The organism is Streptomyces sp. bgisy159 (assembly GCF_057707805.1).
Genome location: NZ_JBYIQX010000041.1, coordinates 1 through 57082, shown reverse-complemented (window position 1 = coordinate 57082; position 57082 = coordinate 1). Strand labels below are relative to the sequence as shown.

Annotated in this window: 46 protein-coding genes, 1 tRNA gene and 4 pseudogenes (1 of these 51 cut by a window edge); 20 read left to right on the top strand and 31 right to left on the bottom strand. The window is 72.1% G+C overall.

The annotated features are described in order from the left end of the window. The 5 genes and pseudogenes from AC3ET3_RS29045 to AC3ET3_RS29025 all read right to left on the bottom strand — a co-directional run. Nucleotides 1-29: pseudogene (locus AC3ET3_RS29045) on the bottom strand (lysylphosphatidylglycerol synthase transmembrane domain-containing protein); its annotated part reaches 706 nt to the left of the window's first position; the annotation flags it as partial. Nucleotides 30-532: 503 nt separating this feature from the next. After that, on the bottom strand, nt 533-1528 hold the full coding sequence (locus AC3ET3_RS29040; protein WP_435613161.1) for a class I SAM-dependent methyltransferase: 996 nt from the start codon (nt 1526-1528) through the stop codon (nt 533-535). Continuing rightward, nucleotides 1525-2721, bottom strand: a complete 1197-nt coding sequence (locus AC3ET3_RS29035) for a glycosyltransferase family 4 protein (protein ID WP_435613160.1) — start codon at nt 2719-2721, stop codon at nt 1525-1527. The genes AC3ET3_RS29040 and AC3ET3_RS29035 overlap by 4 nt, the downstream gene beginning before the upstream one ends. After that, nucleotides 2718-3116: a 6-pyruvoyl trahydropterin synthase family protein gene (locus tag AC3ET3_RS29030; protein ID WP_432133936.1), complete on the bottom strand. Its 399-nt coding sequence runs from the start codon at nt 3114-3116 to the stop codon at nt 2718-2720. The genes AC3ET3_RS29035 and AC3ET3_RS29030 overlap by 4 nt, the downstream gene beginning before the upstream one ends. A 116-nt stretch (nt 3117-3232) precedes the next feature. Further along, nucleotides 3233-4213, bottom strand: a complete 981-nt coding sequence (locus AC3ET3_RS29025) for a zinc-dependent alcohol dehydrogenase (RefSeq protein ID WP_435613159.1) — start codon at nt 4211-4213, stop codon at nt 3233-3235. A gap of 106 nt (nt 4214-4319) precedes the next feature. On the opposite strand from AC3ET3_RS29025, the gene AC3ET3_RS29020 reads away from it, so the two are divergent. After that, nucleotides 4320-5111 carry a CDP-alcohol phosphatidyltransferase family protein gene (locus AC3ET3_RS29020; RefSeq protein ID WP_432133934.1) on the top strand — a complete coding sequence of 264 codons (792 nt, stop codon included), beginning with the start codon at nt 4320-4322 and terminating at the stop codon, nt 5109-5111. 314 nt (nt 5112-5425) lie between these two features. Here the strand turns inward: AC3ET3_RS29020 and AC3ET3_RS29015 are convergent, their stop codons facing one another. Further along, nucleotides 5426-6844, bottom strand: a complete 1419-nt coding sequence (locus AC3ET3_RS29015) for a NarK family nitrate/nitrite MFS transporter (RefSeq protein ID WP_432133933.1) — start codon at nt 6842-6844, stop codon at nt 5426-5428. A gap of 203 nt (nt 6845-7047) precedes the next feature. On the opposite strand from AC3ET3_RS29015, the gene AC3ET3_RS29010 reads away from it, so the two are divergent. Continuing rightward, entirely contained in the window at nt 7048-7791 is a 744-nt protein-coding gene (locus AC3ET3_RS29010) for a YwiC-like family protein (RefSeq protein ID WP_432133932.1), read from the top strand. A 412-nt stretch (nt 7792-8203) separates the two neighbouring features. Further along, nucleotides 8204-10114 carry a coagulation factor 5/8 type domain-containing protein gene (locus AC3ET3_RS29005; RefSeq protein WP_435613164.1) on the top strand — a complete coding sequence of 637 codons (1911 nt, stop codon included), beginning with the start codon at nt 8204-8206 and terminating at the stop codon, nt 10112-10114. A 171-nt stretch (nt 10115-10285) separates the two neighbouring features. On the opposite strand, the pseudogene AC3ET3_RS29000 reads toward AC3ET3_RS29005, so the two are convergent. Next, nucleotides 10286-10465, bottom strand: a pseudogene (locus AC3ET3_RS29000) (hypothetical protein); the annotation flags it as partial. A gap of 51 nt (nt 10466-10516) precedes the next feature. Continuing rightward, nucleotides 10517-11212 carry a nucleotidyltransferase domain-containing protein gene (locus tag AC3ET3_RS28995; RefSeq protein ID WP_432158317.1) on the bottom strand — a complete coding sequence of 232 codons (696 nt, stop codon included), beginning with the start codon at nt 11210-11212 and terminating at the stop codon, nt 10517-10519. A 257-nt stretch (nt 11213-11469) separates the two neighbouring features. On the opposite strand from AC3ET3_RS28995, the gene AC3ET3_RS28990 reads away from it, so the two are divergent. The 7 genes from AC3ET3_RS28990 (at nt 11470) to AC3ET3_RS28960 (ending at nt 18977) form a co-directional block, all read left to right on the top strand. Beyond that, a complete protein-coding gene (locus AC3ET3_RS28990) occupies nt 11470-12624 on the top strand; it encodes an NAD(P)/FAD-dependent oxidoreductase (RefSeq protein WP_435613158.1) in 1155 nt (384 codons plus the stop codon). Beyond that, nucleotides 12621-12947, top strand: coding sequence for a (2Fe-2S)-binding protein (locus tag AC3ET3_RS28985; protein ID WP_432133929.1), 327 nt, complete (start codon nt 12621-12623; stop codon nt 12945-12947). The genes AC3ET3_RS28990 and AC3ET3_RS28985 overlap by 4 nt, the downstream gene beginning before the upstream one ends. Beyond that, nucleotides 12940-14379 carry an FAD/NAD(P)-dependent oxidoreductase gene (locus tag AC3ET3_RS28980; protein ID WP_435613157.1) on the top strand — a complete coding sequence of 480 codons (1440 nt, stop codon included), beginning with the start codon at nt 12940-12942 and terminating at the stop codon, nt 14377-14379. The genes AC3ET3_RS28985 and AC3ET3_RS28980 overlap by 8 nt, the downstream gene beginning before the upstream one ends. A gap of 228 nt (nt 14380-14607) precedes the next feature. Then, nucleotides 14608-15504: a dihydrodipicolinate synthase family protein gene (locus AC3ET3_RS28975; RefSeq protein WP_435613156.1), complete on the top strand. Its 897-nt coding sequence runs from the start codon at nt 14608-14610 to the stop codon at nt 15502-15504. A gap of 23 nt (nt 15505-15527) precedes the next feature. Further along, nucleotides 15528-16529 (top strand): proline racemase family protein, encoded by a 1002-nt coding sequence (locus AC3ET3_RS28970; RefSeq protein WP_432158313.1) that lies wholly within the window; start codon nt 15528-15530, stop codon nt 16527-16529. A 114-nt stretch (nt 16530-16643) separates the two neighbouring features. Further along, a complete protein-coding gene (locus AC3ET3_RS28965; RefSeq protein ID WP_432133925.1) occupies nt 16644-17336 on the top strand; it encodes a GntR family transcriptional regulator in 693 nt (230 codons plus the stop codon). Between the two features lie 354 nt (nt 17337-17690). Then, the gene (locus AC3ET3_RS28960) at nt 17691-18977 is read left to right on the top strand and encodes a flavin-containing monooxygenase (protein ID WP_432133958.1); all 1287 of its coding nucleotides are present in this window, start codon (nt 17691-17693) and stop codon (nt 18975-18977) included. 88 nt (nt 18978-19065) lie between these two features. On the opposite strand, the gene AC3ET3_RS28955 is transcribed toward AC3ET3_RS28960, so the two are convergent. The 10 genes from AC3ET3_RS28955 to AC3ET3_RS28910 all read right to left on the bottom strand — a co-directional run bounded on the left by AC3ET3_RS28955 (nt 19066) and on the right by AC3ET3_RS28910 (nt 28549). Continuing rightward, on the bottom strand, nt 19066-20205 hold the full coding sequence (locus AC3ET3_RS28955) for a tryptophan dimethylallyltransferase family protein (protein WP_435613155.1): 1140 nt from the start codon (nt 20203-20205) through the stop codon (nt 19066-19068). A 222-nt stretch (nt 20206-20427) separates the two neighbouring features. Continuing rightward, nucleotides 20428-21771 (bottom strand): cytochrome P450, encoded by a 1344-nt coding sequence (locus AC3ET3_RS28950; protein ID WP_432158311.1) that lies wholly within the window; start codon nt 21769-21771, stop codon nt 20428-20430. 11 nt (nt 21772-21782) lie between these two features. Beyond that, a complete protein-coding gene (locus tag AC3ET3_RS28945) occupies nt 21783-22376 on the bottom strand; it encodes a GTP-binding protein (protein ID WP_432133922.1) in 594 nt (197 codons plus the stop codon). After that, nucleotides 22351-22728, bottom strand: a complete 378-nt coding sequence (locus tag AC3ET3_RS28940; protein WP_432133921.1) for a DUF742 domain-containing protein — start codon at nt 22726-22728, stop codon at nt 22351-22353. The genes AC3ET3_RS28945 and AC3ET3_RS28940 overlap by 26 nt, the downstream gene beginning before the upstream one ends. Beyond that, entirely contained in the window at nt 22725-23126 is a 402-nt protein-coding gene (locus AC3ET3_RS28935; protein WP_432133920.1) for a roadblock/LC7 domain-containing protein, read from the bottom strand. The genes AC3ET3_RS28940 and AC3ET3_RS28935 overlap by 4 nt, the downstream gene beginning before the upstream one ends. Continuing rightward, entirely contained in the window at nt 23123-24319 is a 1197-nt protein-coding gene (locus tag AC3ET3_RS28930; RefSeq protein ID WP_435613154.1) for an ATP-binding protein, read from the bottom strand. The genes AC3ET3_RS28935 and AC3ET3_RS28930 overlap by 4 nt, the downstream gene beginning before the upstream one ends. Before the next feature lie 344 nt (nt 24320-24663). Beyond that, nucleotides 24664-26049 carry an LCP family protein gene (locus AC3ET3_RS28925; protein ID WP_432133918.1) on the bottom strand — a complete coding sequence of 462 codons (1386 nt, stop codon included), beginning with the start codon at nt 26047-26049 and terminating at the stop codon, nt 24664-24666. 391 nt (nt 26050-26440) lie between these two features. Next, nucleotides 26441-26525: transfer RNA gene (locus AC3ET3_RS28920), tRNA-Leu, on the bottom strand. 226 nt (nt 26526-26751) lie between these two features. Next, nucleotides 26752-27426, bottom strand: a complete 675-nt coding sequence (locus AC3ET3_RS28915; protein WP_435613153.1) for a GntR family transcriptional regulator — start codon at nt 27424-27426, stop codon at nt 26752-26754. A gap of 175 nt (nt 27427-27601) precedes the next feature. Then, nucleotides 27602-28549 carry a beta-ketoacyl-ACP synthase III gene (locus tag AC3ET3_RS28910; RefSeq protein WP_432133898.1) on the bottom strand — a complete coding sequence of 316 codons (948 nt, stop codon included), beginning with the start codon at nt 28547-28549 and terminating at the stop codon, nt 27602-27604. Nucleotides 28550-28917: 368 nt separating this feature from the next. Here AC3ET3_RS28910 and fdhD point away from each other — a divergent pair, with 368 nt between their 5' ends. Next, nucleotides 28918-29766, top strand: coding sequence for a formate dehydrogenase accessory sulfurtransferase FdhD (fdhD, locus tag AC3ET3_RS28905; RefSeq protein ID WP_432158307.1), 849 nt, complete (start codon nt 28918-28920; stop codon nt 29764-29766). 99 nt (nt 29767-29865) lie between these two features. Here the strand turns inward: fdhD and AC3ET3_RS28900 are convergent, their stop codons facing one another. Then, nucleotides 29866-30393 carry an isochorismatase family protein gene (locus AC3ET3_RS28900; RefSeq protein WP_435613152.1) on the bottom strand — a complete coding sequence of 176 codons (528 nt, stop codon included), beginning with the start codon at nt 30391-30393 and terminating at the stop codon, nt 29866-29868. A gap of 244 nt (nt 30394-30637) precedes the next feature. After that, nucleotides 30638-31792: a bile acid:sodium symporter family protein gene (locus AC3ET3_RS28895; RefSeq protein ID WP_435613151.1), complete on the bottom strand. Its 1155-nt coding sequence runs from the start codon at nt 31790-31792 to the stop codon at nt 30638-30640. Between the two features lie 141 nt (nt 31793-31933). Between AC3ET3_RS28895 and AC3ET3_RS28890 the strand changes: the two genes are divergently transcribed. The 3 genes from AC3ET3_RS28890 (at nt 31934) to AC3ET3_RS28880 (ending at nt 36014) form a co-directional block, all read left to right on the top strand. Beyond that, entirely contained in the window at nt 31934-32797 is an 864-nt protein-coding gene (locus tag AC3ET3_RS28890; protein WP_432133894.1) for a LysR substrate-binding domain-containing protein, read from the top strand. A gap of 353 nt (nt 32798-33150) precedes the next feature. Continuing rightward, nucleotides 33151-34986 carry an AMP-dependent synthetase/ligase gene (locus tag AC3ET3_RS28885; RefSeq protein ID WP_435613150.1) on the top strand — a complete coding sequence of 612 codons (1836 nt, stop codon included), beginning with the start codon at nt 33151-33153 and terminating at the stop codon, nt 34984-34986. A gap of 191 nt (nt 34987-35177) precedes the next feature. Then, a complete protein-coding gene (locus AC3ET3_RS28880; RefSeq protein ID WP_432133892.1) occupies nt 35178-36014 on the top strand; it encodes an aldo/keto reductase in 837 nt (278 codons plus the stop codon). Between the two features lie 84 nt (nt 36015-36098). On the opposite strand, the gene AC3ET3_RS28875 is transcribed toward AC3ET3_RS28880, so the two are convergent. From AC3ET3_RS28875 to AC3ET3_RS28855, 5 genes and pseudogenes are all read right to left on the bottom strand, one after another. Next, nucleotides 36099-36800: an SDR family oxidoreductase gene (locus tag AC3ET3_RS28875; protein WP_432133891.1), complete on the bottom strand. Its 702-nt coding sequence runs from the start codon at nt 36798-36800 to the stop codon at nt 36099-36101. Nucleotides 36801-36972: 172 nt separating this feature from the next. Beyond that, nucleotides 36973-38001 (bottom strand): class I SAM-dependent methyltransferase, encoded by a 1029-nt coding sequence (locus AC3ET3_RS28870; protein WP_432133890.1) that lies wholly within the window; start codon nt 37999-38001, stop codon nt 36973-36975. A gap of 179 nt (nt 38002-38180) precedes the next feature. After that, the gene (locus AC3ET3_RS28865) at nt 38181-39944 is read right to left on the bottom strand and encodes a glycoside hydrolase family 6 protein (protein WP_432133889.1); all 1764 of its coding nucleotides are present in this window, start codon (nt 39942-39944) and stop codon (nt 38181-38183) included. Then, nucleotides 39941-40302: pseudogene (locus AC3ET3_RS28860) on the bottom strand (cellulose-binding protein); the annotation flags it as partial. The gene AC3ET3_RS28865 and the pseudogene AC3ET3_RS28860, both read right to left, overlap by 4 nt. Nucleotides 40303-40523: 221 nt before the next feature. Next, nucleotides 40524-40799: pseudogene (locus AC3ET3_RS28855) on the bottom strand (cellulose binding domain-containing protein); the annotation flags it as partial. Nucleotides 40800-41076: 277 nt separating this feature from the next. On the opposite strand from AC3ET3_RS28855, the gene AC3ET3_RS28850 reads away from it, so the two are divergent. Further along, the gene (locus AC3ET3_RS28850; protein WP_432133888.1) at nt 41077-43992 is read left to right on the top strand and encodes a glycoside hydrolase family 48 protein; all 2916 of its coding nucleotides are present in this window, start codon (nt 41077-41079) and stop codon (nt 43990-43992) included. Nucleotides 43993-44104: 112 nt separating this feature from the next. Beyond that, nucleotides 44105-46795 carry a cellulose binding domain-containing protein gene (locus AC3ET3_RS28845; RefSeq protein ID WP_432158303.1) on the top strand — a complete coding sequence of 897 codons (2691 nt, stop codon included), beginning with the start codon at nt 44105-44107 and terminating at the stop codon, nt 46793-46795. A 102-nt stretch (nt 46796-46897) separates the two neighbouring features. Here AC3ET3_RS28845 and AC3ET3_RS28840 read toward each other — a convergent pair whose 3' ends face one another. After that, nucleotides 46898-48784: a rhamnogalacturonan lyase gene (locus tag AC3ET3_RS28840; RefSeq protein WP_435613149.1), complete on the bottom strand. Its 1887-nt coding sequence runs from the start codon at nt 48782-48784 to the stop codon at nt 46898-46900. 40 nt (nt 48785-48824) lie between these two features. Next, entirely contained in the window at nt 48825-49793 is a 969-nt protein-coding gene (locus AC3ET3_RS28835; RefSeq protein ID WP_432133885.1) for a helix-turn-helix transcriptional regulator, read from the bottom strand. 40 nt (nt 49794-49833) lie between these two features. Between AC3ET3_RS28835 and AC3ET3_RS28830 the strand changes: the two genes are divergently transcribed. Beyond that, the gene (locus AC3ET3_RS28830) at nt 49834-50313 is read left to right on the top strand and encodes a hypothetical protein (RefSeq protein ID WP_432133884.1); all 480 of its coding nucleotides are present in this window, start codon (nt 49834-49836) and stop codon (nt 50311-50313) included. Nucleotides 50314-50445: 132 nt separating this feature from the next. Here the strand turns inward: AC3ET3_RS28830 and AC3ET3_RS28825 are convergent, their stop codons facing one another. After that, on the bottom strand, nt 50446-51210 hold the full coding sequence (locus AC3ET3_RS28825) for a class I SAM-dependent methyltransferase (protein ID WP_432133883.1): 765 nt from the start codon (nt 51208-51210) through the stop codon (nt 50446-50448). 46 nt (nt 51211-51256) lie between these two features. Beyond that, nucleotides 51257-51562 (bottom strand): 4a-hydroxytetrahydrobiopterin dehydratase, encoded by a 306-nt coding sequence (locus tag AC3ET3_RS28820; protein ID WP_432133882.1) that lies wholly within the window; start codon nt 51560-51562, stop codon nt 51257-51259. Nucleotides 51563-51684: 122 nt separating this feature from the next. Between AC3ET3_RS28820 and AC3ET3_RS28815 the strand changes: the two genes are divergently transcribed. Continuing rightward, nucleotides 51685-52527 carry a helix-turn-helix domain-containing protein gene (locus AC3ET3_RS28815; RefSeq protein ID WP_432159100.1) on the top strand — a complete coding sequence of 281 codons (843 nt, stop codon included), beginning with the start codon at nt 51685-51687 and terminating at the stop codon, nt 52525-52527. Nucleotides 52528-52534: 7 nt separating this feature from the next. Here the strand turns inward: AC3ET3_RS28815 and AC3ET3_RS28810 are convergent, their stop codons facing one another. Beyond that, nucleotides 52535-52966, bottom strand: coding sequence for a hypothetical protein (locus AC3ET3_RS28810; RefSeq protein ID WP_432133880.1), 432 nt, complete (start codon nt 52964-52966; stop codon nt 52535-52537). A 271-nt stretch (nt 52967-53237) separates the two neighbouring features. On the opposite strand from AC3ET3_RS28810, the gene AC3ET3_RS28805 reads away from it, so the two are divergent. Together AC3ET3_RS28805 and narJ are read left to right on the top strand one after the other, a co-directional pair. Then, nucleotides 53238-54101, top strand: a complete 864-nt coding sequence (locus tag AC3ET3_RS28805) for a helix-turn-helix domain-containing protein (RefSeq protein ID WP_432133879.1) — start codon at nt 53238-53240, stop codon at nt 54099-54101. A 247-nt stretch (nt 54102-54348) separates the two neighbouring features. Further along, nucleotides 54349-54843: a nitrate reductase molybdenum cofactor assembly chaperone gene (gene narJ, locus AC3ET3_RS28800; RefSeq protein ID WP_432133877.1), complete on the top strand. Its 495-nt coding sequence runs from the start codon at nt 54349-54351 to the stop codon at nt 54841-54843. Between the two features lie 262 nt (nt 54844-55105). On the opposite strand, the gene dnaK is transcribed toward narJ, so the two are convergent. After that, a complete protein-coding gene (dnaK, locus tag AC3ET3_RS28795; RefSeq protein ID WP_435613148.1) occupies nt 55106-56962 on the bottom strand; it encodes a molecular chaperone DnaK in 1857 nt (618 codons plus the stop codon). Nucleotides 56963-57082 lie beyond the last annotated feature (120 nt).

Sequence of the window (57082 nt, the reverse complement as noted above, 5' to 3'; positions counted from 1 at the left end):
AGCCCGTCCAGCAGGGGGCCGGTGCCCATGCGCCACATGAGCACGCCGAGGATGAGCACTCCGGCGGCGGTGCCCCCGTGAGTGCGCACGGCTCGCGAGGTGAGCGGCGCGAGCATCCGCCGCGCCGGCGACCGGCCCCCCGGCGAGGTCTCGGGGCGGGAGGCGGCGGCCACGGCAGGGGCGGGCGCCGCGGCGGCCGGCACCGCGGCGACGGGCGCCGGGGGGCGGGGACGTCGCGGGGCCGGGTGTGCGGCGCCGGGAGCCGTGGGTACGGCGTCCGGCACGCGCGGGGCCGGGAGCACGACACCGGTCACCGGGGGGACGGGTCCGCCGCCCCGGGGCCCGGACGAGGCCGCGTGGGGCACGCCGGAAGCCGGGGCGGCCGTGGCCTGCGACCGGGCCGGCGGTGGGGCCGGCACGGTGCGCCCCGGACGTCGCACGAGCCTGCGGCGCCGCTCGCCCGACACCGCGACGGGAGCCGCCGCGGGCGCCGGGGCCCCCACCCGGCGGCGCGCTCGGGTCGCCTCCGCGCTCACCGGGGGCCGCCCGTGGGCCGGGCCAGGGCCAGGAGGTCGGTGTGGTGGACGGTGACCCGCAGCGCGCCGGACGCGCAGGCGGCCAGCCGGGCGGCGAGATAGCGCTCGGCGCGGGCGGCCAGCGCGGGGCGCTGCTCGACCGCCGCGCTCACCCACCCGCGCAGCCACTGGGCCGTCAGATCGGACTCGGCGGGGCCCAGCCGCCAGGCGCTCGGCTGCGTGCGCACCGTCGCGCCGTGCCGGGCGAACACCTCGGTGGCGACCGGGACCGCGTCGGGTCCGAGGAGGCCGTCGCGGCGCTGGTGCTCGTTGAAGGCGTCGACGATCTCCGCGTCCAGCGGGTCCTCGGGCGTCAGGTCGACACGGCCCGCGACGGAGAGCGTCAGCAGCGCCGGACAGCCGGCCCCCACGCAGGCCGCGGCCAGGGCCTCGACGTCCTCACGGGTCAGTACGTCGAGCAGCGCCGAGGCGGTGACCAGCGAGGCGCCGGCGAAGGCGTCCGAGGTCAGCCGGGCGACGTCGCCGCGCCGCGTCTCCACGGTGATCGCGCTGCCGTCGGCGGCGGCACGCGGCGAGGCGACGGCGGCGAAGTGCAGGAGATAGGGGTCGCGGTCGTGCAGCACCCAGTGCTGGGCGCCGTCGAGCCGGGGCGCGAGCCAGCGCCCCATCGAGCCGGTGCCGCAGCCCACGTCGTGCACGACGAGACCGCCGGGACGCCGGGGCATGTTGGCGAGCCGGATCCGCAGCGGATCGAGCAGGTCGAGAGCGCGGGCGGCCGCGTCGGGCCCCTCCCGCAACCGCAGCCACTCGGGCGCGTACCGGGCCGGTTCCTCGGGCCCGGACTCGCGCAGCCGGACGGTCTCGCGCTCCCGGCTCCCCCCGGCCGGCCCGGCACCGGGGATCACCCCGTCCGTACCGGGCCCGGCGACTCCCGTGCCCGCTTCGGGACTCGCGGCGAGGTCGTCCGCCGGTACCGCCGTGGTCTTCCTCATGCCGCCCTCCGGGGTTCGCTGGGGAGCCGGAGCAGGACGCCGGCCAGGCTGCGGGCGGTGGTGGCCCAACCGTCCAGGGCGGCGCGGCGGCCGCGCGCGGCGGCCTTGAGCCGGCGCCGCACGTCGGCCTCGCCGAACCAGCCGCGCAGTTCCGCCGCCAGGGCGGCCGGGTCCTCCGGCGGGACGAGGATGCCGGGGACGCCCCCGTCGGGCGCGCGGCCCACCGCCTCCGGCAGCCCGCCGACGTCGGTGGCCAGCACGGGGATGCCGCGTGCCAGCGCCTCGGTGACCGCCATGCCGTACGTCTCCGCGTACGAGGTCAGCACCATCAGGTCGGCGGCCGCGTAGCTCGCGTCGAGTTCGGCCCCGGCCTGCGGGCCCGCCAGGTGCAGCCGGTCCGTCAGACCGTGCTCCGCGATCAGGTCGCGCAACCGGTCGACGTACGCCGGGTCCTGGTCCAGTCCGCCCACGCAGACACAGCTCCACGGCAGGTCGGTCACCGTGGCCAGCGCCTCCACCAGCCGGTGCTGTCCCTTGCGGGGTGTCACGGCGGCCACGCACAGCAGCCGGGACACGCCGTCGGTGCCGGGGGCGAGGGGCGCGATGTCGGCGCCGGGGGCGGCGACATGGACGCGGTCGGGGGCGAGCCCGTGGTGGGCGACCAGCCGGCGGACCGCCCATTCGCTGGTGGCGATCACCGCCGGGACGGCGCGCAGGACCGTCCGCTCCCTGGCGTCGAGTTCGGCGGCCACCTGCGGTGCCAGGCCGGTCTCCTCGGCCAGCGGGAGATGCACCAGGATGGCGAGGCGCAGCCGTTCGGCCTCGGGCAGGACGATCTCCGGGACGCCGCAGGCCACCAGCCCGTCGAGCAGGACGACGGTGTCGTCCGGCAACTCGCTGAGCGTACGCGCGAGTTCGGTGCGGGCGGCCGCCTCGGGCCGGGGCCAGGAACCGGCCACGAGATGCCGACGCACCTGCCAGCCGAAGCCGGGCAGGTCCAGGCAGACCCGCCGGTCGTAGGCGTTGCCGCCGCTCGGCCGGGCGAGGTCGTCGACGCCGCCGGGCATCACGAAGTGCACGGTGTTCAGGGCCATGGGGATCAGGTCGCCGTTCACGGGGGCGGGGGCGGTGCCGGCCTGCTGGGCGGGCACGTAGTCCAGCCGGTGGCGCCGGCCGACGGTCGTCTCGGTCACAGGTCACGCTCGTAGCTCGCCCACGCGACATGCGACTCGTGGAGCGTGACGGAGATGCGGGCGATGCCCCGGGCGCCCTCGCCGAGCGCGCCGCGGTGGACGCGCTCGGCCAGCCGGTCCGCGATGACCTGGGCGAGGAACTCGGTCGAGGTGTTGACCCCGGCGAAGTCGGGCTCGTTGTCGAGGTTGCGGTAGTTCAACTCGCCGACGACCGCGCCGAGCTCCCGGGTAGCCAGTCCGATGTCGACGACGATGTTGTCGTCGTCCAGCTGCTCCCGGCGGAAGGTGGCGTCCACGAGGAACGTCGCTCCGTGCAGGCGCTGCGCGGGGCCGAAGACCTCGCCGCGAAAGCTGTGGGCGATCATGATGTGATCGCGGACGGTGACACTGAACAACGGACGACCCTCCAGGTGCGGTGCGTCGGAACCGCCGGCCCCTTGCTGCCGGCGGCTGCCGACTAGTACGGCTCTTCGGTACCCCGTGTTCAGCCGCCGCCCACTCTTTTCTCAGGTCAGGCGCCGTCGGCGTAGCGCACGCGGTGACAGAGGGCGGGAAGCCGGCCGGAGGCCAGTTCGGGCATCACCTCGGGCAGTTCCCCGAAGGCGCACTCGCCGGTGACGAGCGCGTCCAGGGCGGGGTCGGCGAGCAGGTCCAGTGCCAGGGTCAGCCGGTCGCCGTAGGTACGGCCGGCGCGGCGGGGCGAGACGGTGCCGACCTGGCTGCTGCGCACGGTCAGCCGGCGCGAGTGGAAGGCCTCGCCGAGCGGCAGGCTCACCCGCCGGTCGCCGTACCAGCTCAGCTCGCACACCGTGCCCTCGGGGGCGAGCAGTTCCAGTGAGCGGGCGAGGCCGGCCTCGGTGGCGCTGGCGTGCACGACGAGGTCGCACTCCCCGAGGGCGCTCTGCGGCAGCGCGAAGTCGACGCCGAGCGCCCGGGCTGTCGCGGCGCGCGCCGGGTCGGCGTCGACCAACTGCAGTCGCACGCCGGGGAAGCGGGCCAGCAGTGCGGCCACCGAGCAGCCGACCATGCCGCCGCCGACCACCGCGATCCGGTCGCCGACGAGGGGGGCGGCGTCCCACAGCGCGTTGACGGCGGTCTCGACGGTCCCGGCCAGGACGGCCCGCTCGGCGGGCACGGACTCGGGTACGACGGTGACGGCGGCGGCCGGGACGACGTAGCGCGTCTGGTGCGGGTACAGGCAGAACACCGTACGGCCGACCAGGTCGTCCGGCCCCTCCTCCACCACCCCGACGCTGAGATAGCCGTACTTCACCGGGCCGGGGAAGTCCCCCTCCTGGAAGGGCGCCCGCATGGCGGCGTGCTGGCTCTCGGGCACCCCGCCGGTGAACACGAGGGTCTCGGTGCCCCGGCTGACACCGGAGTACAGGGCGCGCACCAGCACCTCGCCCTCCGCCGGGTCGGTCAGCGGTGTCTCGCGTATCTCACCCGCTCCCGGACGGCCGACCCAGAACGCGCGTGCGGTGCGCTTCATCCGCATCCTCCTGAACGAACGGGAACGTCTTCACGTACCGAGGTGTGCACAGGCCGCGCACCATACGCGGCGTTGATCGACTCTGTCACACGGCCGGAGGGGTGCGGTGGCCCTGAACAACACGTACGACGCGAGGCTGGTCCAGCAGGAGACCGCGGTGGGAGCGGGTGCGCAGATCCTGCTGCTGGCGCTGCTCGGTTCGGCCATCGGCTTGGGTCCGGTGGGCTGGCTGACCGGGCTGGTCTTCGCGGTCGCCAGCTGGGCGGTGCTCTCGCGGGCCCTGCACCGCGCCCGGCCTCGCTCCTTCGGTCCCGCCAACCGGGTCACGCTCGGCCGGGCCACCCTGGTCGGCGGGGTGACGGCACTGGTCGCGGACTCCTTCGCGAGCTCGCCGCCGGTGATGTTGCTGGTGGTGCTCACCGCCGTGGCGCTGATCCTGGACGGCGTGGACGGCAAGGTCGCCCGCCGCACCGGCACGTCCACCCCGCTCGGGGCCCGGTTCGACATGGAGGTCGACGCGTTCCTGATCCTGGTGCTCAGCGTGTACGACGCGACCCTGTTCGGACCGTGGGTGCTGTTGATCGGCGGCATGCGGTACGCCTTCGTCGCCGCCGCGCGCGTGGCGCCCTGGCTCAACGCCCCGCTGCCGCCGTCGATGGCCCGTAAGACGGTCGCCGCGCTGCAGGGCATCTGCCTGCTGCTGGCCGGGGCCGAAGTGCTGCCGTACGCGGTGAACTTCGCGGTCGTGCTGGCCGCGCTGGGCTCGCTGGTGTGGTCGTTCGGCCGGGATGTGCGCTGGCTGTGGCGGACCGCGCGGGTGCCGGCGGACGCCTTGGGCACGGCGGGCCCGGCCGGGGTGGCGGGCTGCCCGGTCGAGCCGGCGCTGGCCGGGCGGTGACGGTGCGGGGCGGGCGGTGACGGCGGGAGCCGAGCAGCGGCTCGAGGGGCGCGGGGGCTCGCGGGCAGGTGCTTCGAGGGGTGGAGGGTTGTGCGGGCCGGGGTTGGTGGGCAGGTGCTTCGAGGGGTGAAGGGTTGTGGGGGCCCGGGGGCTGCTGGGCAGGTGCATCGGTGAGTCAAGGATCGTGCGGGCCGGGGCCGTTCGGCAGGTGCTTCGTGAGGTGAAGGATCGTGCCGGGCCCGCGGCTCACGCACGGACGGGCCGGGCGGTGAAGTCGCCCGGCCCGTCGGTCCGGTCGCCGTCCTCGGGCCCGGTCAGCTCGGCGCCTCCGCGTCCTTGCGGGCGTAGAACCACCAGGTGATGCCGACGCAGGTGGTGTAGAAGGCCACGAAGCCCCACATCGCGCTGGTCACCGCGAAGTTCGCGAAGAGGGCCGGGATGAAGAAGAAGCCGTATGCGGCGATGGCGGCGGTGAAGCCGGTGACCGCGCCGGACTCCATCTCGGTCTGCTTCAGGGCGGCGGCGTAGGGCGGGGTGCCCGGGATCAGCCCCGTCAGGTGCGTGCCGCGGAAGATGACCGGGATCTGGCGGAACGTCGACCCGTTGCCGATGCCGCAGAAGAGGAAGGCGACGAGGAAGCAGGCGAAGAAGCCCGCGAAGTCGCCCGTTCCGCCGTCGGCCGGCAGGAAGTTGATCACGCCGATGATCGAGGCGGCCATGCCGACGAAGGACAGGATGGTGACGCGGGCGCCGCCCAGCCGGTCGGCGATCCAGCCGCCCGCCCAGCGGGACAGGGCGCCCGTGGCCGGGCCCATCCAGGCGTAGGTGGCGACGGAGTAGTCCGGGAAGGTCGTCTTGATCAGCATCGGCAGGGCGGCGGCGAAGCCGATGAAGGATCCGAAGGTGCCGACGTACAGCCAGGTCATCAGCCAGGTGTGCTTCCGGCGGAAGATCACCTTCTGTTGTGCGAACGACGTCGACGCGGTCTTCAGGTCGTTCTGGCCGAACCAGGCCAGCGCCGCCAGGACGATCAGGACCGGCACCCAGACGAACGCCGCGTTCTGCAGGTAGACGGTCTCACCGGTCTTCGAGTTCGCCTGGCCGGAGCCGATCGCGATCACGGAGCTGGTGATCACGATGGGGGTCAGCAGCTGTACCGCCGAGACGCCGAGGTTGCCCAGGCCGCCGTTGATGCCGGTGGCGTTGCCCTTCTCCCGCTTGGGGAAGAAGAAGCCGATGTTGGCGAGGGAGGAGGAGAAGTTGGCGCCGCCGATCCCGCACAGCGCGGCGATCAGCGCCATCTGTGCGAACGACGTCGAGGTGTCCTGGATCGCGCTGCCCAGCCAGATCAGCGGGACGACGAGAATCACGGTGGACAGCGCCGTGAAGGTGCGCTGACCGATTCTGGGGCCGAGGAAGGTGTAGAAGATCCGGGCCGTGCCGCCCGTCAGACCGGGTATCGCGGTCAGCCAGAACAACTGGGAGGTGGAGAAGGGGAAGCCCACGTCCTTCAGGTTGGTCGCCGTGACGCTCCAGACCTGCCAGACGACGAAGGCGACCAGCAGAGCCGGGACGGCGATCCACAGGTTGCGTCGCGCGACGCGCCGGCCGACCGAGTTCCAGAAGAGTTCGTTCTCGGGTTCCCATTCGGTGATGTCCCGTCCGGGCCGGTACTGGTCCGGGGCGTACGCCTGTCTGACGACGTCGCTCGTCGTTTCCTCTGCCGCGGGCATGGGCTGTTCCAGGTGGTGAGAAGGGTTGGCTTGGCCCGACCAGGCTGGCCCGCGGGACGAGGGCGGGGTGAGTGCCGTTGGTCGGCGGTACCCGTCGCCGCAGGTCCCTTCTCCCACGGACCAACGGCCCATGCCTCGCGCCGGCGCGGCCGTGGCACCCTGTGGTCGTCACGCGGGACGGGCGGCGGAAAGGAGTGGGCGGCATGGCGTCACGGGCGGTGCGACGCTGGCTGCCCCAGCAGCACGGGGCGTGGGCGATGCTCGTCGTGCCGTTCCTCGCGGGCACCCTGCTCGGCACGCCGACGCCCTGGCACGCGGTACTGTTCGCGGCCTGGCTGCTCGGCTATCTCGCCACCTACCACCTGCAGCAGTGGTTGCGGCTGCGCCGCGTCTCCCGCAATCCCAAGGCTCCGGCCCGTCACGTGCGGCCACTGGTCGTCTTCGCCGCCGCCCTGGTGCCGCCCGGCCTGGCGCTGGTCGTCCACGCGCCCTGGCTGCTGCTCGCGGGGCTCGCCGCGCTGCCGTTCCTCGCGGTCAACTGCTGGTACGCCGCCCACAACCGCGAGCGCGCCACCCTCAACGGCCTGGCCGCCGTGATCCCGGCCTGCGGCATGCTGCCGGTCGCCCTCCACCTCGGAGGCGGCGGCTACGCCCTGGTGGCCACGCTGACCTGCCTGCTGTACTTCGCGGGCACTGTCCTCTACGTCAAGACCATGATCCGCGAGCGGGGCAGCGCGGGGTACCGGTGGGCGTCGGGCACCTACCATGCCGTGGCGCTGGCCGTCGGGGCGGTGCTGAGCCTGTGGGCCGGCGTGTTCTTCGCCGTCTGCCTCCTGCGCGCGCTGCTCATGCCGGCCCTCGGACGGGTGCGGGTCGCCGTGGTGGGCGCCACGGAAGTCGTCCTGTCGGCGGCACTGCTGACGGTCCTGGTGACGGCGTACGGCTGAGCCCGCCCGACGGGCCTGGCTCGTGGGCGGCGCGGGCGGGACCTGCGCTCGGGGTCGGGGGCGGCTTCGGCGTCGAGCAATCGGGGTCGGGTGCGAGGTCGGGGTCGGCGTCGGCGTCGGCGTCGGCGTCGAGTTTGGAGTCAGCGTCGGGTTCGGCGTCGAGGTCGGGGTCGAGGGGCGAGGTCGGGGGGTTCGGGGGCGGCCGGGAAGGTCAATCTGTACGGATTCGACACGTTCGAGCGGCAGACCTGCGTCAGGGCCGCGCGCGAAGACCGGACGAGGAAGTCCCACCTACCCCTTGACGGCTTTCTTCATGGCGTGAAGTATTCCCCGGCGAGAGAGCGCTCCCATCACGCCCCACGGTTCGGTTCCCGAACTGTCGACCTCTCAGGAGAGCCGCCCCATGCCCTCGATGTCCCCTCAGTCCCCCGGGTCCCCCGAGTCCCCCGACGCCGCCCGTTCCGCGGGTTCCGCGGATTCCCCCGTCGCCCGGCGCTCCCCCGTCGCCCGGCGCTCCCCCGTCGCGCGCAGAACGCTCCTCGGTGCCGCCGCGGCCGTGCCCGCGCTCGGGGCCCTCGCCGCGCCGTCGGCGTACGCCGCACCGGTCACACCGGCAGCGCCGCCCGCGCCGGCGGCCGCCCATCCGCCGGCCGCGGCCACCCGGCGGTGCCGCCCGCTGCACGGCGGAGGTGACCTGGGCCCCAACGTCCTCGTCTTCGACCCTGCCCAGCCGGACATCCAGTCCCGCCTGGACGAGGTGTTCCGGCAGCAGGAGTCGGCTCAGTTCGGCACCGGCCGCTACGCGCTGCTGTTCAAACCCGGCACCTACCACGGGCTCAACGCCCAACTCGGCTTCTACACCTCGATCGCGGGGCTCGGCCTCTCCCCCGACGACACCACGATCCACGGAGATGTCACGGTCGACGCGGGCTGGTTCGGCGGCAACGCCACCCAGAACTTCTGGCGTTCCGCGGAGAACCTCGCCCTCGTCCCGGTGAGCGGCACCAACCGGTGGGCGGTCGCCCAGGCGGCGCCGTTCCGCCGGATGCACGTGCGCGGCGGTCTGGACCTCGCGCCGTCCGGGTACGGCTGGGCCAGCGGCGGCTACATCGCCGACAGCCGCATCGAGGGCCAGGTGGGACCGTACTCCCAGCAGCAGTGGTACACCCGCGACAGCGCGATCGGCAGCTGGCTCAACGGCGTGTGGAACATGGTCTTCTCGGGCGTCGAGGGCGCCCCCGCGCAGGGCTTCCCCAGCCCGCCGTACACCACGCTCGACACCACACCCGTCTCCCGCGAGAAGCCCTTCCTGCACCTCGACGGCGACGAGTACCGCGTCTTCCTGCCGGCCCTGCGCCGGGACGCGCGCGGCGTCACCTGGGGCAACGGAACCCCGCGCGGCACCTCGCTGCCGCTGTCGCGGTTCTACGTCGCGCGACCCGGCGACAGCGCCGCCACGCTCAACCGGGCACTGGCGCAGGGCCTCCATCTGCTGCTGACACCGGGCATCTACCGTCTGGACCGGCCGATCCGGGTGAACCGGCCCAGGACGGTCGTGCTCGGCCTCGGTTACGCGACGCTGATCCCCGAGGGCGGGGTCACCGCGCTCCGGGTGGCCGACGTGAACGGGGTCCGGCTGGCCGGATTCCTGATCGACGCGGGGCCGGTGGAGTCCGCGTCGCTGCTGGAGGTGGGGCCGCCCGGCGCCCGGCGCGACCACCGGGCCGACCCGACCACCGTGCAGGACGTGTTCCTCCGCATCGGCGGCGCGGGCCCCGGTCGCGCCCGCACCAGCATGGTCGTCAACAACCGGCACACCGTGGTCGACCACACCTGGGTCTGGCGCGCCGACCACGGCGAGGGTGTCGGCTGGGAGACCAACCGCGCCGACCACGGCGTCGTCGTCAACGGCGACGACGTGCTGTGCACCGGCCTGTTCGTCGAACACTTCAACAAGTACGACGTGCAGTGGTACGGCGAGCGCGGCCGCACGATCTTCTTCCAGAACGAGAAGGCGTACGACGCCCCGAACCAGGCGGCGATCCAGAACGGTGCCGTCCAGGGCTACGCCGCCTACAAGGTCGGCGACGCCGTCACCACGCACGAGGCCTGGGGCCTGGGCAGCTACTGCTACTACAACGTCGACCCGACGATCGTCCAGCACCACGGCTTCGCCGCCCCTGTGCGGCCAGGCGTGCGGTTCCACGACCTGCTCGTCATCTCCCTCGGCGGCAACGGCCAGTACGAGCACGTCATCAACGACACCGGAGCGCCGACATCGGGCACGTCGACGGTGCCGTCCACGGTCGTGTCCTACCCATGAGGCGGGGACCGCACCGGTGAGGCCCCGCGGCGTGCACGGCGGCGCTGACGCCGTCGTGACGGGCACGGCGGGCGCGGCAAGTACGGCGGGCGCGGCGGGTGCGGCCGTGAGTGGGGCCGGGCCGGAAGAGCCGCGCGGCGGGGTCAGGCCGGAGTAGCCGTGCGGTGGCTCCTACGGTGTCAGCACCGACGCGGGCGCCGGGGCGTACCCGGTGGACGGGGCGGTGAACGTGCCCCGTCCACCGGGTGCGACCACCGCCGAGCCACCGCGCGTCCCCGAGCCGCTGACCCGGCCAGGCCGCGCCGCGGGATCGCCGAGAACGGCCCCGGTGGCGTCCCCGGGCACGGGGACCTGACCTCCCGGCGGAGCCCCAGGGGCACTCGATGCACACGGGCGCGCCCCTCAGTTCGCGGCGGGTCCGTAGAAGTGCCGGCGTACCCGGCGCAGCCAGGCCTCGGCGGACCGTTCGTCCGGGCGTTCCGGCAGAGCGCTGCGCGTCTCGGCGAAGGCCGACTCGTAGTGGCGCAGCAGGGACCGTGCGGATTCGGGGTCGGCGGCCACCTGGTCGCCGAACCGGTGGTAGCTGTCGGGATCGTCGACGCGGATGGTCAACCGGCCGGTCGTGTACAGCTCGTAGCCCTGGTGGCACAGGCGCTTGAGGTGCCGGGCGTGCTTGGCGGTGCGCTTGCGGGTGGCCGCCGAGAAGGTGCCGTCGCCCCGGCTGAGCAGCTTGCGGAACTGTTGTGCGGCATAGCCCAGATAGGCGTCCCGCACCCGGTCGGCGCCGAGCAACGACGAGCGCAGGCCGATGAGTTCCTCGCCGAGCGGGGTGCGCACCTCGTAGAGGTCGGCGGGCAGCCAGACCAGTTCCATCACGGTGGGGTTGCCGCCGAGGGCGAGTCTGCACCACTTGGCGGCCTCGTGCAGGGTGCGGTCGGGGGCCGTGCTGACGTGGGACTCCTTCGGCGCGCGCAGTCCGTGCAGTTCCTCGGTGGGTGCCGCGAACACGCCCAGCCGGTCCACGTCGGATCCCTCGTGCGCCAGCCCGTACGCCGTCGAGCCGACGACGCCGGACAGCAGCACGTTCTCCACGGTCATTCCGCTCCCCTTGCCCCTTACCCCTTGCCCTGTGGCCTGGTTCCTCGGCCGTTGTTTCCTCGGCCCTCGCTCTTCGGCCGACCGGCGGACCGTGGCCCTTGCCTTCTCGACCGTCGCCTTCGGCCTTCGGCCCTGGATGGTGCCCTTCCGCATGGTGCCGTGCCGGCGCCTCGGGCACCTCGCATTTTCCGGGGCGTTCGAGTTCTTCGGGTGTCCGGGTGTTCACGGCCAGCAGGAGCATGTGACATATTACTGCCGTGACGAAGCGATCTGGCTGCGACGTCGTGGTGGTCGGCGCCGGCATGGTCGGTGCCGCGTGCGCGTTCTACGCGGCCCGGGCCGGGCTGGACGTCGTCGTGGTGGACCGGGGCCCGGTGGCCGGCGGTACCACCGGCGCCGGGGAGGGCAACCTGCTCGTCTCCGACAAGGAACCCGGCCCAGAACTCGAACTCGCCCTGCTCTCCCTGGGCTTGTGGCGAGAACTGGCGAACAGCCTGGGCGGGCCGTCGGAATACGAGGCCAAGGGCGGCCTGGTCGTCGCCGCCACCCCGGACAGCCTGACCGCCCTCTCGGACCTGGCGGCCGGCCAGCGGGCCGCCGGCGTCGACGCGGTGAGCGTGGCACCCGACGAACTGCCCGCGCTGGAACCGTACCTGGCCCGCGGACTGGCCGGCGGTGTGCTCTATCCGCAGGACGCCCAGGTCATGCCCGCCCTGGCCGCCGCCCACCTGCTGCGCGCCTCGGGTGCCCGTCTGGAGACCGGCCGTACGGTCACCGAGGTGCTGCGCGGGTCGCACGGAGCGGTCCGCGGTGTCGCCACCGACCGTGGTGACCTGTACGCGCCCGCGGTGGTGAACGCGGCCGGGACCTGGGGCGGCGAGGTCGCCGCGCTCGCCGGGGTCCACCTGCCGGTGCTGCCCCGCCGTGGCTTCGTACTGGTCACCGAGCCGCTGCCGCGCCGGGTGCGGCACAAGGTGTACGCGGCGGACTACGTGGCCGACGTGGCCAGCGACTCGGCCGCGCTGCAGACCTCGCCGGTCGTCGAGGGCACCGCGGCCGGGCCGGTGCTCATCGGCGCCAGCCGTGAGCGCGTCGGCTTCGACCGCGCCCTTTCACTGCCTGCCGTAAGGGCGTTGGCGGCAGGAGCGGTGCGGCTGTTCCCCTTCCTGGAGCAGGTGCGGGCGCTGCGGGCCTATCTCGGCTTTCGCCCCTATCTGCCGGACCACCTGCCCGCCCTCGGCCCCGACCCCCGGTTGCCCGGGCTGTTCCACGCCTGCGGACACGAGGGTGCCGGCATCGGCCTGGCGACCGGCACCGGCCATCTCGTCGCCCAGGCGCTCGCCGGTGCGCCCACCGACCTGGACCTGGGCCCCTTCCGCCCCGACCGGTTCGCCGAGGAGGCCCCCGAGTGAGACTTCCACAGCCAAGCCGCCGCACGAACCCGACGACCCTGGTACGGGCCCGGCCCGGCACGCCGTTCGCTCTCACCTTCGACGGCCGGCGGATCGAGGCACTGCCCGGTCAGACGGTCGCCGCCGCGCTCTGGTCGGCCGGTGTGACCGCCTGGCGCACCACACGCGGGCAGGCCCGGCAACGCGGGGTGTTCTGCGGCATCGGCGTCTGCTTCGACTGCCTGGTCACGGTCGACGGGCTCCCCAACCAGCGGGCCTGTCTGGTGCCGGCCGCCCCCGGCGCGGACGTCCGCACGCAGGAGGGGACGGGACACGATGACTGAGCCGGCGTCCGCCACGACGGCGTCCGGACCGGCAGCATCCGGACCGGCGCTGGCGGTGATCGGTGCCGGGCCCGCCGGGCTCGCCGCCGCCGTGGCGGCGGCCGCGCGCGGGCTCCGGGTGGTCCTGGTGGACTCGGCGGCCGACGCGGGCGGCCAGTTCTACCGGCAGCCCGCCGCCACCCTCGGCGCGCGCCGCCCGTGGGCTCTGCACCACCAGTGGCGGGCCTGGGAACGGCTGCGGGCCGCCCTGACCGCGCAGATCACCGCGGGGCGGATCCGGCACCTGGCGGACCATCACGTGTGGTGCGTCGAGCGGGAGTCGGGCAGCGGCTTCGCCGTGCACGCGCTGCTCGGACCGGAGCAGCGGGACTCCGTCGCCGTTCGCGCGGCCGGGGTGGTCCTCGCGACCGGCGGCTACGAGAAGGTGCTGCCCTTCCCCGGCTGGACCCTTCCCGGTGTGATCACGGCGGGTGGTGCGCAGGCCGTGCTGAAGGGCTCCCTCGCGTTGCCGCCGGGCCGCACGGCGGTGGTGGCCGGTACGGGGCCGTTGTTGCTGCCCGTCGCGACGGGGCTGGCGGCCGCGGGCGCCCGGGTCGCGGCGCTGGTCGACTCGGTCGATCCCCGGGCCCTGCTGCGACAGGCCGGCGCCCTGGCCGGGCAGCCCGCCAAGCTCGTCGAGGGCGCGGGATTCGCCGCCCGGCTCGCCTTCCACCGCGTCCCCGTCATGGCGCGTCACACGGTGCTGCGGGCGCACGGCGAGGAGCGGCTGACGGCCGTGACCGTGGCCGCGCTGGGCGCCGGGGGACGCCCGGTGTCCGGCACCGAGCGGCGGCTGGCCTGCGACACGCTGGCCGTCGGCCACGGGCTGCTGCCGCACACCGATCTGGCCGAAGGCCTCGGCTGCGGGCCCGACGGCCCGGCGGTACGGGTGGACGACGAGCAGCGCACCGACGTACCCGGCGTCTGGGCCGCCGGTGAGGCCACCGGGATCGGCGGCGCGGCCCTGGCGCTCGCGGAGGGCCACATCGCCGGCCGCTCGGCCGCCGCCCGCCTGCGCGGGGACGTGCCCGACGCGCGCGGCTGGAGCGCTGCCGCCCGGTCCCGGTCCCGGCTGCGGGAGTTCTTCGCGGCGCTCGACGCCGGCTACGTTCCGCCCGGGGGGTGGGCGGAACGGATCACCGACGACACGGTTCTGTGCCGCTGCGAGGAGGTCACCGCGAGCGCGGTCAGGGAGGCCGCCGGCCCGCTCGGCGCGGGCGACCTGCGGACCGTGAAGCTGCTCACCAGGGCGGGAATGGGCTGGTGCCAGGGGCGGATGTGCGCGCCCGGGGTCGCCGGGGTCGCGGGCTGCGGCGCCACCCCCGGCCGCCGGCTTCTGGCCCGGCCGGTGCCCCTGGGAGCGCTGGCCGCCGAACCAACCGAACCCCAGTGACGTCCCGCACCACCGCGCCGGGTCGCCGAGCGGCCGTCCCACGGCCCCGCACGAAACGGCCTTCACCTCATACCGGCCTCCACCTCGTACCGGCCTCCACCCGTGACGGCTTCCCCCTCGTACCGGCCTTCACCTCATACCGGCCTCCACTCGTAACGGCCTCCACTCGTAACGGCTGCCACTCGTAACGGCCTTCGCCTCGTACCGGCCCTCGGAAAGGGGACCCACATGACCGACTCCCGGCACCGCCCCTGGCGTGGCGTACTCGTCGCCACCGCGCTGCCGTTCACCGACGACCTAGCGGTGGACCACGACCGCTACGCCGAGCACTGCGCCTGGCTGGTCGGCAACGGCTGTGACGGCGTCGTGCCGAACGGCTCGCTGGGTGAGTACCAGGTCCTGACGCCCGACGAGCGGGCCCGGGTGGTGGAGACCGCCGTGGCCGCGGTCGGCGGGGACCGGGTGATGCCCGGCGTCGCCGCGTACGGTTCGGCGGAGGCCCGCCGCTGGGCGGAGCAGGCACGCGAGGCGGGTTGCGCTGCCGTGATGCTGCTTCCGCCCAACTCCTATCGTGCCGACCGGCGTTCGGTGCTCGCGCACTACCGCGAGGTGGCGAGGGCGGGCCTGCCGGTGGTGGCGTACAACAACCCGGTCGACACCAAGGTCGACCTGGTACCGGAACTCCTCGCCGAACTGCACGGCGAGGGGCTCGTGCACGCCGTCAAGGAGTTCTCCGGTGACGTCCGCCGCGCCTACCGGATCGCCGAACTCGCGCCGCAGCTGGACCTGTTGATCGGTGCGGACGACGTCCTGCTGGAGCTGGCGATGGCGGGCGCCAAGGGCTGGGTCGCCGGGTTCCCGAACGCGCTGCCGCGCGCCTGCGTGGAGCTGTACCGGGCGGCGGTCGCCGGTGACCTGACCACCGCGCTGCCGCTGTACCGCCGGCTGCACCCGCTGCTGCGCTGGGACTCGCGGACGGAGTTCGTGCAGGCCATCAAGGTGTCCATGGCGGTGGCCGGACGGTACGGCGGGCCCTGCCGGCCGCCCCGGGTTCCGCTGACACCCGAGCAGGAGGCGGCCGTGCGTACGGCCACCGGCAAGGCCGTCGCCGAGGGCGCGGCGTAGCACCGGCGCGAAGGAGCCACGAGATGCGCAGCAGAACGGTCCTGCACGCCGTCGACTCGCACACGGAGGGGATGCCCACCCGGGTGATCACCGGCGGGATCGGCACCATCCCGGGCGCGACGATGAACGAGCGGCGGCTGTACTTCCGCGAACACCGGGACCAGGTCAGGCGGTTGCTGATGAACGAGCCGCGTGGCCACTCCGCGATGAGCGGCGCGATCCTGCAGCCGCCGGCCCGTCCGGACTGCGACTGGGGCGTCGTCTACATCGAGGTGTCCGGCTACCTGCCGATGTGCGGGCACGGCACCATCGGGGTGGCGACGGTCCTGGTGGAAACGGGCATGGTCGAGGTCGTCGAACCGGTCACCACGGTCCGCCTGGACACCCCTGCCGGGCTCGTGGTCGCCGAGGTCGCGGTCGAGGACGGTGCCGCCAGGGCGGTCACCCTGCGCAACGTCCCCTCCTTCTCCGTGGCCCTGGACCGCACCGTCACGCTCGCCGACGGGCGGCCGGTCACCTACGACCTCGCCTACGGCGGCAACTTCTACGCCATCCTGCCGCTGGACCGGTTCGGGCTGCCCTTCGACCGCGCCCGCAAGGACGACATCCTGCGGGCCGGGCTCGCACTGATGGCGGCGATCAACTCGCAGGAGGAGCCGGTGCATCCGGAGGATCCGTCGATCCGCGGCTGCCACCACGTCCACCTCGTCGCACCCGGCTCCACCGCGCGTCACTCCCGTCACGCGATGGCGATCCACCCCGGCTGGTTCGACCGCTCGCCGTGCGGTACGGGCACCAGCGCGCGCATGGCGCAGCTGCACGCACGCGGTGAACTGCCCCTGCACACCGAGTTCGTGAACGAGTCCTTCATCGGGACCCGGTTCACGGGCCGGCTCCTGGACACCACCGAGGTCGCCGGCCGGCCGGCCGTGCTGCCCAGCTTCACCGGCCGCGCCTGGATCACGGGGACCGCCCAGTACCTGCTGGACCCGACGGACCCGTTCCCGGCGGGATTCGTCCTGTGACGGGCGAGCCGATACCCGGAGCGGACACCGAAGGGGACACCGGGAGCGACACCGACGGCGCCCTGTGCTTGAGTGATGCGTGACATGGCACCCCAGGACCCCGATGGAGACCTCATGACCGGCCGGCCCGGCGGCCCCCCGTCCGCCGCACCCGCGCTCCCCCGGCTGGGCGGTCGCCGCCGCAGCTACCGGGAGAAGGTCGCCGACGCGCTGCGTGCCGCGCTGATCGCGGGCGAACTACGGCCGGGCCAGGTGTACTCGGCGCCCGCGCTGGCCACCCGGTTCGGGGTCTCCGCGACCCCGGTGCGTGAGGCGATGCTCGACCTCGCCAAGGAGGGGCTGGTCGACGCGGTGCCCAACAAGGGTTTCCGGGTCACCGAGGTCTCCGACCGGCAGCTCGACGAGTACACCCAGGTACGGGCGCTGATCGAGATCCCGACGGTGGTGGCGCTCGCGGCCGGCGCCGACCCGGTCTCGCTGGAGGCGTTGCGGCCGGCCGCCCGGGAGATCGTCGGTGCGGCCGTCGCGGGCGACCTCATCGCGTACGTGGAGGCGGACACCCGCTTCCACCTCGGGCTGCTGGCCCTCGCCGGCAATGCCCACCTGGTCGAGGTGGTCCGCGACCTGCGCGGCCGTGCCCGCCTGTACGGGCTGACCGCGCTCGCCGCCTCGGGCCGGCTGCTCGCCTCCGCCGAGGAACACTTGGAACTCCTCGACGCCCTGCTCGCCCGGGACGAGCGCGCCGTGCGCGAGGTGATGACGCGTCACCTCGGGCACGTGCGGGGCCTCTGGGCCGGTACCGGCTGACGACGTCCCCGGGTCGGGCCCGGCACAGCGGCGTGTGCCGACCGTCCGGCACGTCCGTTCGGCAAGTCCGTGCGTCCGGCACGTCCGTTCAGCCCGTACGTCCGGCGGGTCCCTCCGTCCGGCAGGTCCGCCCGTCCGGACCGCCCGGCGGTCCGCGCCGTGGCAACCTCCCGTCAGTTCGCTCCGCGGGACCGACCGACGCGAGGAATCCGCCGGTCAGGCCCCCTCTGTCACCGCCCCGATGCCGACGCAAGACCGCCCGTCTGTGATCCTTGTCGCTGGTGTGAGAAGAGTGGTGGATGGGCAGTCAATGCGCGTGCACGGAAGGAAGGTGTCGTTCCTGTGGGGGAAACCGTGAGGGTGTGTCTCATCGGTGCGGGTCTGTCGGGGCTCGCGACGGCCCGAGCCCTCAAGAGCGGGGGTGTCGACTTCGTGTGCCTGGAGCGGTCACCCGGCGTCGGCGGCATCTGGCGCCGCCCCGAGGCCGGTGAGCCCGGCCCGGGCTATCTCTCCCTCCACCTCAACTCCACCAAGGAACTCACCGGGTTCGCCGACTTCCCGATGCCGGCGTCCTACCCGGTCTACCCCAGCCACCGCCAGATGGCCGCCTATCTGCGCTCCTACGCCGAGTGGGCCGGGCTGCTGGACCACATCGAGCTGGAGACCACGGTGGAATCCGTGCGGCAGCGACCGGACGGTACCTGGACGGTGGTCAGCCAGGACGCCCGGGGCGCACGCACCACGCGCACCTTCACCCAGGTCGTGGTCGCCTCCGGCCACAACACCGAGCCCGTGATGCCCGCCCCGCCCCAGGGCGCCGACACCTTCGACGGAACGATCCTCCACGCCTACGACTACCGCGACGGCGCCGACCACGAGGGACAGCACGTCGTCGTCGTGGGTCTGGGCGCCTCGGCGGTCGACATCGCCACCGACCTGTCCCGGCACGCCGCGCGGACCCTGCTGTCGGTGCGCCGGGGCCTGCACATCCTGCCCAAGCAGCTCTTCGGCATACCCCTGGACGAGGTCGCCGAGGCACCCTGGTGGACGGCGATGTCGCTGCCCGAGCAGCGCCAATTCCTCGAACAGGCCCTCCTGGTCGCCCGGGGCAGGCTCTCCGACTACGGGCTGCCCGAGCCGGACCACCCGGTCTTCGCCTCCGCGGTCACACTCTCGGACGAGATCCTCAGCCGCATCCGGCACGGTGGCGTCGTGCCCAAGCCCGCCGTCCACGCCGTCGAGGGCGACCGGGTGGTCTTCACCGACGGCACCCGCGAACGCGCCGACGCCATCGTCTACTGCACGGGCTACCGCATGGCCTACCCCTTCCTGCCCGACGGCTGCCCCCTCGGTCCCGGGGGTTCGGTCGAGCTGTACAAGCGGGTGGTGGCGCCCGACCGTCCGGGGCTGTCCTTCGTCGGTCTGGTGCGCCCGCACGGTTCGATCACCCGGCTCGTGGAGGCCCAGGCACGCTGGGTCACGCGGATCGCCACGGGCGAGGCGGTGCTGCCCGAGCCGGCGGTCATGCACAAGGAGATCAGCGCCCACCTGAGCGGGATCGCCGGTCAGTACGGCGACCGCGAGGGCGCTTCCCTCCAGGTCAACGTGGCACCGTACCTGCGGGAGCTGCGGGCGGAGTGACGCGCCGCGGGGCTCCGCGTCCTCGTGGGACGCGGAGCCCCGCGCGACCGGCCGCACCGGATCCGCGGGCGGCGGGCACCTGCGGACCTCAGTGCGCTGCCGCGGGCTCACCGAGCGACGCCAGAGCCGGCGGCCGCACCTGGTAGGCCTCCGACGACAGGTACACCGTCGCCCGGGGCGGACGCCCCGACTGGTGGGCGACGGACAGATAGGCGATGAGACCCACTCCGTCCTCCAGCCGCCGCCGGGTCAGCGCGGACACCGCCCCGCGCAGCGGTCCGGTGTCCATGCCGTACCGGTCGAGCAGGGCGGTGGCGCGGGCCAGCGCCTCGCCGTCGTGCGCGGCGTAGTCCCGGACCGGAACGTAGAGGGTGAAGCCGCTCGGCAGGGCGGTCGACGTCTCGGTGAAGGCGTGGCAGGACTGCACCGGACGGCGCGAGAGCCGGCCGTCCGCCCCGTCCCCCGTGTCGAGGCCGCCCGCCACGCGGAAGACCGCCTCGATGTCCTCGGGCGACGGACCGCCCGGCATACGGCACAGCAGGCCCGCCTCCGGCGCCGACATGTCGTGGTGGGCGAGGTAGACCTTGGCCCGCGGCTCCTCCCAGTCACCGAGGTCCAGGGCGAGGAACAGATGCCGGTCGCCCTCGGGCAGCACCTCGAACGCCGACCGGTGGCCGAGCCGGTGCAGCGCCTCGCGCATCGTGGCGGCGGACCGGTCGTCGCCGGCGGCCGCGGGGTTCAGGTAGGCCTTGACCTGGGGCACCCCGCCGGGCCTCAGCTCCAGGGCCAGCCACAGCGCCAGGGGTCCCTCGGGCTTTTCCGGGAAGAAGAGGTCCGTCAGCTCGTCGAGCCGGTCGGTGGCGAAGTCCCAGCGGCGCGCCGCGTCACGGAGGAACTCCAGGCCCGTACGGCCGTTCTGGGCCAGGGTGCCTGCGCCGCACCCCGGCTCCAGCAGCACCCGCAGGGTCGGGGCGGCGTCCGGCACGAAGGACAGCGAGAACTCCACCGGCGTGTGGTCATCGGAGAGGAAGCTGGGCGTGGCGGGCGGCAGGTCCAGCGGACGGCCGGCCACCGGGCCCAGCGACCGCAGCAGTGTGCGCGCGTAGACCGAGGCGTCGTCGTCGCCCAGACCCACGACCTCGCACAGCCGCAGCAGTTGGCGGGTGGTGTGGCCGCCGAGGGTGTCCGCGTCGGGAACGGCCGGCGCGCCGTGACGGAAGGGAGTCACCGCTCCTCCCGCCACGATGCGCGGCTGACACGAAGATACCCGCCGTCCTCGGCGGGTATCAGGGGGCGCACGACTCTGTGTCCCGGTATGTGAACGGCGTCGATGGCCAGGAGATCCACGACACCTCCTTCGTCTCGTGAGCAACACGGATTGACGCGTTCCTCACTACCCCGACGGTTGAAATGTCATGCGGTCGTGACGAGTTGGGGGGTGTTGTGTGAATCACCTCGTCAGCCAGTTGAGGAACTGGCTCCACACGCCACTGCGTTCCGCCTTCCGGCCGGCCGCGGACTCCTGCTGCGACACCGCCTCGGTACGGGCCTGCTGGGCCGGACGTCGCACGGTCTGCACCGGGGTGAACCGGGCGGGCAGGGTGGCCAGACCGCGGTTGAAGGGGCCGGGGCGCCAGGTCAGGCTGTCGGCCGGGACGGCGAGTTCGACGTCGGGGAGCTTGTTGAGAAGGTTCTCGATGGCGGTCACCGTGATCTGCCGGGCGGGCTCCTTGGAGGGGCAGGCGTGCGGGCCCGCGCTCCAGGCCAGGTGTGCCCGGTTGCTGCCGGCCTGACGGGCGGCGGTCAGTGCCGGTCCGGTGTTGGCGGCGGCGAAGCTGACCAGCACCAGGTCGCCGGCGCGCAGTTCGGTGCCGGCGAACTCCATGTCGGCGACCGGGTAGTGCGGCGCCAGGTTCGACATGGGCGGGTTCTCCCACAGCGTGTCGTCGATCGCCTCGTCGATCAGGCCGCCCTGGTTGGCGTACGCGTCGTGGGTGAGCAGCCGGTGGAGGGTGTTGCCGATGAGGTTGCGCAGCGGCTCGTTGCCGCCCACCATCAGAAGGGCCAGCTGGTGGACCATCTCCTCGTCCGTCAGTTTCGCCGGATGCTGCATCAGCCAGCTGGTGACGTCCTCGCCGGGCCGGGACCGCTTGAGCGCCACCAGCTCGCCGGCCGCCTGGAACAGCACGCCCATCGCCCGCTCGGCGTTGACGCCGTCGAACATGTTGGTGATGCCGAAGACCACACGGTCGCCGATGTCGGCCGGACAGCCGTACAGCTCGTTGAAGACGAACAGCGGCAGCTGCTTGGCGTAGTCGTTCAGCAGGTCGGCCGAACCGCGCGCGCTGAACTGGGAGATGAGGAAGTCGGAGGCGCGCTCGGTGGCCTGGCTGACCCGGCGGCCGTCCACCTTGGCCATGCTGTCCGCTATCGCCTGGCGGAGCCTGAGGTGTTCGGCGCCGTCACTGAACATGGCGTTGGGCCGGTACGCCAGGACGGGTGCGACCGGACTGTCGGGGGCGATCTTCCCCTCGTTGAGGTCCCGCCAGCGGCGCGCGTCCTTGCGGAACGAGGCGGAGTCCTGCAGCAGGTGCAGGGCGGCCTGGTAGTCCGTGACGAGGGTGGCCTCCACGCCGGGTGCCAGTTCCACCGGCGCGGTGGGGCCGTAGTGCCGCAGGTAGGCGTAGTAGGCCTGCGGGTCGGCGGCGAACTCGGGTCCGTACAGCGGCACTCGGGCGCCGGTGTGGTGCGCGGGACACCCGGGCGGGGGCACGGGGGTGGAATGGGCGTCCATGGTTGCTCCTACTAGTGGGCACGTTCCTGCAGATGGCGGACGAGGGTGATGAGCGCTTCGGCCGAGGACCTCTCGTCGCGCGCGTCGCAGGTGACGACGGGGGTGTCGTCGAGGAGGTCGAGCGCCTCACGCAGGGCGGTCTCGTCGCGCAGCGGGGCGCCGTCGAAGTGGTTGACGGCGATGGCGTAGTCGAGCCCGTACTGTTCGATCAGGTCGATCACGGCGAAGGAGTCGGCGAGCCGCTCGGGGTCGACGAGGACCAGCGCGCCGAGCGCGCCGCGGGCCATGTCCTCCCACATCTGGACGAACCGCTGCTGGCCGGGCGTGCCGAACAGGTAGAGCACGACGCGGTCACTGATGGTGAGCCGGCCGAAGTCCATGGCCACCGTGGTGGTGGTCTTGCCCTGAACGCCCTTGAGGTCGTCGACCGCCTCGGCGGCCCGGGTCATCGTCTCCTCGGTGGACAGCGGCTCGATCTCCGAGATCGCCCCGATGAACGTGGTCTTGCCCACCGCGAAGTGGCCCACCACGAGGATCTTCACGGCGGTCTGGCTCTCACCGGCGCGTACGTACGCGGCCTCATCCAAACTTGGCCCTGAGACCATTCAGCACCTCCTCCAGGATCTCCCGGTCGGCGAGGGGGGCCCGCTGCACGGGCGGGCGGGTGATGAGGTAGCCGCCCTCGGTGAGAGCGGCGAGGAGGATCTTCACCACGCCGAGCGGCAGATGGGTGTGCCCGGCGATCTCGGCCACCGACAGGTAGCCGGCCGAACACAGCTCCAGCAGGTTCTGTTCCTCCGGCGACAGGCGGGTGGGCCGCTGCTGGTGGTCCTCCGCCGCCGTGACCAGGGTGATCAGGGAGAGCTGTTCCTCGTCGGGCAGCCCACGCCCCTTGGTGATGACGTACGGTCGCACTAACTCCGGCGTCTGGGGTTCCAGTTGGCCGTACCCGGTCATGAGCGCACGCCGAGGTTCTCGCGCGGCGGCGTGGTGAGTGCCTTGCCGAGCTGGCCGACGAGCTGCTGCATACGGAAGGTGATGTCCTGCATGTCGACGTCCGGGGAGGCCGACACGCCGAGGTAGGCGCCCTCGCCCGCGGAGATCAGGAAGACCCAGCCGCCGTCGAACTCGACGAGCGTCTGCCGCCAGCGGTGGCCGGGGTCCTCGCAGAAGAACCCGAGCGAGCGGCTGAGTGACTGCACACCGCTCATCGCGGCGGCCACCCGGTCGGCGTTGTCCTTGCCGAAGTCCTTCGTCCGGGCCATCAACAGGCCGTCGGCGGAGATCAGGACCGCGTGCAGGGCCCCGGGAATCTCCAGGGCGCTGTCAAGCATCCATGACAGATCGTCGTTCACGAGACCTCATGCCCTTCACTGCTCGCACCACGTGTACTGCTCGTCTGGTCCGCCGGGCCGTCCTGGATCGCGCGGCCCGACTGGGTGCCGCGCTGGAAGGCGCCCATGATCGCCGCCGATTCCGCGCCCGTGCGGCGGGTCCCGCCGACGGCCGGTGCGGGGGCGGGCGCGGCGGTGGGGGTGTTCGGAACGACCGCCATCGGCCGCTTGCGGCGCCGCTTGGGCAGGCCGTCGGCGGTGGTGACGGCGGCCGGTGCGGGCTCGGGGCCGCCGGCGTGCACCGGAGCGGCGGAGACGTTGGTCACGACCGGCGCGGGCTCCTTCTGCTCGGGGGCGTTGGTGAGCAGGTCGTGCGGCAGCAGCAGGACGGCGCGGACGCCGCCGTAGGGGGAGGTGGAGTCGACGGAGACCTCGAAGCCGAAGCGCTCGGCCAGCACACCGATCACGGCGAAACCGAACTGCGGCGGGTTGCCGAGACCGGACACGCCCGAGACACGCTCGCTGGAGAGGAGTTTCTCGGCGCGGGCGCGTTCCTCGTCGTTCATGCCGACGCCGGCGTCGTCGACGACGATGCAGATTCCCTTGGGCACGGTGCGGATATTGATTTCGACGACCGTGTCGGGGCTGGAATAGCTGGTGGCATTGTCGAGGAGTTCGGCCAGCGCGAGCGCCACGGGCTCCACCGCGCGGCTGGTGATGCCGAAGTCCACCTGGGAGAGGATCTCCACCCGCCGGTAATGGCGGATCCTGCCCTGGGCGCTGCGCACCACGTCGTACACGGAGGCGATGTCGCGCTGCCGGCCGAGCCAGCCGTCGCACAGCACCGCGATGGACTGGGCGCGGCGGCCGAACTGCGAGTTGGTGTGGTCGATCTCCAGCAGGTCCTGGAGGATGACCGACTCGCCGTACTTGGTCTGCAGCCGGGAGACGATCAGCTGCTGTTCGGCGGCGAGACCCTGCAGGGTGCGCATCGCCGACTTCAGGACGGTCTTCGTGGCCTCCTCGGCGCGCTCCTGGGCCGCGGCGACGGACTGCGCGTACTCGTGCTCCAGTTCGGAGTAGTGGGCCTTGAGTCCTGCGATCTCCTGCCTTGACGTGCGTGCCGCCCTGCGCTGGCGAACGATCAGGGCGACGGCGGCGACGACGGCGACAAAGAGAACCCACGCCACCGGGTCCGGTATGTAATGCGTCATAAGACTCTCTTCAGGCGACTGACGGCCAGTTGCTGAATTCCCGTCAACGCGGGTGGACCGGCGGACCGCCCGCACCGGGGTCAACCGCCCGGACCGTCCCCGTAGTCGGGGATGTCCCGCACCCATCCGCCCGCTCTACAAGCGAGCGTGATCGTATCATCGCCGGAAGCGGTCACCGGACCGCCAATAAGCGCCCCTGGTTGAACATTGACGGACAGTCAGGCAACTGTCAGGCGTCACCGCGACAAGCCAACCGATAAACGGGCTTCCGCACCCATCAGGCACCGATCCAGACGTACGGCACGCGCGCGACGCGGGGCTACGGCTGCGGCTGCGGCTGCGGCTCAGCGCAGCGCCCGCGGATCGAGGTCCTTGCCGATGACGAGGGTGACCACTCCGGCGGCGGCCTGGGGGTCCTGTGCCGCGGTCGCCTTCGGCAGCCAGGTGGCGACGGCCCGGCCCTGCCGCTCCAGGCCGGACGGGTACCCGACCGTCGTACTGCCCGCGTCCTGGGGGGCGTTGCCCGTGCCGACAACCGTGAAGCCGGCGGCGGTCAGCTTGTCGGCGACGGCCTTGGCCCGCCCGGGGACGCCGGTGCCGTTGAGGACCCGCACCCGCACGCGGGAGGCGTACAGCGGGTTCTTCGCCTGGGCCTTGAGCCGGTCCTTGTCCACCTCCCGGTCATGGGCCAGGGCGGTGAACAGGTCGACGGCCTCCGGGTACTGCCACACCACGTTGGCCCGGTCGCTGGGCTTGTCCGCCTCGCGCGGGTAGCTGGGCACGGTGACGAACGCGAGCCGGTCGCCGGGGATGCCCTTGAGCTCGTTGGCGAGGCCGGTGACCGGCTGCAGTCCGGCCAGGTCGGGGTCGGTGGTCAGCGACTTGGTGGCCGCCTGCAGGAAGTCGTACATCGCCTTGGCGTTGGTCAGCTTGGACTTCGCCTTCTTGGCGAGGGAGTCCATGAACTCCTGCTGGCGGTTGATGCGTCCGGTGTCGGAGCCGTCCCCGACGCCGTAGCGGACCCGCACGTAGCCGAGCGCCTGTTCACCGCGCACGGTCTGACAGCCCGGCTCCAGGTCGAGACGCGCCTTCTCCGAGTGGATGGCCTGCTCGGGGCAGACCTCGATGCCGCCCAGGGCGTCGACCATTCCCTTGAAGCCCTGGAAGTCGACCGACATGAAGTGGTCGACACGCAGTCCGGTGTTGGCTTCCACGGTCTTGATGGTGCAGGCGGCTGCCGAGGCCACCTCGCCGGTGCTGCCGCCGATCGCGAACGCTTCGTTGATCTTGAAGTGGTGCGGGGTGGAGGTTCCGCCGTCGCCCTTCCGGCAGGCGGGGATCTGCACCCAGGAGTCACGCGGGAAGGACACCACGGCCGCCCACTCCCGGTCGGCGGGTATGTGCAGCAGCATCAGCGTGTCCGACTGCATCGTGGTGAGGTTCCTGCCGTACTTGGCGTTGGCGCCGTCACGGCTGTCGGAGCCGACCACCAGGATGTTCTTGGAGCCGGGGCTGATCTTCTCGGGGCGGTCCTCGCCGAGCTTGTCGTCGACGTCGGCGGACGTGATGTTGTTGTTGAGGTCCTGGTAGATCCAGGCGCCCACCCCGCCCACGCCCAGGACGACCACGCCGGTCACGCCCGCGCCCCAGGCGAGGATCCGGCCCCGCCGCGTCAGGCCGCCGCCCCGCGTACCGGCCCTGGCCGCCCTGCGCCTGCCCGTTCCGCCCACCCTCGCTCGCCCCTCCGCTCGGCCGTCGCGCGGTACGCCGCGTCGCCGCTCCGGCACGATTCACGCCGGCCGAACTCTGCTCCAGTAGACGTACGTTCGGAAGTCCCGAACGTCTCATCGTGCTCAGACCACCGATGAGCCCCATCGGTTGCCCTTGTCGCACGAATACGCGATTTCGTCACGGATTGACACAGTGGCCTCACGCTCCGGTGAGCGTCGGTCCGGCCCCGGCGGTGACACGGCCGGCGGCGGGGCGACCGCGACGGAGGACGGGAAGGGGACACCGAAGGAGGGCACGGGAACACCGCGGGCGGATCGAGACCGGCTCGATCCGCCCGCGGTGATGAACGAGGGGGCGATCTCGTGAACGCCCCGACGATGCGATGTGAAGTGTCCGAGGGGGGACTTGAACCCCCACGCCCGATAAAGGGCACTAGCACCTCAAGCTAGCGCGTCTGCCATTCCGCCACCCGGACCAGGTGCCTGCCGCCCCGGGGTGCTCCCCGCGGCGACACGGACAACAATACCAAGGTTTCGGAGCACGTTTCACCTGCGTATCCGCAGGCAGGACGCCGTGCGGGGACGTGGGACCGGGGCGCCGCCGATCATCACGACGGGTGATCGCCCGCTCACTCGGGGAACGGGGTCGGGACCGGCCCCGGGATCTCCGGGAGCCCTCGATTGCCGGTGCGGGGGCCGGAGTCACCTCGGCCGGGCTTGGTACGAACGCCGGGTGTACTCGGTGTGCTCGCGCATCAGCCGGGTGGCCTCCTGCTCGTCGCGGTTGAGGATCGCCGTGACCAGCTCCTCGTGCTCGATCCAGGACTGGCGGCCCCGCTGTCGGGCCACCGGCGTGTAGTACCAGCGCACCCGCCGGTCGACCTGGGCGGCGAGTTCGGCGAGCACCGCGTTGCCGGCGAGTTCCATCACCGTGGCGTGGAAACGGGCGTTGAGGGCGACCGCGGCCGCCACGTCATCGTCGTCGACGGCCGCGAGACCCAGGTGCACGATCCGTTCGAGGGCGTCGATGCCGTCCTCGTCCGAGTGGGCGGCGGCGAGCCGGGCGGCCTCCGCCTCCAGCAGGGCCCGCACGGTGAGGAGTTGGTCGGCCTCCTCGTCCGTCGGCTCGTGCACGAAGGCGCCCTGGGCGGGGCGCAGGTCCACCCAGCCCTCGGTGTTCAGCCGCTGCAGTGCCTCGCGCACCGGTTGGCGGGAGACCCCGAGGTGGTTGGCGAGTTCGCTCTCCACGAGGTGCTGGCCGGGCTGGAGGGCACGGGTGGTGATCAGTTCGAGCAGCGCCTCGTAGACGCGGTCGCGCAGCGGCCCCGGCCGTTCGAGCCGGGGCACCGCGCCCTGCGGAAGTCCTGTCGACAACATCGCGGTCCCCCTCCTGGGCTGCCCCACGCCCCGTCCGTGTCGGCCGTGACCGGTGAGGAGCCAGTATCGAGTGTCTTTCGTCTACGGTCCGCGGCTCCCGGTAGCCGGGCCGGGGGCCGTCGGGATCGGCACACCGCCCGGCCCTCGCCTCACCGCGCCCCGCCGGCCGACCCCGTCACGGACACCGTACGACCTGCCCGGCGTACGACAGGTTGCCGCCGAAACCGAACAGCAGCACCGGGTCGCCGCCGGAGATCGCACCCCGCTCCACCAGCTTGGACAGCGCGAGCGGAATGCTGGCCGCAGAGGTGTTACCCGAATCGGTGACATCCCGGGCGACCACCGCGTTGACCGCCCCCAGCTTCTCCGCGAGGGGTTCGATGATGCGCAGGTTCGCCTGGTGCAGCACCACCGCGGCGAGATCCGCCGGGGCGAGCCCCGCCCGCTCACAGGCCTGCCGCGCCAGGGGCGGCAGCTGCTGGGTGGCCCACCGGTACACGCTCTGCCCCTCCTGCGCGAACCGCGCCGGCTGGCCCTCGATGCGCACCGCGTGCCCCATCTCCGGCACCGACCCCCACAGCACCGGCCCGATACCCGGCTCGGCGCCGTCCGCACAGCCCTCGACGACGGCGGCCCCCGCACCGTCACCGACGAGCACGCAGGTGGTGCGGTCGGTCCAGTCGGTGACGTCGGACATCTTGTCGGCGCCGACCACCAGCGCGCGGCGCGCGGCACCGGCGCGCAGGGTGTGGTCGGCGGTGGCCAGGGCGTGGGTGAACCCGGCGCACACGACGTTGACGTCCATCGCCGCCGGCCGCGGCACGCCCAGCCGGGCGGCGACCCGGGCGGCGGTGTTGGGTGAGCGGTCGACGGCCGTCGAGGTCGCCACGAGCACCAGGTCGATGTCGTCGGGGGCGAGCCCGGCCGTCGCCAGCGCCTTGGCGGCGGCGTGCGCGGCGAGCTCGTCGACGGGCTCGTCGGGCCCGGCGATGTGCCGGGTCCGGATGCCCACCCGTGACCTGATCCACTCGTCGCTGGTGTCGACCCTGGCCGTCAGGTCCTCGTTGGTGAGCACCTTGGCGGGCTGGTAGTGGCCGACGGCGACGATGCGCGAGCCGTTCATTGGGTGGTCCCCCTCGTTGCCTGGATCTGCGGGATCCACCAGTCTGATCAGTGACTCACGGGTACGAGGGCAGGTGAAGCGACAGGAATCGGGCGCGCGGGTTGTCGGCTTCCCTCAGGGTCTCGGACACCCGAACGGCGGACAAACATGCGCCCGTCCGGGTACCCGGGACGCGTCGGTGACCGACACGGAAGGACGACCGCAGATGTGCGTACCGTGGAGCGGGCCGCGCTCGCACGCTCCATGTGCAGGACAATGGGGTCGCCGAGGTCACCTCGCCGCGCCGTCGGCCCGGCGGCCCGCGGCGCTTCTCGTATCAAAGGGCCGTCCGGGCCACCAGCACGTACAGAACCGGGGCTGATCAGAACATGGGACGTGTCACGGAACGGCGCAAGGTGATCCGGGTCCGGGACGGCGTGGTGTCCACCCGGCCGGACACCCTCGTGGCCGAGGAGCCGCTGGAGATACGGCTCAACGGCAGGTCGCTCGCGATCACCATGCGGACGCCGGGCGACGACTTCGCGCTGGCCGCCGGCTTCCTGGTCAGCGAGGGTGTGCTGGCGACCGCATCCGATGTACTGAACATCGTCTACTGCGCCGGGGCGACGGTCGACGGCTCGAACACCTACAACGTCGTGGACGTGACGACCGCCCCCGGCGTGCGGCTCCCCGACTTCACCCTCGAACGCAACGTCTACACCACGTCCTCGTGCGGGCTGTGCGGAAAGGCCAGCCTGGACGCGGTCCGCACGACGGCGCACTGGTCCCTGGCCGACACACCGCCGCTGCGGATCGGCTCCGACCTGCTCGCGGAACTCCCCGACCGGCTGCGCGCCGCCCAGCGGGTCTTCGACCGCACCGGAGGGCTGCACGCGGCGGCCCTGTTCTCCGAGGACGGCGGGCTGCTGGACGTGCGTGAGGACGTCGGGCGGCACAACGCGGTCGACAAGCTGGTCGGCCGCGCCCTGCAGAACGGCGAGCTGCCCTTGTCCCGCACCATCCTGCTGGTCTCCGGCCGCGCCTCCTTCGAGCTGGCGCAGAAGGCCGTGATGGCGGGCGTCCCGGTGCTGGCGGCGGTGTCGGCGCCTTCCTCGCTGGCCGTGGACCTGGCGGCGGAGAGCGGACTGACGCTGGTGGGCTTCCTGCGGGGCGGTTCCATGAACGTGTACGCGGGTGAACACCGGCTCGCGCTGCGAACGGCGGCCGCTCAGGGCTGACCGGTGTCCGTGTACCGGCCGGCGGGCAGCGCCGCGACGGGCACCAGCGCCCTGCGCCGCCCGGTCCACACCCTGCCGGCTCCACCGGCGGCCCTGACGTCACTGCCCGGCGAACGTCACCCGGGCCGACCCGACCACCGAGCCCAGCCGGGGGAAGTCGAGCGTCACCGACGCCCGGTGCTCGGCCTCGGTGAAGGCGGCCATGGCGTCCTCGACGAAGACGAGCTCGTAGCCGAGGTCGGCGGCGGCGCGGGCGGTCGACTCGACGCCGAGGTTGGTGGCGATGCCGCCGAACACCAGGGTGGCCACCCCCCGCCTGCGCAGTGCGTCGTCGAGGCCGGTCGCCTGGAACGCCCCGAGGGTCCGCTTCACGATCTCCAGGTCGCCGTCGTGCAGCAGTCCCTGGACCAGGCCGCTGCCCGGCGGTTGCTGCGCGGCACCGGGGCGTTCGACCCGGACCAGGACGACGGGGGCGCCGGCCGAACGGAACGCGGTCGCCAGCTCCTCTGCGACACACAGGGCTTCGGTGCCCTTACGGGGCTCCAGGGGCAACGCGACGATGCGGTCCATGAGATCGACGAGAACGAGGGCGGTGCGCGCGGGATCCAGTGCGAGAGGTGCGGTCATGACGGAACGTTATCCGCCATCAGCCCTCCGTACCGGAAATCCTGCTCAACAGGCGTATGAACCGGTCATGTTCCGCGGGGTCGAGCGAGGCGAGCGGGACGAGGGCCGGCCCGGTCCGATGACGAGGGCCGGCCCAGCCCGGCCCGGTCCGTGGACCCGAGTGCTCGGGGGCCGCGGCGGACCTTGTACGGCGGCGGGCGGCGGGCGGCGGGCGGCGGGGAACCGTGGCGGCTCGCCTACGGCCTCAGCGCGAGCGCGCCGCGCGGGTGTCGGCACCCGACTGTGTCTCGGCGGTCGCCCCGTCGCCGGCCTCGGCGGTCGCACCGCCGCCGGCCTCGGTGCGCGATCCGGCCTGCCGCGCCGAGTCATCGGCGTCTTGCCGGGCGGCCCCAGGATCGTGGGCCTCGCCCGTCCGGTCCTCCGGACCGGGCAGCGGGTCACGGGAGCGCCGCTTGGCGATGACGGCGCAGACCATGAGCTGCATCTGGTGGAAGAGCATCAGCGGCAGCACGGCGAGCGAGGCCTGCGCGCCGAACAGCACGCCGGCCATGGGCAGCCCGGCGGCGAGCGACTTCTTCGACCCCGCGAACTGGATGGTCACGCGGTCCTGCCGGTCGAAGCGCAGCGCCTTGGCGCCGTACCAGGTCAGGGTCAGCATCACGGCGAGCAGCACCGCCTCGACGACCAGCAGCCCGCCGAGCCGGAGAGGGCTGACCTGATGCCAGATGCCCTTCACCATGCCCTCGCTGAACGCCGTGTACACGACGAGAAGGATCGAGCCGCGGTCCACGTAGCCGAGCACCTTGCGGTGACGCGCGACGTAGGCCCCGATCCACCGGCGCAGCACCTGCCCCGCCAGGAACGGCGTCAGCAGTTGCAGCACGATCTCGACCAGCGAGTCGGCCGAGAAGCCGCCCCCGTCGTCGCCGAGCAGGGCGGCCGCCAGCAGTGGGGTGATCACGATGCCGACGAGGGAGGAGAAGGAACCGGCGCAGATCGCGGCGGGAACGTTCCCACGGGCGATCGAGGTGAAGGCGATCGACGACTGGATGGTGGACGGCACGAGGGTCAGGAAGAGCAGCCCCTGGTAGAGGGGCTGGGTCAAGAGGACCGGTACCAGGCCCCGGGCCGCCAGACCGAGCGCGGGGAAGACGACGAAGGTGCAGGCCAGGACGGTGACGTGCAGACGCCAGTGCCGGAGGCCGTCCAGCGCCTCACGGGTGGACAGGCGGACGCCGTAGAGGAAGAAGAGGAGCGCGATCGCCACCGTGGAGGCCCCCGAGGCCACGTCGGCCGCCGTACCCCGCGCCGGAAGGAGGGCCGCCAGACCGACCGTACCGAGCAGCAGCACGATGTACGGGTCGATCGGCAGCCGGCTCGGCCACTTCAGGCGTCTCACGGTGCTCCACTTGCTGGTCCGGGCGCTGTACTCCGGGGAGGGTTCCCCTTCCTCATGGTCCTCCCCTTCGGGGTGATCGGGAATCCGTCATACCGCTCTGACTGTCATCATGATGCGTGATGACCGGCTACCGTATGCGGTATGTATGACCCCTCCCATCTGCGAACCTTCCTCGCGGTGGCGCAGACGCTGAGTTTCACGCAGGCGGCGCGGCGGCTGGGACTGCGCCAGTCGACGGTCAGCCAGCACGTACGGCGGCTGGAGGACGCGGCCGGGCGGACGCTGTTCAGCCGGGACACCCACTCCGTCCGGCTCACGGAGGACGGCGAAGCCATGCTCGGCTTCGCTCGCCGGATCCTGGAGGTCCACGAACAGGCGACGGCCTACTTCACCGGCACACGGGTGCGCGGCCGGCTGCGGTTCGGCGCCTCGGAGGACTTCGTCCTGACCCGGCTGCCCGAGATCCTGGAGAGCTTCCGCTACGAGCACCCGGAGGTCGACCTCGAACTGACGGTGGAACTGTCCGGCACCCTGCACGAGCGGCTCGCGGCCGGAAAGCTCGACCTGGTCCTCGCCAAGCGGCGCCCCGAGGACCCGCGCGGCGAACCGGTCTGGCACGACCGCCTCGTCTGGATCGGCACGGACCGGCTGCGCCTGGATCCGGAACGCCCCGTGCCGCTGATCGTCTTCCCGCCGCCCGGCATCACCCGCGCGCTCGCGCTGGAGGCGCTGGAGCGGCAGGGCCGGCCGTGGCGGATCGTGTGCACCAGCACCAGCCTCAACGGGCTGATCGCGGCGGCCCGAGCCGGTCTCGGCGTGATGGCCCACTCGCGCGGCCTGATCCCGCCCGGTCTCGTCCGCGTACCCGACCGGGCCGGTCTGCCGGAACTCGGCCGGGTCGACTTCGTGCTGGTGCACGGCCGACGCCGGACGACCGCGCAGGACGCGGCGGACGCCCTCGCGGCGGCGATCCTGGCGGGCGGCGATCGGCTCCACCGGCGGTAGGCGCGCCCGCCCTGCCCCTACCCCGCCCTCTCCTTCCGCCCGCCCGCTCCCCGCTCCCCGCTCCCCGCTCCCCGCGTGACGGAATCGGTCCGCCGGACGCTGAGGCAAGTGACGGTCGAGGCCCGTGAGCCCGCCCGCTGAACGCGTGTGCGGGATACGGGGATTCGGTGGAGATCACGGCACCGAAACTTACTGAATGGTCAGTTTTCTGTCCGACCCTTCCCCATGTGGGCCCATATAGTCACCCCTGACCTGCACCGACGACGGCACCGCTCGCCTTCGCGCCCCCTGACGCGCCCTGCCGCGGTGGGGTAGCTTTCACGGCGCTGCGGCCAGAGAGCGGGGAGCCGGGTTTGCACGAGTTCACCAATCCTCCGTTGGCGTCGGCGCCGCCGGTGGGCGGCCTGGCCGACGTCGTCTTCGAGCACGCCGAGCGCGACCCGAGCCACATCGCGCTGGGCCGCAAGGACGAAGCGGGCCGGTGGCGCGATGTGACCGCCGCGGAATTCCGCGACGAGGTGCTGGCACTGGCCAAGGGCCTGCTGGCCCAGGGTGTGCGGTTCGGCGACCGGGTCGCGCTCATGTCGCGTACCCGCTACGAGTGGACCCTGTTCGACTTCGCCCTGTGGACGATCGGCGCACAGGTGGTGCCCGTGTACCCGACGTCGTCGGCCGAGCAGTGCTACTGGATGCTGTACGACGCCGAGGTGACGGCCGCGGTCGTCGAGCACGAGGACCACGCGATGACCATCGCCACGGTCATCGACCGCCTGCCCCGGTTGCGCCGGCTGTGGCAACTGGACGAGGGCGCGGTGCAGGAGCTGTACGACGCGGGCGCCCACCTGGAGGACGAGGTGGTGGACCGGCACCGCGAGGCGGTCACGCCCGACTCGGTCGCCACGGTCATCTACACCTCCGGGACCACCGGCCGCCCGAAGGGCTGCCTGCTCACCCACGGCAACTTCATGCACGAGGCGGACGCGGTGATCCACGGCTGGGAGCCGGTGTTCCGCTCCCGCAAGGGGGACGAGGCGGCGACCCTGCTGTTCCTGCCGCTCGCGCACGTCTTCGGCCGGATGGTGCAGGTCGCCGCGGTCCGCGGCCAGGTCCGCTTCGGTCACCAGCCGCAGCTCAACGCTGCGGCGCTGCTGCCCGACCTGGCCGCGTTCCGGCCGACGTTCTTCCTGGCCGTCCCCTACATCTTCGAGAAGGTGTTCGAGGCGGCTCGGCGCAGGGCGGAGCGGGAGGGCAGGAGCGGACCGTTCGAGAAGGCCGTCGAGGTCGCCGTGGCCTACGCGGACGCCGTGGAGGCGAAGGCGTGGGGCATCGGTCCCGGCCCCTCGGCGGGGCTGCGCGTGCAGCACCAGTTCTTCGACAAGGTCGTCTACTCCAAGGTGCGCGCTGCCATGGGCGGCCGGGTGCGGCAGGCGATGTCGGGGGGTTCGGCCATGGACCGCCGGCTGGGCCTGTTCTTCGCCGGCGCGGGCGTCCAGATCTACGAGGGGTACGGCCTGACCGAGTCCACGGCCGCGGCCACCGCCAACCCGCCCGGCCGCACCCGCTACGGCACCGTCGGCCGGCCCATTCCCGGCGTGACCGTGCACATCGCGGACGACGGGGAGGTCTGGCTGCGCGGCGCCAACGTCTTCCAGGGCTACCTCAACGATCCCAAGGCCACCGACCAGACCCTGCACGAGGGCTGGCTGGCCACCGGCGACCTCGGCAGCCTCGACGCGGACGGCTTCCTGACCATCACCGGCCGCAAGAAGGAGATCCTGGTCACCTCCGGCGGCAAGAGCGTCTCCCCGGGCCTGCTGGAGCAGCGGGTGCGTGAGCATCCTCTGGTCAACCAGTGTGTCGTCGTCGGCAACGACCGGCCCTTCGTCGCCGCCCTGGTCACCCTCGACCAGGAGGCCGTCGAACACTGGCTGCACATGAGCGGCAAGCCCCGGATGGAACCGGCCGAGCTGGTCCACGACCCCGATCTGGAGACCGAGGTGCGCCGGGCCGTGGTGGCCGCGAACACGTTGGTCTCCCAGGCCGAGTCGATCCGCACCTTCCGTATCCTGGCGCAGCCCTTCACCGAGGAGCAGGGCCTGCTCACCCCGTCCCTGAAGCTGAAGCGCAAGGCCATAGAGAAGGCGTACGCCGAGGAGGTGGACGCCCTGTACCACTCCCGGGGCTCCTAGGGCCGGTGCGGTGGCTGCCCCCGGGACGCGGACCGGGGCACGCTTCGTCCGGGGAGCGCGGCACCGCTCGTTCGGGAACCGCGGCCCGGCCGAATCGCACGAGCGGGATTGCGTGATCAGGAATGCACGGCGCCTCGTGATCGTTGACGATGTGAGTACCACCTGACGGACAACCGAAGGATCAAGAGCTCGTGAGCAGCAAGGTCCCCCCGATCATCCTCAACAACGGCGTCGAGATGCCCCAGCTGGGCTACGGCGTCTGGCAGGTGCCGGACGACGAGGCGGAGCGGGCGGTCTCCACCGCGCTGGAGGCCGGGTACCGCAGCATCGACACAGCGGCGATCTACGGCAACGAGGAAGGCACCGGCAAGGCGATCGCCGCCTCGGGCCTGCCCCGCGAGGACATCTTCGTGACGACCAAGCTCTGGAACAGCGACCAGGGATACGACTCGACGCTGCGCGCGTTCGACACGTCGCTGGCCAAGCTGGGGCTGGACCACGTCGACCTGTACCTGATCCACTGGCCGCTCCCGCAGCGCGACCGCTACGTCGACACCTACAAGGCGCTGGAGAAGCTGCACGCCGACGGCCGGGTCCGCGCGATCGGCGTGTCCAACTTCCTGCCGGAGCACCTGAAGCGGCTGATCGGCGAGACGTCGGTCATTCCGGCGGTCAACCAGATCGAACTCCACCCCCACCTGCAGCAGCACGAGGCCCGCGAGTACCACGCCGAGCAGGGCATCGCCACCGAGGCCTGGTCGCCGCTGGGCCAGGGCAAGGGCCTGCTGGAGGTCCCGGCCATCGTGGCCATCGCGCGGAAGCACGGTCGCACCGCCGCCCAGGTCGTGCTGCGCTGGCACCTCCAGGTCGGCAACGTCGTCATCCCCAAGTCGGTGACGCCGTCCCGCATCACGGAGAACATCAGCGTCTTCGACTTCAGCCTGGACGACGAGGACCTCGCCGCGATCAGCGCGCTGAACGAGGACCGGCGCATCGGCCCGGACCCGGCGTCGTTCGACGTGGGCTGAGCGTTCGACGCGGACCGAGCCGCGCCTTCCCGACGGGCCGACGCCTTCTGCGCCGGCCCGTCGGTGTGCCACCTCCGCGCTCCGTCAGTTGGGCTGGCCGAGGGGGCGTACGACGACGGTGTTGACGTCGACCCCGTCGGGCTGCCGGACGGCCCAGACGACCGAGTCGGCGATCTGATCAGCCGTCAGCAGGCGGCCGGGCGGGAGGCTGCCGCGGCCGTCCCAGAACGGGGTCTCGACCCGCCCGGGTGCGATCAGGGTCACCCCGACGCCGTGCTCGGTGACCTCGCGGCGAGTGTTCTCGGCCAGGCCGGTCACCGCCCACTTGGTCGCCCCGTAGAGGTTGCCCGGCGTGTTGACGAAACCGGCGACGCTGCCCACCAGGACGATCCGGCCCCGGGTCTCCTTGAGCGCCTCGACGGAGGCGCGGACGAGCAGCGCGGGCCCCAGGACGTTGGTGAGGACCATCTCCGGCCAGTCGGCCGGATCGCCGGTGGCCACCGAATCGTGGGTGGCGACACCGGCGTTGGCGACGACGGTGTCCAGTCGGCCGAAGGCGTGCAGTGTACGGTCGACCGCCGACTGTACATGGCCGTAGTCGGACGCGCTGCCGGCGATCGTCAACAGCCCGTCGGGCTTGCCGAGGTCCTCGGCGAACGCGCGCAGCCGCTCCTCGCCACGCCCGGTGACGGTGACCCGGTGACCGGCGTCGAGCAACCGCCGCGCCACCGCGGCGCCGATACCGCTGCCGCCGCCGGTGATCAGTGCGACCGGTGAGTGGCTCATGTGTGTACCCCCATATGCGTGGTGCGGACGACGGGAGTCCATCACTTGGAGCGCTCTCCAGGTCAACCCCGGCTGACGGCCCGGCTGACGACTACGACACAAGGGAGCCCCGTCAGCTGTGGCAGCCCTGGCACCCCTGCACCCCTGCACCCCTGCACCCCTGGCGCACGCGCTATCCCGGCCGGACGGCGGTGTACACCGTGTGCGCCGTCAGCACGAACAGATCCGGACGACGGTACACACTCGCCGTGTCCTGCCGATCCAGGAGCCGGTCCAGCGCGGCCCTGTCCTGCGCGTCGAGTTCGTCGCCGAGCCGGTCTCGTACCCGGGACAGCACGGTCCCGGCGAAGTCGCGGGCCCGGTCGGAGACGGGGGCGGGCAGATCGAGGAGGAAACTGCGGGTCCGGGTGTGCTTCAGGCCGGCGGCGGCGAGCAGGGCGGGCCAGTCCTCGGTCTCGGCGACGGAGTCGGGAAGCTCGGCGCGCATCCGGGCGAACCAGTCGGTCTGCAGAGCGTCCAGCCGAGCCTCGATGCCCGGCCGGCCGAAGCCGAGGTCCCGGGGGAGGAAGCGGGTCGGCAGGCCCCCCTCCATGATCGCCAGGGTGCCGCCGGGAGCGAGCCGTCCAGCGAACGCCGCCAGAGCGGCACGCTGGTCGCCCAGGTGGTGCAGGCTGCGGCTCGCCCACATCAGGTCCGCGGGGTAGTCCAAGTCGTCCAGGGCGTCGGGGAGTTCGCCGGCGAGGGTGTCGAAGCGGTCTCCGTGGCCCAGCCGGGCGGCCCGGTCACGGGCCCGTCGGAGCAGGGGCTCGGAGCCGTCGGCGGCCACCACCCGTGCCCCGGGGAAGGTCTCCGCGAACAGGCAGGAGATCACGCCGGGCCCGCTGCCCACGTCGACGATCAGTCCCGGTTCGGTCACCTCCTTGCCCAGCCAGGCCAGGGCACGCTCGTACATCGGGGTGAAGAGTTCGGCCTCGGCCTCCAGGTGCGCGGCCATCTCCGCCCAGTCGACCTCGGTGCCGTGGCCGTGGCCGTGCCCGTGGCCGTGCCCATGGCCGTCGTCCGGAGCATGACCACGCTCCCGACCGGGACCGGGACGGTCCCTCTCCTCGGAACCGTGTCCGGTGTCCCGGCCGGGGTGGTGCGCCGGGCCGTGCTCCGTGCCGTGCGGGTGCGGGTGGGTCTCGTGCTGCTCGTGCGCCATGTGCTCAGCCTCTCCTCCGGTATGCCGACAGCGTGCGCCGACGGACCGGAGGGAGGCCACTCCTGTTGCGGCTACGGCAAAATCCGGGCCCTGCGGCGCAAGGCCCGGCCGTGATCCGCCGGGGTGCCGGGCGGAGGACGGTAAGGCGGCCCCGGCGGATCACGAGTCGGTTCAGCCGATCAGGGCAGCGGCGGGTACGCGTTCTGCATCAGCTGCTGGAACTGGGAGGAGAACCAGTGCCCGGCCACCGGAGCGTCGGCCAGGGCGCCCGACGGGTTGTTGCCGTTGCGCGCGTTACCCCCGTAGGTGGGGTCGCACATACGGTCGAAGCCCTTGCCCTCGTCGTTGGGGATGGCGGAGCTGGCGCCGTCCGACTCACCCGGGGGCTTGACCCACACGTAGGCGTCGATCCCGGCGGCCGGGGCCGTGGTGGGACGTTCGCCGAGGCCGGCACCGCTCTGGTTGCACCAGTTGCCGGCGTGGATGCGGCGGTCGATGCGGCCGCCGTCGACGTAGCTGTCCACCGAGGTCGTCGCACCCGGGCCGGCGGGCCGGGCCGAGCCGCCCCAGCCGTTGCGCGAGGTGTCGATCAGCATGCCGAGACCGGATTCGAAGCCGGCCGCGACGAGCTTGTCGCGCAGGGCCTGCGCGAAGGACTGCTCGTCCACGTACCAGTTCCAGTCGATCCACTTGGACTGGCGCACGGTCTGCCCGTTCACCGAGTCGCCGATCTTGACGTAGGGCTCCTTGGTGGCGCCGTAGTTGGCGGTGTTCACGATGAAGCCGGCGACGTCGCTCACGCTCGCGCCGTTGGAGGTCGCGGTCTTGTAGAACTCCTGGACGGACGGGTCGAGGTTGGTGTCCCAGCCGATCCAGGCGTGGTGGCCGGCGTCGATGTAGTTGTAGACGTTCGGGATGGCGCCCAGCTGGTCGAGGGCGTAGCTGACGCCCTTCTCGTAGTTGCCGTTGGCCTTCATCGTCGCGCAGGCGTCGGTGCTTCCGGCGGTGCCGCCCGCGTTGGTGACCAGGTTGGGCAGCGAGTCCGGCTCGATGACGGTGGCGATCCGCAGCCCGGCGTACTTGGAGTCCGACAGGATGGCGGCGATCGGGTCGATGTACTCGGTCTTGTACCGGTCGATCTCGGTCGGGCCGAGTTCGCCGTTGGAGGCGAGCGCCGAGCAGTCGCGTCCGGGCAGGTCGTAGATGACGAGCTGGATGACCAGCTCGTCGGAGCCCTTCTGCCGAAGCGCCTCGTCGAGGTGGTCCCGCAGCCCCATGCCCCCGTTGACGCCCTCGATGGCGGCGATGCGGTCCAGCCAGACGGCGGTCGACTGGTCGGCGATGCGGCTGCCGCCCGGTTCGGCGGCGGCGTTCGCCGACCATTCCGGGTTCACATAGCCCTTGGCGCCGACGTAGGGGTTGTCGGCCTTGTCGGACGGGTTGCCGCCGCCCCCGTCACCGCCCCCGTCACCGCCGCCGTCGCCACCGCCGTCACCGCCGCCGTCGCCGCCCCCGCTGCCGTCGTCCACGTTGCAGGTCACGCCGTCGAGTGTGAAGGTGGCCGGGACGGGGTTGCTGCCGCTGTAGGTGCCCTGGAAGCCGAAGCTGACCGAACCACCGGTGGAGAGGCTGCCGTTGTAGGACTCGTTGGCGGCGGTGACACCGGTGCCGCTCTGGGTGATCCGCGCGTTCCAGCCGTTGGTGACGCGCTGGTTGCCGCCGTAGGACCACGCCACCGACCAACTGGACTTGGCGGCGCCATTGTTGGTCACGGTGACGGCGGCCGTGAATCCGGAGCCCCAGTCGTTCTGGACCTGGTAGTCGACGGTGCAGGGGACGGCGGCCAGGCCGACGCCGCCGGGGTCCGCGGCCGCGAGCGCGGTTCCCGAGGCGCCGGCGACCAGCGCCATGGCAGCGAGCATCGCTGTTCTGGTACGACTCATGAGTGCGGGTTCCTTCGTGGTTGCGGGTGTTGTCCGTCGAGCGAGCGCAGGTGGTCGCGCAGCCCGATGCCGTACGCCGTCGGCGTTCCGGCATGGTCGGAGATCAGCGAGGGACCAAGGAGCAGTCCCAGGTGTTCCAGGTCCAGCCGAGGTACGACAGGTCCCGGTCGTCGAACCAGTTCATGACGCGGTCGACGAAACCGTGCGAGCAGCGGTTCTCACCGTTGTCCCCGGCCACCAGCGGCACTTGGGCCCGCACGGGGGCGGGGATGGAGTTCCAGCAGCGCTCCGCGCAGCGGGCAGGACGGTCGTCCACGCGCCGGGCGGCGGTGAGATCGCCCGCCGGGCCGGTGGTCCGGCAGGCCGGCGTGGGCGGGGTGGGCGTGTGCGTGCGTGTGGGCGTGAGCTCGGTGTCGGTGTCGGTGTTAGAGGCTGTGCCGTCGAGCGGGAACGCCGTCGGTACCGTGTTGCCCCCGCCTTCGTTGCCAGGAAGCCGGCACTGACGCCGACGCCGACGCGAACGCCGGTGCTGGTGCCGGTGCCGAGCGAACCGTCGGAGCTCTCGTTCGCCGCGGTGACGGAGGCACCGGACTGCGGCCCCCAGGCGTTCCAGCCACGGGTGACCGGCCGGCCGTCGACGAAATCGAGGGTCGGGCTCCAACTGCTCAGGGCGGCCACGTGGTCGGTGTTCCGAACGGCGGCTCGGAGGCCGGCGTCCCACTGGCCGGTGACCGAGTACTCCACCGTGCGGGCAGGCGCGGCTCCCTCAGCCGTGACTGCCGACGGCGTCGACCCCGCGACGGGGTCGACGTCACAGGCCACGGCTAAAAGTACTGAAGGCGGGGGGTGTCGCATGAGCGACTCCTTGCAGCTCAGGCGCGTCGTGGCGGACGCGTCGACTGATGGAATCGCTCCCACTGGTGTCCAAGAAGCTAGCGCCAAGTGCCGGCAAAGAACAGGGGAGCCGCCGATTTTCCCTGACTTTCGCTCAATGACGGCCGGTGAAATTTTTTCGACTCTTCAAGCATCTTGACCGTCCGTAGCGTCGTCCTCACTATGGGAGCGCTCCCACTGGTTCAAGGCTTGTTGCTCCGCGCCCACCTTCTCCCGAGCCGCAAGGAGGAACCAGCACATGCATCCCCAACGCAGACGCCGCACGGCGCGGCGCCTGTGGACCGCCGCCGTGGCGGCCCTCGCGCTCCCCCTGGCCACCCTGAGCACACTGTCGACTCCCGCCCAGGCGGCTGCACTTCAGTGCAGCGTCGACTACAAGACCAACGACTGGGGTTCCGGCTTCACCGCGGACCTCACCCTGACCAACCGCGGTACCGACTCCATCAACGGCTGGACCCTGACGTACGGCTACACCGGCAACCAGCGGCTGTCCAACGGCTGGAACGGCACCTGGTCGCAGTCGGGCAGTCAGATCACCGTGCGCAACGCCCCGTACAACGGCACCATCGCCGCCGGCGCGGCCGTGAGCACGGGTGCGCAGTTCACCTACAGCGGCACCAACGCCGCTCCGACGAGCTTCGCGATCAACGGCACGCCCTGCGTCGGCGCCCACCAGCCGCCGATCACGGTGCTGACCAGCCCGGCGCCGGGCGCGGTCTACAGCCAGGGCGACGCCGTACCGCTCGCGGCGACCGCCGCGGCCGCGGACGACGCGAGCATCTCCAAGGTCGAGTTCTACGACGACACCACGCTGCTCGGCACGGACACCAGCGCTCCGTACACACTCTCGGCCTCCGGGTTGACCGTGGGCAGTCATTCTTTGCTGGCGAAGGCCTACGACAGCCTGGGCGCCTCGGCGGAGTCGGCCCCGGTCGGCATCCAGGTCGCCTCGGGACCGGCGATCGTGGTGTCCACCAACCAACTCGCGGTCAGGCAGGGCGAGTCGGGCACGTACGAGGTGAAGCTGTCGACACAGCCGTCGTCCGACGTGACCGTCACCACCACCCGGGCGAGCGGCAACTCCGGACTGACGGTGTCCGGCGGTGCCTCGCTCACCTTCACCCGGTCGAACTGGAACACCGGGCAGACGGTGCGGATCAGCGCCGATTCCTCCGGCACGGGCTCGGCCACCTTCGAGTCGTCGGCGAACGGGCACGCGAAGGCGTCGGTCACCGTCACCGAGCTGGCGGGGGCCAAGGAGTACGACGCCCGCTTCCTGGACCTGTACGGGAAGATCACCAACCCGGCGAACGGCTACTTCTCCCCCGAGGGCATCCCGTACCACTCGGTGGAGACGCTGATCGTCGAGGCGCCGGACCACGGGCACGAGACCACGTCCGAGGCGTACAGCTACCTGCTGTGGCTGCAGGCCATGTACGGCAAGGTCACGGGTGACTGGTCCAAGTTCAACGGTGCGTGGGACACCATGGAGAAATACATGATCCCCACCCACGCCGACCAGCCGACGAACTCCTTCTACAACGCCTCCAAGCCGGCCACCTACGCACCCGAGCTGGACACGCCGAACGAGTACCCGGCGCAGCTGGACTCCGGGGTGTCGGTGGGATCGGATCCGATCGCCGGTGAACTGAAGACCGCATACGGCACGGACGACGTCTACGGTATGCACTGGCTGCAGGACGTCGACAACGTCTACGGCTACGGAAACGAGCCCGGCAAGTGCGAGGCCGGCCCGACCGCGACCGGACCGTCGTACATCAACACCTTCCAGCGCGGCGTGCAGGAGTCGGTGTGGGAGACGGTGCCGCAGCCGACCTGCGACCAGTTCAGGTACGGCGGCCCGAACGGCTACCTCGACCTGTTCACCGGTGACGCCTCCTACGCCAAGCAGTGGAAGTTCACCAACGCCCCGGACGCCGACGCGCGTGCGGTGCAGGCGGCGTACTGGGCCGACAAGTGGGCCGGCGAGCAGGGCAAGAAGAGCCAGGTCTCCGCGACCGTCGCCAAGGCCGCGAAGATGGGCGACTACCTGCGCTACTCGATGTACGACAAGTACTTCAAGAAGATCGGCAACTGCGTCGGGCCCTCCTCCTGCGCGGCAGGCACCGGCAAGGACGCCTCGCACTACCTGATGTCCTGGTACTACGCCTGGGGCGGTGCCACCGACACCAGCGCCGGCTGGGCGTGGCGGATCGGCTCCAGCCACGTCCACGGCGGCTACCAGAACCCGCTCGCCGCGTACGCGCTGAGCAGCTACGCCGACCTGAAGCCGAAGTCGGCGACGGGGCAGGCGGACTGGTCGAAGTCGCTGCAGCGGCAGATCGAGTTCTACCGCTGGCTGCAGTCCAGTGAGGGCGCGATCGCGGGCGGCGCCACCAACAGCTGGGCGGGCCGCTACGCGACCCCGCCGGCCGGCAGGTCGACCTTCTACGGGATGTACTACGACGAGGCGCCCGTCTACCACGACCCGCCGTCCAACCAGTGGTTCGGCTTCCAGGCGTGGTCCATGGAACGCGTGGCGGAGTACTACCAGCAGACGGGTGACGCGGCGGCCAAGGCGGTCCTCGACAAGTGGGTCGACTGGGCGCTGTCCGAGACCACGGTCAACCCGGACGGCACGTTCCGCATCCCGTCGACGCTGCAGTGGTCGGGCCAGCCCGACACCTGGAACGCCTCCAGCCCCGGCGCCAACAACGGCCTGCACGTCACGGTCGCCGACTACACCAACGACGTCGGCGTGGCGGCGGCGTACGCAAAGACCCTGACGTACTACGCGGACCGTTCCGGTGACACCGAGGCCGCCACCACGGCCAAGGCGCTCCTCGACGGCATGTGGGACAACTACCAGGACAGCCTGGGCATCGCCGTCCCGGAGACCCGCGCCGACTACAACCGCTTCGACGACCCGGTCTACGTCCCGAGCGGCTTCAGCGGCGCCATGCCGAACGGCGACGCGATCAACTCCTCGTCGACGTTCGCCTCGCTGCGGTCCTTCTACCAGGACGACCCGGCCTGGTCGAAGATCGAGAGCTACCTCGCGGGCGGAGCGGCGCCCGTGTTCACGTACCACCGGTTCTGGGCCCAGGCGGACATCGCCCTTGCCATGGGCTCGTACGCGGAGCTCCTCGAGTAAGCCCCGCTCTCGCTCCGCGTAGCGCGCCGGGCGGTCCCCTTCCCGCTGTGGGGACCGCCCGGTCGTCGTGCCCCCACCCCTGACACGGCTTCGTGAGGGAAGGACCCCCACCGTGCGAAGAACCCGCATCCTGACGGCCGTACTGGCGCTGGCCGCCGGTCTGCTCGCGGGCAGCCCGCCCGCGCTCGCCGCGGACCGGGCGGCCGAGGCGAGTCCGGCCGCCGAGTCGTACACCTGGAAGAACGCGCGCATCGACGGGGGCGGCTTCGTCCCCGGCATCGTCTTCAACCGCACGGAGCGCAACCTGGCGTACGCCCGCACCGACATCGGCGGCGCGTACCGGTGGCAGGAGTCGAGCAAGAGCTGGACGCCGTTGCTGGACTCGGTCGGCTGGGACCGCTGGGGCCACACGGGGGTGGTGAGCCTGGCCTCCGACCCCGTCGATCCGGACAAGGTGTACGCGGCGGTCGGCACGTACACCAACAGCTGGGATCCGGGCAACGGGGCGGTCCTGCGCTCCGGGGACCGGGGCGCGAGCTGGCAGAAGGCCGATCTGCCGTTCAAGCTGGGCGGCAACATGCCGGGCCGGGGCATGGGCGAGCGCCTGGCGATCGACCCGAACAAGGACAGTGTGCTGTACCTGGGCGCGCCCAGCGGCAAGGGGCTGTGGCGGTCCACGGACTCGGGGGTGACCTGGGCGCAGGTGACCGCGTTCCCGAATCCCGGCAACTACGTACAGGATCCCAGCGACACCAGCGGGTACGCCTCCGACAACCAGGGCATCGTCTGGGCGACGTTCGACGAGTCCACGGGGACGCCGGGCAGCGCGACGAAGACGATCTACGTCGGGGTCGCCGACAAGGACAACGCGGTGTACCGGTCGACGGACGCGGGGGTCACCTGGCAGCGGATCGGTGGACAGCCGACCGGATACCTGCCGCACAAGGGTGTCCTGGATGCGGTCAACGGTTATCTGTACATCGCATACAGCGACAAGGGGGGTCCCTACGACGGCGGCAAGGGGCAGCTCTGGCGGTATGCCACGGCTACCGGCACCTGGACGGACATCAGCCCCGTGGCCGAGGCCGACACCTACTACGGCTTCAGCGGACTGACCGTCGACCGCCGGGACCCCGGCACGCTCATGACGACCGCCTACAGTTCCTGGTGGCCCGACACCCAGCTCTTCCGCTCCACCGACAGCGGTGCCACCTGGTCCAAGGCCTGGGACTACACCTCGTATCCCGACCGGGCGAACCGCTACACCATGGACGTCTCGTCCTCGCCCTGGCTCACCTGGAACGCCGACCCGCAGCCGCCCGAGCAGACACCCAAACTCGGCTGGATGACCGAGGCGCTGGAAATCGACCCGTTCGACTCCGACCGCATGATGTACGGCACGGGCGCGACGATCTACGGCACCGAGAACCTCACCGAGTGGGACGGCGGCGGCACGTTCACCATCAAGCCGATGGTGCGCGGGCTGGAGGAGACCGCGGTCAACGACCTCGCCTCGCCCCCGTCCGGCGCCCCGCTGCTCAGCGCGCTGGGTGACATCGGCGGCTTCCGGCACACGGACCTGACCGAGGTGCCGTCGATGATGTACACCGCGCCGGTCTTCACCACGACCACGAGTCTCGACTACGCCGAGACCGACCCGAACACGGTGGTGCGGGTGGGCGATCTGGATTCGGGGCCGCACGTCGCGTTCTCCACCGACAACGGTGCCCACTGGTTCGCCGGCAGCGACCCCTCGGGGGTCAGCGGCGGCGGCACGGTGGCCGCGGCGGCGGACGGCAGCCGGTTCGTGTGGAGTCCGAACGGCACCGGCGTGCAGCACACCACGGGCTTCGGGACGTCGTGGTCGGCGTCGAGCGGAATCCCCGCGGGCGCGATCGTGGAGTCCGACCGGGTCGACCCGCTGACCTTCTACGGCTTCAAGTCGGGGAAGTTCTACGTCAGCGAGGACGGCGGGGCCACCTTCACCGCGTCCGCCGCGACCGGCCTGCCCGGCGGCGACAGCGTCCGCTTCAAGGCGTTGCCCGGCACGAAGGGCGACGTCTGGCTGGCGGGCGGCGCGAGCGACGGGGCGTACGGGCTGTGGCACTCCACGGACGCCGGGGCGACCTTCACCAAGCTGTCCGGTGTGGAACAGGCCGACACCGTCGGCTTCGGCAAGGCGGCTGCCGGTGCCACCTACCAGACGCTGTACACCAGCGCGAAGATCGGCGGGGTGCGCGGCATCTTCCGGTCGACGGACCAGGGCGCGACCTGGACGCGCGTCAACGACGACGCCCATCAGTGGGGCTGGACCGGCGCGGCGATCACGGGCGATCCGCGGGTCTACGGCCGGGTGTACGTCTCCACCAACGGCCGGGGCGTGATCTACGGCGACACCTCCGACCCGAACGGCGGAGGCGACGGCGGCGGGGACGACGGGGGCGGCGACGACGGCGGTACGGACCCGCCCCCTGCCCCCACGGGTGCCTGCGCGGTGACGTACGAGATCACCAACGAGTGGTCGGGCGGCTTCCAGGCGGACGTCAAGCTGGCCAACACCGGCACGTCCCCGTGGTCCGGCTGGTCGCTCGACTGGGCCTTCCCGAACGGGCAGAGCGTCGGACAGCTGTGGAACGCCCGGTTCACGCAGTCGGGTTCGGCGGTGACGGTGCAGAACGCCGGCTGGAACGGCGACGTGGCGGCGGGCTCCTCGGTGAGTTTCGGGTTCACGGGCAGCTGGACCGGGTCGAACACCGAACCCACGGCGTTCCGGATGGGTGACCGGACCTGCGCCGTGCTCTGACACCCCCGGCGTGGTGGGTGGCCGCTCCCGGCGGCCACCCACCACGCCCTTCACGGACCGGCCTGTGGGGCTTTCCGGGTCAGGGGCCTCGGCGGTGGTGCGTCAGGGCGTGTACACGGCCGGTCGGGGCGCCGTGGCCATGCGGTCGCCGAGGAAGAAGCTCGGGTGGGGCGGCTGGTTGTACGCGGTGTTCTGCCAGGCGAGCCCCGTGCGGTACATGGTGTCGTGCAGCAGGGTCGTGATCCGGGTCGTCGTCTCGTAGGGCGTCGAGTAGATGCGCAGGGCCCGGTTGTCGGACGTGGGCCAGATCACCTCCTCGCGCCAGTCGCCCAGGATGTCCCCGGACAGCGAGGGGGTCGCCTTGGTGCCGTTGGCGGAGTGCACGCCGTACCCGGTCAGCAGGCGGGTGTCGCCGGACGGCCCGTACTTGTCGATGTGGGTGCCGTCGAGGAGTTCACGGACGGGGTCGCCGTCCCACCACGACAGGAAGTTGACGCTGGACGGCTCGCGTCCCTTGGCGGCGCCGGCCTCGTCGCGGACGGCGGTGTCGGAGGCGGACCAGACCTCGGCGCCGTCGTTGCCGGCCCAGATGTCGCCGGCGACGCCGCGCCCGTTGTCGCAGCACGGGGAGAGCTTCCAGTTCACCGCGCCGTTAGCCGGATCGATGTACAGCTCGGCCGGCTGGTTCCTGGACTCGGAGACCTTGAAGTACTCCAGACCGGGGTGCGACGGGTCGAGGTCGCCGAGGTGCTGGGCGTCGCCGTGACCGGTCCTCGTGGTCCACAGGCCCCGGCCGTCGTCGTCGACCGCCATCGCGCCGTAGACGATCTCGTCCTTGCCGTCGCCGTCGACGTCCCCGACGGAGAGGCTGTGCGAACCCTGGCCGTCGTAGCCCCGGCCGGCGTTGGTGGAGGAGTTGGTGTCGAAGGTCCAGCGGCGGGTGAAGGATCCGTTGCGCCAGTCCCAGGCCGCGATCACGGTCCGGGTGTAGTAGCCGCGTGCCATGATCAGCGACGGACGGGAGCCGTCGAGATAGGCGGTGCCGGCCAGGAAGCGGTCGACGCGGTTGCCGTAGGAGTCGCCCCACGACGACACCGAGCCGCGCGCCGGCACGTATCCGACGCTCTGCAGGGCCCGCCCGCTCCGGCCGTCGAACATGGTCAGGTACTCCGGCCCGGACAGCACGTAGCCGCTGGAGTTGCGGTGGTCGGCCGAGGAACTGCCGATGACGGCGCCGGTGCCGTCCCGGGTGCCGTCGGCCGTCTTCATCGCCACCTCGGCCCGGCCGTCGCCGTCGTAGTCGTACACCTGGAACTGTGTGTAGTGCGCGCCGGAACGGATGTTGCGGCCCAGGTCGATCCGCCACAGCCGGGTGCCGTCCAGCCTGACGCCGTCGACGACGGTGTTGCCGGTGTATCCCGACTGCGAGTTGTCCTTGGCGTTCGTCGGCTGCCACTTGAGGACGATGTCCAGGGCGCCGTCGCCGTCGAGGTCGCCGACGCTCGCGTCGTTGGCCTCGTAGGAGTACGCGACACCGTCGGGGGTCGTGCCTCCGGCGGGCGGGGAGAGGGGCACGTCCTTGTAGCCGGAGCGGAACTGGACGGCGTGGACGGAGTCGCCCTGCTCCACGCCGTCGACGATCGCGCGGACGGTGTAGTCGGCGTGGGCGGGCGCGGCGGCGTGGAAGTAGTCGGTGGAGCCGGTGATCGGCGCGGAGTTGACCTTGGTGCCGGCCCGGTAGAGGTTGAAGGCGATGTCGCCGGGGTCGGTGCCGAGCCACCGCCAGCTGACCAGGTTGCCGTCGGTGGTGTGGACGCTCACCACGCCCCGGTCGAGGGCCTCCACCTGCCGGGCGGTGGCCGCCTCGGCGGTGGCCGCGCCCAGGGTGGTCAGCCCGGTGCCGACCAGGGCGGCCGAGGCGGTCAGCGCGGTGAGGACGAGGGTACGGCGTCTGCGGTGCTTGCGGGGGTGCGGCTGCGGGTGCTGCACGAGACGTGACCTCCCGTGAGAGCGGACAGGTTGTGTCCTGTCAGTCGTCGCCGGGGTCCGCCGGGTTGCCGTACAGCCGGGCCAGTTCGGTGGCCGTCCGGGCGATCCGCGCGCGCAGTGCGACCGGCCGGAGCACCTCGATGCCGGCGCCGAGCCGGAGGAACTCGGCGTGGGCGTGGTCGACGGACTCGATGGGCACCCGGGCGACGGTCCAGCCGTCGGGGTCCGTGCGGCCGCCGTCGTCCACGGCACGGCCGGCCGCCCCGGTCAGGTGCACTCCGGGAGCGAGGCGGACCAGGGCCTCGGCGCGGTGCAGCCGGTCGTGGAAGTCGCGCCGGCAGGCAGCCCAGTACCCGGCCAGGTCGAAGTCGCCGGGTCTGGTGAACACCTCGTCCCGCGTGGTCAGTTCGAGGATCTGGTCGACCCGGTAGGTGCGCGGTCCCGGGGCGGCGACGACGTACCAGCGCCCGGCTTTGAGCACGAGTCCGTACGGCTCCAGGCGGCGCCGCACGTCGGTTGGCTCCCGCCAGCGGCGGTATACGACATCCAGGACACGGTTGTTCCACACCGCGTCCGCCACCGCGGGCAGGAGCGGTACCTCGTCCCCCTCGGCGTACCAGCCGGGAGCGTCGAGGTGGAAGCGGCCGCTGATCCGGTCGGCGTGGGGACGCAGCTCCGCCGGGAGCGCGGCGCGCACCTTGAGCCGGGCGGCGGCGAGCACGTCGCCGAGGCCCAGCTCGGCGGCCGGTCCGGGGAGCCCGGCGAGGAAGAGTGCCTCGGCCTCGTCGGCGGTGAGACCGGTCAGGCGGGTGCGGTAGCCGCCGAGCAGCCGGTAGCCGCCGGCGTGACCGGCGTCGCCGTACAGCGGCACACCGGCCGCGCTCAGCGCCTCCACGTCCCGGTAGACCGTGCGGACCGAGACCTCCAGCTCCGCGGCGAGCTGGGCGGCGGTCATCCGGCCCCTGGTCTGCAGCAGGAGCAGGATCGAGACGAGTCGGCCGGACTTCACTGACACAGGATGTCAGTGAAGTCGCCCTAGCGTCGCGGTCATGGCCTTCCAGGAGAAACTGCTGACCGTCCCGCCGCCGATCGCGCTCGCGGGACGGCGGATCAAGCGCTACCACGTGACCGCCGACCCGGCGGGGATCGCCGCCGATGTGCAGGATGCCGCATACAGGATCCTGCCGACCCTGCTGCCGGATCTCGACGACACTCCCCCGGCGACGTTCGTCGTCCTGCACCAGGGCGGCGACGGCGGTACCTACCTCAATGCCTACAGCTGGGTATGGGACAACGTCCTGCACTTCCGCGGCGCCGCGGCCGGGCAGCCGGTGCTCGGCTGCCCCGACCGCGACCCCACGCACTTCGTTCCGGTGGACAGGCCGTGGATCGGCTGCGTCTGGGAGCTGCCCCCGATCCAGCACGAGCGCGACGCCTGGGTGCGCCACCTGCTCTCACCCGACATCCCCGATCTGCACAGCTACTTGACGGACAGTCTGCCCGAGGGAAGTACCGGAGGCCTCTCATGAGCGGCGCGCACGGGTCCGGCTTCCGCTCCGGGGACGGACAGGTTCGCGACCACCGCGGCAGCGACTTCCCGCCCCCGGGAGAGGCGGGAGGGAGCGGCTGGGGCGGCCTGGGGACCGGCCGGTTGCCGGGGTTCAGCCGTCAGGGGCCCGCCGCGCCGGCTTCCGGAACGCCCGCAGGGTGAACACCGGGTCCGGGCGCGGCCGGTCCTGGTCGGGCAGGGCGGCCAGGCGGTCGGCGAAGTCGTCCGTCCGCGGATCCCCCGGCGGGAGCGTGAGGAACCAGCCGCGTCGCAGGTCGGCAATGGCCCGGCGGGGACTGCGGCCCTGGCCCCGGCCGGGGAAGCGGGCCTGCCCGGCCGGGGTCAGGCCCTGGTCGGCGGCGTACGCCTCGACGATGTGCGCGGCGTCCCGTGCGGTGCTGCGCGGGCGGGCGGAGAGAACGCCATCGATGTCACTCCCCACGTTGTGGGCAGCGCCCTTGTCGACCGTCGTCACATACACCCCGCCCGGCCGCAGCACCCGGGCGCACTCGGAGACGATCCGGTGGACGTCCGCCGCCTCGTCGGGAAGGTGCAGCAGCCACACGCTGGACACGGCGTCGAACGCGGCGTCCGGGAACGGCAGCCGCCTGCTGTCGGCGACGACTACCGCGCCGGGGAGGCGGGCGGCGGCGGTCCGCGCCATCGCGTGCGCCAGGTCCACCCCGGCCACCCGGGTGTCGGGCCGCGCCGCGGCCAGGCGGCGGGTCACGATGCCGGTGCCGCAGGCGACGTCGAGCCACCGGCCTCCGCGCTGTCGCGGAACCAGGCCCAGGACGGCCTCGGCGGCCGCCTCGGCCCTGGGCTCACCGCCGCGCAGCCCGTCGTAGACGGCCGCTTCCTTCTCGTAGTCGAGCACGTGGGTCCCCCCGTCCCTGGGTCCGTCCCTCGGTGATCGGCCGGGTTCAGTCGGCACCGTGCGCCGGCGCGAGGGCTTCGACGCGGTGCGCGAGCTCGAAGTCGAGGCCGGTCAGGGCGCCGCCGGCGCTGTGGGTGTGCACCGCCAGCACGACCGTGTTGTACCCCAGGGTCAGGTCCGAGTGGTGGTCGAGCTCCTCCTGGACCTGGGCGATGTGGGTGACCAGGGCGGTGGCGGCGAAGTGGGACGCGAGACGGAAGGTCCGGGTGAGGCGGCCGCCCTCGACGGACCAGCCGGGCAGCTCGGCGAGCCGGTCCTCGATCTCCTTCTGCGACAGTGCTTCGGCGGGCATGTCCCAGCTCCCTTCCTCGTCGTCGCGTACCGGTTTCAGCCTGCCACAGGTAGGCGTCGGGGTCCTGGTCGCCGACGCGACCGCACCCCCCTGGCCGCGCCTTCTCGGCTACGGTCATGTATATGACCACTGCCCCGACCGCGCCCGCCACCACCCCGTCCTCCTCCGCCGTCCAGGGCGTCGGACCGCTGCTGCGGGCCTGGCGTGAGCGGCGACGGGTCAGCCAGCTGGACCTGGCGCTGCGCGCGGAGTCCTCGGCGCGGCACATCAGCTTCGTCGAGAACGGCCGCTCCCGGCCCAGCGAGGAGATGGTGCTGCGGCTGGCCGAGCACCTGGAGGTGCCGGTGCGGGAACGCAACGCGCTGCTGCTGGCGGCGGGTTATGCCCCGCGCTACCCGGAGACCCCGCTGGAGGATCCGTCGCTGGAGGCGCTGCGGGAGGGGGTGGAGCGGCTGATCCGGGGTTATGAGCCGTATCCGGCGCTGGTCGTCGACGGGCTGTACTCCGTGGTGGCCGCGAACCGGGGGATCGCGATGCTGCTCGACGGCGTCGACGAGGAGCTGTTGGCGCCCCCGCTGAACGCCATGCGGCTGACGCTGCACCCGAAGGGCCTCGCGCCGCGCATCCGCAACCTGCGGGAGTGGCGTGGGCACCTGCTGCATCAGATGGAGCGTCAGATCGCTCTGCAGCGCTCGCCGGAGCTGCGCGCGCTGTACGAGGAGGTGTCCGCCTACCCGTTGGCCGAGGGCGTCGGCGGACCGTCGCGTACGAGTGAACCGGCGGGAGCGGTACCGCACTTCGCGCTTCCGCTGCTGATCGAGCACGAGGGGCACACCCTGTCGTTCGTGTCGTCGATCTCCACGTTCAACACGCCGATGGACGTGACCGTCGCCGAGCTGGCCATCGAGACGTTCCTCCCGGCCGACCCGGCGACGGGCAAGTTCCTGCGCGGCGCCATTACCTGACCGATGCTCAGGGCGCGGTGGCCCCCTCGTGGCGCGCCTTGAGCGCGAGGTGCTGCAGTACGGCGAAGCCGGCCACCGTGCCCGCCTGCAGCACCGTCCACACCGCGCCCGGTCCGGTCGGCGACAGCCACGCGACCAGGGCGAGGAGACTCAAGCCCGACCAGGCGAGGTTGGCCTCCACCACCGCCCGGACCGGGACCGCCGCGGGTCGTGCGCCGAGGGCCAGGACCGCCACGAGAGCGGCGAACACGGTGAGGAACGCGCCCAGGGCGCGCAGCAGTCCGGCGTCGACGCCCAGGAAGCGGCCGAGCGGCCCGGCGGCGGCGAGGTAGGCGAGTCCGTTGGCGCCGGTGACGACGGCGTCCAGGGCGAGGAAGCGGCGCAGCGCGGTGTGCGGCTCGTCGGTGCGGGCGAGAGCGGTGAGCTGGGTCGTGGCCATGGTGAAGCACCCTCCGTCGCGGTCATGGGGCGGTACGGCCCGGCGGCGGCACTCCGGCCGGCCGGGGAGGTCGCGGGTTCCGGGCAGGAGCGCGCCGGCCGGAACCCGGTGACTCCACGATCCCGCCGTCGGCCGAGCCCGTCGATTACCCCCGGGGTCATGCGGCCGTCCGGCGGCCCGGCCCGTGCCGAGGAGATCCTTCCGCTTCCCGTGAGACCGGGCCCGGGACATGACACACTGCTGCCAGGTCGACACGCAGGGGAGACGTGGCGTGAGTGAACGGCGGCCCGCACCCACCGTGGGACAGGTGGTCCTCGGCAGACGGCTGCAGGAGTTGCGGGAGGCGGCCGGCCTCAGCCGCGAGGAGGCGGCCCGGGCGCTGCGGGTGGCTCCCGCGACGGTACGCCGGATGGAGACCGCCGATGTCGCGCTGAAGATCCCGTACGTACAGGTGCTGCTGGAGGCGTACGGCGTGCCGGCGGACGAGACGGCGGCGTTCGTGGAGCTGGCGGAGGAGGCGAACCGGCCGGGCTGGTGGCAGCGCTTCCACGACGTGCTGCCGGAGTGGTTCAGCCTGTATGTGAGCCTGGAGGGTGCCGCGCGGCTGATCCGTTCCTACGAGCCGCACTTCGTGCCGGGGCTGCTGCAGACGCGGGAGTACGCGCGGGCGGTGCTGGAGGCCGGCACCGTCGGGCAGACCACGCCGGAGGCCATCGACCGGCATGTGGCGCTGCGGATGGCCCGCCAGCAGCTGCTGGAGGGGCCGACACCGCCGCATCTGTGGGTCGTGATGGACGAGACGGTCCTGCTGCGGCCGGTGGGTGTGGAGCCGTCGGTGATGCGCGACCAGCTGGACAAGCTGCTGGAGTTCGCCGACCGCGACCGGGTCACGCTGCAGGTCGCGGAGTTCGCGCAGGGCCCGCATCCGGGAACGTACGCCCCGTTCTCGCTGTTCCGGTTCGCACAGCCGGAGCTGCCCGACATGGTCGTCAGCGAGTATCTGACGGGCGCCCTCTATCTGGACTCCCGTAAGGAGGTCTCGGTGCACCTGGAGGTCCTCGACCACATGACGACGCACGCCGCGTCGGCGTCACGCACCAAGGAGATCCTGCGTTCGCTGCGCGCCGCCTGCTGACCGGTGCCGGCCACCGGGAGCGGTGACCCGTACGGGCGCCGTGAACGGGTGTGCTCGCGTCCGCGCCCCTAGCGTCGAACCACGGGTCGAGCAAGGGAGCGCACGCGACCGACACGCGGACCGTCTCGGCCGTCGGGGGTCGGCGGCGGCTGCCGCTGGTGTCGGTGGAGAACTTCCGCGTCCCGCGCCGGCGGCGGACCACGGACGACGCGCAAGCCGTCGTCCCCGACGAGGCCAAGGAGGTCTGATGCCCTCGGACGCCGTGCTGTACCAGGCTGCCGCCCTCTGTCTGACCTATCCGGACGACGACTTCCGCGCCCGGCTGCCGCTGCTGCGTGAAGCCGCTCCGCAGCTTCGGGAGTTCGCCGACCACGCGGCGGTGACACCGCCCGGGGAGCTGGCCGAGCACTATGTGCGGGTCTTCGGCCTCAAGAACCGGTACAGCCTGTACCTGAGCTGGTGGCGGGACGGCGACACCCGTCGTCGGGGGATGTCCCTGGTCCGCTTCGAGGATCTCTACCGGGCGCACGGGCTGGAGTTCACCGGTGAGGAGCTGCCGGACTTCCTGCCCGCGGTGCTGGAGTTCGCGGCCCGCACCGGCAACATCGACATGCTCACCGAGCACAGGGACGCGCTGCGGCAGCTGCGTGACCGGTTGACCGCATACGGCACACCGTATGCGACCGTTCTGGATGCGGTCTGCGCCACACTGCCGACGGTATGCACCGGGGAGCGTCCGTGACCACACTCCTCTGGGGCGCCCTGCCCTCCATCGCTTTCGTCCTCCTGGTCTCCGGCCCGGTCTGGCGCCACCGCCACGACAGGTTCGGCGGGACGCGCCGTACACCCGCCCGGTGCACCTGTTCAGCGCGCCGGTGCAGTACCTGTTCCGGCCGTACATGCCGTACATGCCGTATATCGTCCACCGCAGCCGGGATCCGCACCGACTGGGCCCGCGCGGCGAACGGCCCGGCCGGGAACGGCTCGACCGGGGGTCCCGGCCGCTAGGCGGCGCCGCCCTTGGTGTCCTTCTCGTCGTCGACGATCTCCGCGTCCACCACCCCCTCCTCGTCGTGCGGCGGGGGCGGCCCCGCGTCGGCGGTCGGCTGTTGTGCCTGCGCGTACATCGCCTGCCCCATGCGCTGGCTGACGGAGGAGAGCCGGTCGGCCCCGGCACGCAGCTCGGCGGTGTCGGCGCCGCGCTCCAGCAGCGCCTTGAGGTCGGTCGCCGCCGACTCGACCTCGCTCCTGGTGTCCGACGGGATGCGCTCCGCGTTCTCCTGGAGGAACCTCTCGGTCTGGTAGACGAGTTGCTCCGCCTGGTTGCGGGTCTCGGCGGCCTCGCGGCGGTTGCGGTCCTCCTCGGCGTACTGCTCGGCGTCGCGCACCATGCGGTCGATGTCGTCCTTCGGCAGGGCCGAGCCGCCCGTGACGGTCATCTTCTGTTCCTTGCCGGTACCCAGGTCCTTCGCGGAGACGTGCATGATCCCGTTGGCGTCGATGTCGAAGGCGACCTCGATCTGCGGCACCCCGCGCGGTGCGGGCGGCAGCCCGGTGAGGTCGAAGACGCCGAGCTTCTTGTTGTAGGCGGCGATCTCCCGCTCGCCCTGGTAGACCTGGATGCCGACGGAGGGCTGGTTGTCGACGGCGGTGGTGAAGATTTCCGAGCGGCGCGTGGGGATCGTGGTGTTGCGTTCGATCAGCTTGGTCATGATGCCGCCCTTGGTCTCGATGCCGAGGGACAGCGGGGTGACGTCCAGGAGCAGGACGTCCTTGACGTCGCCGCGGATCACGCCGGCCTGCAGCGCGGCGCCGACGGCCACCACCTCGTCGGGGTTGACGCCCTTGTGCGGATCCTTGGTGGTCAGTTCGCGCACCAGGTCGGTCACCGCGGGCATCCGGGTGGAGCCGCCGACCAGGATGACGTGGTCGATCGCGGAGACCTGGATGTTCGCGTCCTTGACCGCCTGGTGGAAGGGCCTCTTGCAGCGGTCGAGCAAGTCCTGTGTGATCTCCTGGAACTGAGCGCGCGTCAGCTTCTCGTCGAGGTGGAGCGGGCCTTCCGCGGAGGCGGTGATGTACGGCAGGTTGATGGTGGTCTCGGAGGACGAGGACAGTTCGATCTTGGCCTTCTCGGCGCCCTCGCGCAGCCGTTGCACGGCCATCCGGTCGTTGCCCAGGTCGATGCCGTACTGGCCCTTGAACTTCTTGACCAGGTACTCCACGATCCGCTGGTCCCAGTCGTCACCGCCGAGGTGGGTGTCGCCGTTGGTGGCCTTCACCTCGATGACGCCGTCGCCGATCTCCAGCAGGGAGACGTCGAAGGTGCCGCCGCCGAGGTCGAAGACGAGCACCGTCTGCTCCTCGCCGCGGTCGAGGCCGTAGGCGAGGGCGGCCGCGGTCGGCTCGTTGATGATCCTCAGCACCTTCAGGCCGGCGATCTCCCCGGCCTCCTTCGTGGCCTGCCGCTGGGTGTCGTCGAAGTAGGCGGGGACGGTGATCACGGCGTCGGTGACGTCCTCGCCGAGGTAGGACTCCGCGTCCCGCTTCAACTTCTGCAGGACGCGCGCGGACAGCTCCTGGGCGCGGTAGCGGGTGCCGTCGACGGAGCCGTGCTCGGGGAAGCGCCAGTGCGCGTCGCCCATGTGCCGCTTGACGGAGCGGGCGGTGCGGTCGACGTTGGTGACCGCCTGCCGCTTGGCGACCTCGCCGACGAGGACCTCGCCGCTCTTGGCGAAGGCCACCACCGAGGGGGTGGTCCGCGCGCCCTCCGCGTTGGCGATGACCGTGGGTTCACCGCCCTCCAGGACGGCCACCACCGAGTTGGTGGTTCCCAGATCGATACCGACCGGACGTCCCATCGCCGTCCCCTTCCGCCAGGGCTTCGCGCCAGACAGCCTCCAGTTCCAGCACAGAACCTGGGCAGGTGCTTGTCAACAGGACCGTGGGGGGGAGACCCAAAAAGAACCCCACCCCCCCCC

What these genes read in the sequence shown, in the direction of transcription:
- AC3ET3_RS28890 (WP_432133894.1), top strand. Translation starts at nt 31,934, where the DNA reads ATGTATGACCCCTCCCATCTGCGAACCTTCCTCGCGGTGGCGCAGACG.
- AC3ET3_RS29010 (WP_432133932.1), top strand. Translation starts at nt 7,048, where the DNA reads ATGGCGTCACGGGCGGTGCGACGCTGGCTGCCCCAGCAGCACGGGGCG.
- AC3ET3_RS28875 (WP_432133891.1), bottom strand. Translation starts at nt 36,800, where the DNA reads ATGAGCCACTCACCGGTCGCACTGATCACCGGCGGCGGCAGCGGTATC.
- AC3ET3_RS29015 (WP_432133933.1), bottom strand. Translation starts at nt 6,844, where the DNA reads ATGCCCGCGGCAGAGGAAACGACGAGCGACGTCGTCAGACAGGCGTAC.
- AC3ET3_RS28870 (WP_432133890.1), bottom strand. Translation starts at nt 38,001, where the DNA reads ATGGCGCACGAGCAGCACGAGACCCACCCGCACCCGCACGGCACGGAG.
- AC3ET3_RS28930 (WP_435613154.1), bottom strand. Translation starts at nt 24,319, where the DNA reads ATGACGCATTACATACCGGACCCGGTGGCGTGGGTTCTCTTTGTCGCC.
- dnaK (WP_435613148.1), bottom strand. Translation starts at nt 56,962, where the DNA reads ATGGGACGTCCGGTCGGTATCGATCTGGGAACCACCAACTCGGTGGTG.
- AC3ET3_RS28820 (WP_432133882.1), bottom strand. Translation starts at nt 51,562, where the DNA reads ATGCCCGCCGAAGCACTGTCGCAGAAGGAGATCGAGGACCGGCTCGCC.
- AC3ET3_RS28865 (WP_432133889.1), bottom strand. Translation starts at nt 39,944, where the DNA reads ATGAGTCGTACCAGAACAGCGATGCTCGCTGCCATGGCGCTGGTCGCC.
- AC3ET3_RS29040 (WP_435613161.1), bottom strand. Translation starts at nt 1,528, where the DNA reads ATGAGGAAGACCACGGCGGTACCGGCGGACGACCTCGCCGCGAGTCCC.
- AC3ET3_RS28995 (WP_432158317.1), bottom strand. Translation starts at nt 11,212, where the DNA reads ATGACCGTGGAGAACGTGCTGCTGTCCGGCGTCGTCGGCTCGACGGCG.
- AC3ET3_RS28830 (WP_432133884.1), top strand. Translation starts at nt 49,834, where the DNA reads ATGGCCTTCCAGGAGAAACTGCTGACCGTCCCGCCGCCGATCGCGCTC.
- AC3ET3_RS28810 (WP_432133880.1), bottom strand. Translation starts at nt 52,966, where the DNA reads ATGGCCACGACCCAGCTCACCGCTCTCGCCCGCACCGACGAGCCGCAC.
- AC3ET3_RS28975 (WP_435613156.1), top strand. Translation starts at nt 14,608, where the DNA reads ATGACCGACTCCCGGCACCGCCCCTGGCGTGGCGTACTCGTCGCCACC.
- AC3ET3_RS29025 (WP_435613159.1), bottom strand. Translation starts at nt 4,213, where the DNA reads ATGAAGCGCACCGCACGCGCGTTCTGGGTCGGCCGTCCGGGAGCGGGT.
- AC3ET3_RS28900 (WP_435613152.1), bottom strand. Translation starts at nt 30,393, where the DNA reads ATGACCGCACCTCTCGCACTGGATCCCGCGCGCACCGCCCTCGTTCTC.
- AC3ET3_RS28965 (WP_432133925.1), top strand. Translation starts at nt 16,644, where the DNA reads ATGACCGGCCGGCCCGGCGGCCCCCCGTCCGCCGCACCCGCGCTCCCC.
- AC3ET3_RS29005 (WP_435613164.1), top strand. Translation starts at nt 8,204, where the DNA reads ATGTCCCCTCAGTCCCCCGGGTCCCCCGAGTCCCCCGACGCCGCCCGT.
- narJ (WP_432133877.1), top strand. Translation starts at nt 54,349, where the DNA reads ATGCCCTCGGACGCCGTGCTGTACCAGGCTGCCGCCCTCTGTCTGACC.
- AC3ET3_RS28915 (WP_435613153.1), bottom strand. Translation starts at nt 27,426, where the DNA reads ATGTTGTCGACAGGACTTCCGCAGGGCGCGGTGCCCCGGCTCGAACGG.
- AC3ET3_RS28815 (WP_432159100.1), top strand. Translation starts at nt 51,685, where the DNA reads ATGACCACTGCCCCGACCGCGCCCGCCACCACCCCGTCCTCCTCCGCC.
- AC3ET3_RS28945 (WP_432133922.1), bottom strand. Translation starts at nt 22,376, where the DNA reads ATGGTCTCAGGGCCAAGTTTGGATGAGGCCGCGTACGTACGCGCCGGT.
- AC3ET3_RS28980 (WP_435613157.1), top strand. Translation starts at nt 12,940, where the DNA reads ATGACTGAGCCGGCGTCCGCCACGACGGCGTCCGGACCGGCAGCATCC.
- AC3ET3_RS28970 (WP_432158313.1), top strand. Translation starts at nt 15,528, where the DNA reads ATGCGCAGCAGAACGGTCCTGCACGCCGTCGACTCGCACACGGAGGGG.
- AC3ET3_RS28910 (WP_432133898.1), bottom strand. Translation starts at nt 28,549, where the DNA reads ATGAACGGCTCGCGCATCGTCGCCGTCGGCCACTACCAGCCCGCCAAG.
- AC3ET3_RS28850 (WP_432133888.1), top strand. Translation starts at nt 41,077, where the DNA reads ATGCATCCCCAACGCAGACGCCGCACGGCGCGGCGCCTGTGGACCGCC.
- AC3ET3_RS28950 (WP_432158311.1), bottom strand. Translation starts at nt 21,771, where the DNA reads ATGGACGCCCATTCCACCCCCGTGCCCCCGCCCGGGTGTCCCGCGCAC.
- AC3ET3_RS28940 (WP_432133921.1), bottom strand. Translation starts at nt 22,728, where the DNA reads ATGACCGGGTACGGCCAACTGGAACCCCAGACGCCGGAGTTAGTGCGA.
- fdhD (WP_432158307.1), top strand. Translation starts at nt 28,918, where the DNA reads ATGGGACGTGTCACGGAACGGCGCAAGGTGATCCGGGTCCGGGACGGC.